At 60.7% G+C, this 57,671-nt stretch carries 48 protein-coding genes and 1 riboswitch (2 of these 49 cut by a window edge); of the genes, 31 read left to right on the top strand and 17 right to left on the bottom strand.

The features are described 5' to 3' along the window. The 3 genes from AC19YY_RS20810 to AC19YY_RS20800 all read left to right on the top strand — a co-directional run. Nucleotides 1-114, top strand: the 3' end of a protein-coding gene (locus AC19YY_RS20810) for an RNA polymerase sigma factor (protein WP_170041464.1). Its footprint begins 393 nt before the window's first position; 114 of the gene's 507 nt are visible here — the last part of the coding sequence; the start codon falls outside the window, past its left edge; the stop codon is at nt 112-114. Nucleotides 115-119: 5 nt separating this feature from the next. After that, nucleotides 120-1,055: a FecR family protein gene (locus AC19YY_RS20805; protein ID WP_500604783.1), complete on the top strand. Its 936-nt coding sequence runs from the start codon at nt 120-122 to the stop codon at nt 1,053-1,055. Between the two features lie 76 nt (nt 1,056-1,131). Next, complete coding sequence (locus AC19YY_RS20800) at nt 1,132-3,537, top strand: TonB-dependent siderophore receptor (protein WP_170057375.1); 2,406 nt, start codon at nt 1,132-1,134, stop codon at nt 3,535-3,537. Nucleotides 3,538-3,654: 117 nt separating this feature from the next. Here the strand turns inward: AC19YY_RS20800 and AC19YY_RS20795 are convergent, their stop codons facing one another. Both AC19YY_RS20795 and AC19YY_RS20790 read right to left on the bottom strand, forming a co-directional pair. Continuing rightward, nucleotides 3,655-4,800, bottom strand: a complete 1,146-nt coding sequence (locus AC19YY_RS20795; RefSeq protein WP_169951464.1) for a serine hydrolase domain-containing protein — start codon at nt 4,798-4,800, stop codon at nt 3,655-3,657. A gap of 140 nt (nt 4,801-4,940) precedes the next feature. Then, nucleotides 4,941-6,008 carry a fatty acid desaturase gene (locus AC19YY_RS20790; RefSeq protein ID WP_169951462.1) on the bottom strand — a complete coding sequence of 356 codons (1,068 nt, stop codon included), beginning with the start codon at nt 6,006-6,008 and terminating at the stop codon, nt 4,941-4,943. 318 nt (nt 6,009-6,326) lie between these two features. Between AC19YY_RS20790 and AC19YY_RS20785 the strand changes: the two genes are divergently transcribed. Then, nucleotides 6,327-6,890, top strand: a complete 564-nt coding sequence (locus AC19YY_RS20785) for a recombinase family protein (protein WP_170041467.1) — start codon at nt 6,327-6,329, stop codon at nt 6,888-6,890. Between the two features lie 42 nt (nt 6,891-6,932). Here AC19YY_RS20785 and AC19YY_RS20780 read toward each other — a convergent pair whose 3' ends face one another. Beyond that, on the bottom strand, nt 6,933-7,487 hold the full coding sequence (locus AC19YY_RS20780; RefSeq protein WP_500604782.1) for an ATP-binding protein: 555 nt from the start codon (nt 7,485-7,487) through the stop codon (nt 6,933-6,935). 180 nt (nt 7,488-7,667) lie between these two features. Here AC19YY_RS20780 and AC19YY_RS20775 point away from each other — a divergent pair, with 180 nt between their 5' ends. The 3 genes from AC19YY_RS20775 (at nt 7,668) to AC19YY_RS20765 (ending at nt 11,705) form a co-directional block, all read left to right on the top strand. After that, a complete protein-coding gene (locus AC19YY_RS20775) occupies nt 7,668-8,183 on the top strand; it encodes a sigma-70 family RNA polymerase sigma factor (RefSeq protein WP_500604781.1) in 516 nt (171 codons plus the stop codon). After that, nucleotides 8,180-9,142, top strand: a complete 963-nt coding sequence (locus AC19YY_RS20770) for a FecR domain-containing protein (RefSeq protein WP_500604780.1) — start codon at nt 8,180-8,182, stop codon at nt 9,140-9,142. Before AC19YY_RS20775 ends, AC19YY_RS20770 begins: the two co-directional genes overlap by 4 nt. A gap of 97 nt (nt 9,143-9,239) precedes the next feature. Then, entirely contained in the window at nt 9,240-11,705 is a 2,466-nt protein-coding gene (locus tag AC19YY_RS20765) for a TonB-dependent siderophore receptor (RefSeq protein WP_500604779.1), read from the top strand. Between the two features lie 864 nt (nt 11,706-12,569). Here the strand turns inward: AC19YY_RS20765 and AC19YY_RS20760 are convergent. Genes AC19YY_RS20760 through AC19YY_RS20740 form a run of 5 tightly spaced genes read right to left on the bottom strand, consistent with a single transcriptional unit; the run spans nt 12,570 to nt 17,323 of the window. Further along, on the bottom strand, nt 12,570-14,597 hold the full coding sequence (locus AC19YY_RS20760; protein ID WP_500604778.1) for an LTA synthase family protein: 2,028 nt from the start codon (nt 14,595-14,597) through the stop codon (nt 12,570-12,572). Then, entirely contained in the window at nt 14,597-15,175 is a 579-nt protein-coding gene (locus AC19YY_RS20755) for a hypothetical protein (RefSeq protein WP_500604777.1), read from the bottom strand. Before AC19YY_RS20755 ends, AC19YY_RS20760 begins: the two co-directional genes overlap by 1 nt. Beyond that, entirely contained in the window at nt 15,175-16,461 is a 1,287-nt protein-coding gene (locus AC19YY_RS20750; RefSeq protein ID WP_500604776.1) for a sialidase family protein, read from the bottom strand. Before AC19YY_RS20750 ends, AC19YY_RS20755 begins: the two co-directional genes overlap by 1 nt. A 50-nt stretch (nt 16,462-16,511) precedes the next feature. Next, nucleotides 16,512-17,057 carry a cytochrome b/b6 domain-containing protein gene (locus AC19YY_RS20745; protein WP_500604775.1) on the bottom strand — a complete coding sequence of 182 codons (546 nt, stop codon included), beginning with the start codon at nt 17,055-17,057 and terminating at the stop codon, nt 16,512-16,514. Beyond that, nucleotides 17,057-17,323, bottom strand: a complete 267-nt coding sequence (locus AC19YY_RS20740; protein WP_170057383.1) for a PepSY domain-containing protein — start codon at nt 17,321-17,323, stop codon at nt 17,057-17,059. Before AC19YY_RS20740 ends, AC19YY_RS20745 begins: the two co-directional genes overlap by 1 nt. Nucleotides 17,324-17,482: 159 nt before the next feature. Between AC19YY_RS20740 and AC19YY_RS20735 the strand changes: the two genes are divergently transcribed. From AC19YY_RS20735 to AC19YY_RS20690, 10 genes are all read left to right on the top strand, one after another. Then, nucleotides 17,483-18,145, top strand: coding sequence for a response regulator (locus tag AC19YY_RS20735; RefSeq protein WP_170057384.1), 663 nt, complete (start codon nt 17,483-17,485; stop codon nt 18,143-18,145). Next, nucleotides 18,142-19,527, top strand: coding sequence for a sensor histidine kinase (locus AC19YY_RS20730; protein ID WP_500604774.1), 1,386 nt, complete (start codon nt 18,142-18,144; stop codon nt 19,525-19,527). Before AC19YY_RS20735 ends, AC19YY_RS20730 begins: the two co-directional genes overlap by 4 nt. Before the next feature lie 52 nt (nt 19,528-19,579). Beyond that, nucleotides 19,580-19,752, top strand: a riboswitch (yybP-ykoY riboswitch). A 4-nt stretch (nt 19,753-19,756) separates the two neighbouring features. Then, on the top strand, nt 19,757-20,320 hold the full coding sequence (mntP, locus tag AC19YY_RS20725) for a manganese efflux pump MntP (RefSeq protein ID WP_170041471.1): 564 nt from the start codon (nt 19,757-19,759) through the stop codon (nt 20,318-20,320). 184 nt (nt 20,321-20,504) lie between these two features. Beyond that, nucleotides 20,505-20,912, top strand: a complete 408-nt coding sequence (locus AC19YY_RS20720) for a GtrA family protein (protein WP_500604773.1) — start codon at nt 20,505-20,507, stop codon at nt 20,910-20,912. Then, complete coding sequence (locus tag AC19YY_RS20715) at nt 20,893-21,879, top strand: glycosyltransferase family 2 protein (protein WP_262381004.1); 987 nt, start codon at nt 20,893-20,895, stop codon at nt 21,877-21,879. Before AC19YY_RS20720 ends, AC19YY_RS20715 begins: the two co-directional genes overlap by 20 nt. Further along, complete coding sequence (locus AC19YY_RS20710) at nt 21,879-23,312, top strand: ArnT family glycosyltransferase (RefSeq protein WP_500604772.1); 1,434 nt, start codon at nt 21,879-21,881, stop codon at nt 23,310-23,312. Before AC19YY_RS20715 ends, AC19YY_RS20710 begins: the two co-directional genes overlap by 1 nt. A 50-nt stretch (nt 23,313-23,362) precedes the next feature. Next, entirely contained in the window at nt 23,363-25,768 is a 2,406-nt protein-coding gene (locus AC19YY_RS20705; protein ID WP_500604771.1) for a glucose/quinate/shikimate family membrane-bound PQQ-dependent dehydrogenase, read from the top strand. A gap of 92 nt (nt 25,769-25,860) precedes the next feature. Next, a complete protein-coding gene (locus AC19YY_RS20700) occupies nt 25,861-27,120 on the top strand; it encodes a carbohydrate porin (RefSeq protein WP_500604770.1) in 1,260 nt (419 codons plus the stop codon). A gap of 95 nt (nt 27,121-27,215) precedes the next feature. Further along, complete coding sequence (locus AC19YY_RS20695) at nt 27,216-27,842, top strand: LysE family translocator (protein ID WP_170041475.1); 627 nt, start codon at nt 27,216-27,218, stop codon at nt 27,840-27,842. Nucleotides 27,843-27,900: 58 nt separating this feature from the next. Continuing rightward, a complete protein-coding gene (locus AC19YY_RS20690; RefSeq protein WP_169951439.1) occupies nt 27,901-28,863 on the top strand; it encodes an arsenic resistance protein in 963 nt (320 codons plus the stop codon). On the opposite strand, the gene yddG is transcribed toward AC19YY_RS20690, so the two are convergent. Further along, complete coding sequence (yddG, locus tag AC19YY_RS20685; RefSeq protein ID WP_169951437.1) at nt 28,860-29,750, bottom strand: aromatic amino acid DMT transporter YddG; 891 nt, start codon at nt 29,748-29,750, stop codon at nt 28,860-28,862. The genes AC19YY_RS20690 and yddG overlap by 4 nt on opposite strands. Before the next feature lie 1,050 nt (nt 29,751-30,800). On the opposite strand from yddG, the gene mexE reads away from it, so the two are divergent. From mexE to AC19YY_RS20665, 4 genes are all read left to right on the top strand, one after another. Continuing rightward, on the top strand, nt 30,801-32,045 hold the full coding sequence (gene mexE, locus AC19YY_RS20680; protein ID WP_169951435.1) for a multidrug efflux RND transporter periplasmic adaptor subunit MexE: 1,245 nt from the start codon (nt 30,801-30,803) through the stop codon (nt 32,043-32,045). A gap of 15 nt (nt 32,046-32,060) precedes the next feature. Then, a complete protein-coding gene (locus AC19YY_RS20675; protein WP_500604769.1) occupies nt 32,061-35,240 on the top strand; it encodes an efflux RND transporter permease subunit in 3,180 nt (1,059 codons plus the stop codon). Further along, nucleotides 35,237-36,652, top strand: a complete 1,416-nt coding sequence (locus AC19YY_RS20670) for an efflux transporter outer membrane subunit (RefSeq protein WP_169951431.1) — start codon at nt 35,237-35,239, stop codon at nt 36,650-36,652. Before AC19YY_RS20675 ends, AC19YY_RS20670 begins: the two co-directional genes overlap by 4 nt. Nucleotides 36,653-36,992: 340 nt before the next feature. Next, the gene (locus AC19YY_RS20665; RefSeq protein WP_500604768.1) at nt 36,993-38,249 is read left to right on the top strand and encodes an MFS transporter; all 1,257 of its coding nucleotides are present in this window, start codon (nt 36,993-36,995) and stop codon (nt 38,247-38,249) included. Between the two features lie 78 nt (nt 38,250-38,327). Here AC19YY_RS20665 and AC19YY_RS20660 read toward each other — a convergent pair whose 3' ends face one another. Then, nucleotides 38,328-39,344 (bottom strand): AraC family transcriptional regulator, encoded by a 1,017-nt coding sequence (locus tag AC19YY_RS20660; RefSeq protein ID WP_500604767.1) that lies wholly within the window; start codon nt 39,342-39,344, stop codon nt 38,328-38,330. 190 nt (nt 39,345-39,534) lie between these two features. Between AC19YY_RS20660 and efeU the strand changes: the two genes are divergently transcribed. From efeU to AC19YY_RS20635, 5 genes are all read left to right on the top strand, one after another. Further along, nucleotides 39,535-40,368: an iron uptake transporter permease EfeU gene (gene efeU, locus AC19YY_RS20655; protein ID WP_170041480.1), complete on the top strand. Its 834-nt coding sequence runs from the start codon at nt 39,535-39,537 to the stop codon at nt 40,366-40,368. Between the two features lie 9 nt (nt 40,369-40,377). Further along, entirely contained in the window at nt 40,378-41,574 is a 1,197-nt protein-coding gene (gene efeO, locus AC19YY_RS20650; protein WP_500604766.1) for an iron uptake system protein EfeO, read from the top strand. Between the two features lie 14 nt (nt 41,575-41,588). Next, nucleotides 41,589-42,878, top strand: a complete 1,290-nt coding sequence (efeB, locus tag AC19YY_RS20645; RefSeq protein WP_169951421.1) for an iron uptake transporter deferrochelatase/peroxidase subunit — start codon at nt 41,589-41,591, stop codon at nt 42,876-42,878. Between the two features lie 27 nt (nt 42,879-42,905). After that, on the top strand, nt 42,906-43,718 hold the full coding sequence (gene efeO / locus AC19YY_RS20640) for an iron uptake system protein EfeO (RefSeq protein WP_169951419.1): 813 nt from the start codon (nt 42,906-42,908) through the stop codon (nt 43,716-43,718). Between the two features lie 425 nt (nt 43,719-44,143). After that, nucleotides 44,144-45,346 carry an MFS transporter gene (locus tag AC19YY_RS20635; protein WP_169957290.1) on the top strand — a complete coding sequence of 401 codons (1,203 nt, stop codon included), beginning with the start codon at nt 44,144-44,146 and terminating at the stop codon, nt 45,344-45,346. Here AC19YY_RS20635 and pssA read toward each other — a convergent pair. Next, complete coding sequence (pssA, locus tag AC19YY_RS20630; RefSeq protein ID WP_432755693.1) at nt 45,343-46,686, bottom strand: CDP-diacylglycerol--serine O-phosphatidyltransferase; 1,344 nt, start codon at nt 46,684-46,686, stop codon at nt 45,343-45,345. The two genes, AC19YY_RS20635 and pssA, sit on opposite strands and share 4 nt — an antisense overlap. Before the next feature lie 124 nt (nt 46,687-46,810). Between pssA and AC19YY_RS20625 the strand changes: the two genes are divergently transcribed. Both AC19YY_RS20625 and AC19YY_RS20620 read left to right on the top strand, forming a co-directional pair. Next, a complete protein-coding gene (locus tag AC19YY_RS20625; protein ID WP_500604765.1) occupies nt 46,811-47,374 on the top strand; it encodes a TetR/AcrR family transcriptional regulator in 564 nt (187 codons plus the stop codon). A gap of 44 nt (nt 47,375-47,418) precedes the next feature. After that, nucleotides 47,419-47,898 (top strand): nuclear transport factor 2 family protein, encoded by a 480-nt coding sequence (locus AC19YY_RS20620; RefSeq protein ID WP_500604764.1) that lies wholly within the window; start codon nt 47,419-47,421, stop codon nt 47,896-47,898. 7 nt (nt 47,899-47,905) lie between these two features. Here the strand turns inward: AC19YY_RS20620 and AC19YY_RS20615 are convergent, their stop codons facing one another. The 4 genes from AC19YY_RS20615 to AC19YY_RS20600 form a co-directional block, all read right to left on the bottom strand. After that, nucleotides 47,906-49,063: a PQQ-dependent sugar dehydrogenase gene (locus AC19YY_RS20615; RefSeq protein ID WP_170041485.1), complete on the bottom strand. Its 1,158-nt coding sequence runs from the start codon at nt 49,061-49,063 to the stop codon at nt 47,906-47,908. A gap of 19 nt (nt 49,064-49,082) precedes the next feature. Beyond that, nucleotides 49,083-49,400: a hypothetical protein gene (locus tag AC19YY_RS20610; RefSeq protein WP_070996253.1), complete on the bottom strand. Its 318-nt coding sequence runs from the start codon at nt 49,398-49,400 to the stop codon at nt 49,083-49,085. Between the two features lie 210 nt (nt 49,401-49,610). Further along, complete coding sequence (gene lpxO, locus AC19YY_RS20605; protein WP_170041487.1) at nt 49,611-50,510, bottom strand: lipid A hydroxylase LpxO; 900 nt, start codon at nt 50,508-50,510, stop codon at nt 49,611-49,613. A 278-nt stretch (nt 50,511-50,788) separates the two neighbouring features. Continuing rightward, nucleotides 50,789-52,132: a Wzz/FepE/Etk N-terminal domain-containing protein gene (locus tag AC19YY_RS20600; protein ID WP_500604763.1), complete on the bottom strand. Its 1,344-nt coding sequence runs from the start codon at nt 52,130-52,132 to the stop codon at nt 50,789-50,791. 390 nt (nt 52,133-52,522) lie between these two features. Here AC19YY_RS20600 and AC19YY_RS20595 point away from each other — a divergent pair, with 390 nt between their 5' ends. Next, on the top strand, nt 52,523-52,921 hold the full coding sequence (locus AC19YY_RS20595) for a TIGR03067 domain-containing protein (protein WP_492634609.1): 399 nt from the start codon (nt 52,523-52,525) through the stop codon (nt 52,919-52,921). Between the two features lie 117 nt (nt 52,922-53,038). On the opposite strand, the gene AC19YY_RS20590 is transcribed toward AC19YY_RS20595, so the two are convergent. Continuing rightward, entirely contained in the window at nt 53,039-53,851 is an 813-nt protein-coding gene (locus AC19YY_RS20590) for a class I SAM-dependent methyltransferase (protein ID WP_500604762.1), read from the bottom strand. Between the two features lie 467 nt (nt 53,852-54,318). Here AC19YY_RS20590 and AC19YY_RS20585 point away from each other — a divergent pair, with 467 nt between their 5' ends. Then, nucleotides 54,319-55,905, top strand: coding sequence for an ABC-F family ATPase (locus AC19YY_RS20585; protein WP_071610063.1), 1,587 nt, complete (start codon nt 54,319-54,321; stop codon nt 55,903-55,905). A gap of 177 nt (nt 55,906-56,082) precedes the next feature. Continuing rightward, nucleotides 56,083-57,255: an MFS transporter gene (locus AC19YY_RS20580; protein WP_500604761.1), complete on the top strand. Its 1,173-nt coding sequence runs from the start codon at nt 56,083-56,085 to the stop codon at nt 57,253-57,255. Here the strand turns inward: AC19YY_RS20580 and AC19YY_RS20575 are convergent. Continuing rightward, nucleotides 57,249-57,671 carry the final stretch of an alpha/beta hydrolase family protein gene (locus tag AC19YY_RS20575; protein WP_169952457.1) on the bottom strand. 615 nt of this gene lie beyond the right edge of the window, so only the last 423 of its 1,038 coding nucleotides appear in the window; the start codon falls outside the window, past its right edge — the gene reads right to left on this strand; the stop codon is at nt 57,249-57,251. The two genes, AC19YY_RS20580 and AC19YY_RS20575, sit on opposite strands and share 7 nt — an antisense overlap.

The raw sequence follows: 57,671 nt of genomic DNA, 5'->3' as shown, positions 1-57,671 counted from the left end.
CTGCAAAACCTGCCCCACAAGGAAGTGGCCCTGCAACTGAAGGTTTCGGTCAGTACGGTGGAAAAACAATTGGCTATTGCGCTCGACTTTCTCAGCCAATGCCTGCAACGATAGCCGGTATGCACGATCAACCCCACACCACGCCATCCCTCAGCGAAATCCAGCGCACTGCCCACGCGTGGGTGATTCGCCTCACCTCGGGTTCGGTGCAGCCATCGGATGTGGCGGCGGCGCGGGCATGGTGCGAACAGGCGCCGGAGCATCAGCAGGCGTTTGTCGAAGCGCGTCGGATGTGGAGCTTAAGTGCGCATCTGGCCCAGCCTGCTGTTTCGGCACGGCCGTCCGCGCGTCGCCTGTGGGCAATGGGTATCGCGGCGTCGTTGGTGCTCGGGCTCGGCGTGACATGGGCGCAACGAATGGCATTGGATGCCGACTATTACACCGGCACCGGTGAGCGTCGACAGGTCGTGCTAGCTGATGGTTCGCAGATCACCTTGAATGCCAACAGCGCCGTTGATGTGAAATTCACTGACGATGGGCGGCGCATTACCCTGCGCAAAGGCGAGGCCGTGTTCGACGTGAAGCCGGACCCGCAGCGGCCCTTCAGTGTGCAGGCGGGAGCCTTGAGCGCGACGGCCCTGGGCACGATCTACGCCGTGCGCCGTGATGCAGAGCACGTGGATGTCACGGTGCGCCGCGGGCGTGTGGCCGTCACGGGCGTGCCTGACAAGGTGACGCTCGGCGCTGGCGAGACCGTTGGCGGGCGTGCCGATGGCCTGGGCGCCAAGCAGCGTGTGGACGTCGACACGATGCTGGCCTGGGAGCAAGGTCGCCTGGTCTTCGAGCTGACACCGCTGGCGCAGGTGCTTGAGCAACTCGAACGCTATCGTCCGGGAATCATAGTGCTGCGGGACTCGCGCCTGGGCGCACTCAAGGTCAGCGGCACCTTTCAGCTCAACGACCTGGACGAGGGCTTGACGACGCTGGAGAACGTCTTTGCCCTCAAGATCGAGCGCTACACCGACTATCTGCTGGTGATCTCCCCCAAGACTTGACTATTTTTACGGGTGTTGGCGTGTCAGCCGTCTTCCTTCCCTAGAACGATAATGCTTCGTATTAGGGAGACCACTGATGCACCATCCGTTACCTGAAGGGCTGCACATAAAATCGTTGTCCGCCGCCCCGCTCGCCCTCTTGTGCGTGCTGATATCCGGCCTGGCAGTGGCTGCCCCTCACTCTTTCAACATTGCACCGCAACCCCTGGCGAGCGCGCTGAACCGCCTGGCTGCTCAAAGCGGTTTACAGGTGATTTTTGATGGCACGCTGGTAGTCGGCAAGAACAGCCTTGGAGTCGTCGGCCCCAAAGAGCCAGAAGCGGCACTGGCTGACGTCTTGAAAGGCAGCGGCTTGACCTGGCGCGCGACCGGCGCAAACAGCGTGATGCTGGAAAAGGCCCCCGAATCGAGCAGCACCCTGCAATTGGGGGAGACGGCAATCGTCGGCCAGCAGATGGGTGAAACCACCGAGAACACCGGCTCCTACACCACCGGGGCCATGCAGACCGCCACCAAGCTCCCCTTGACCTTGCGGGAAACACCGCAGTCGGTCAGCGTGGTCACGCGCAAACGCATGGACGACAAAGCCATGACCACCATCAGCGATGTGGCCCAAAGCGCGCCGGGTTTTTTCCTGAATAACTCCGGAGGCGTTGGGCGACCCACGTTCAGCGCGCGCGGGTTCGACGTCGACACCATTATGTACGACGGCTTTCCCACCAGTTTCCTCACCTACCTGCCCAGCAGCGAAGCCAATCTGGCCATGTATGACCGGGTGGAAATCGTGCGTGGCGCCACCGGCCTGGCCCAGGGCGCGGGCAGCCCGGCTGGCGCGATCAACCTGGTGCGCAAGCGCCCGACCCACAAATTCCAGGCCGTGCTCACCGGCAGTGCCGGCAGTTGGGACGATTACAGCAGCACCCTGGACATTGGCGGCCCGCTCAACGAAAGCGGCACCTTGCGTGCCCGTACGGTGCTCTCGCGGCAGGACTCGAAAAGCTTTCGCGAGTCGGTAGAGAGCGACGCCGATCTGTACTACGGCGTCGTGGACGCCGACCTGACGGATACCACCACGCTGACGCTGGGGGCCTACCGGCAGAAGGACTACACCAACTACGTCTGGGGCGGGTTGCCCATGGCCCGTGGCGGTGGTCATCTAGGACTGCCCCGGGACACGTTCCTGGGGCATGACTATGAATACATGGACAACCGCACCACCGGGTATTTCGCGACGCTGGAGCATGGTTTCGCCAATGACTGGAAGCTGCGCATGGCAGCCATGCAGTCGATGACCAACACCGACGTGCTGGCCTCCTCCATATGGGGATACAACCGCCACTATCTATGGACGCAAGCCATGGAGCAGAAAGAGAAAGGCTATGACCTGGCCCTCAGCGGCCCCTTCCAGCTACTGGGCCAGGAACATGACTTCACCGTGGGCGTCAGCAAGCGCCAGCTGGATTATCGTACCGGTAAGATTTGGGAAAGGTTCATCGACAGCAACGTCGATCTGTTCGCGTGGGACCCGCGTGGCCACACCAAGCCCACTATCGTCAAAGGCCCCGACGGCCGTCTCGAGACGACGACTCAGGACAGCCTCTATACCAGCACCCGCCTGCGCTTGACCGACCCGCTGTCGCTGATTCTCGGCGGCCGTCTGGACTGGTACGAATTCCAAAGCAGGGCCAACCCTGCCAGCAGCTACAAGGTCACGCGCAATCTGACCCGCTATGCTGGCCTGGTCTATGACCTGGACACCAATCACTCGGTCTATGTCAGCTACACGGATATCTTCAAGCCACAGACCGAAAAAGGCCTCGGTGGACAAGTGGTGGTGCCTATCGTGGGCGAAAACTACGAGGTGGGTATCAAGGGCGAATACTTTGATGGCGCACTGAACGCCAGCCTGGCGGTTTTCCAGATTGACCAGAAGAACCGCGCCCAGCAATTGCCGGATGTCAAAGGCTGCGGTGCAACCGCCAACAGTGAGTGCTATGAGTCTTCCGGCCTGGTGCGCAGCCGCGGTGTGGACCTGGAAATCCAGGGCGCCCTGAGCGAAAACTGGCAACTGGCCGGCGGGTACACCTACACCCAGACGAAGTACGTCAACGACGCCACTGCAACCCTGGAAGGCCAGGACTTCAACCGCCGGCTGCCGCGCCAGCTATTCAAGCTGTCCACCCTCTACACCCTGCCCGGCGACCTGCAACGCTGGCGCATTGGCGGTGATGTTTATCAGCAGAGCCAGATCCGCACCGCAGGGGGCAGCGGTACCAGTGCATGGCAAAACCGGCAGGGCTCGTACACCGTGGCCGGCCTGGTGGCAGGCTACAAGGCCAGCGAGCAACTGGATTTGCAGGTCAACGTAAACAACCTGTTCGACCGTACCTACTACGTCAGCATCGCCAACGGCGGCTATGAACCGTATGACGTCTACGGCGACCCGCGTAACTTCAAACTGACTGCCCGCTACAGCTTCTAAGAAGCGGCTCGACGCTCATGTCCAAGGACGGACATGAGCAGGATAGATAGGGCGCGAGTTTGTCGACCTTATCCTCAAGTGACGAGCTGCAAAGGCAACTGATAAATGAACGCCCCTTCAAAGCGCCGCATAAACAAGCGCGGATAGCCGGCCAGGACGCGGATCAATCATCGTATGGCTGCCCGAGGTCGTGGTGACAAAACCAAAGCTCACGCGACTGTCGGGATCGGCAAAACTCACCGGGCCGCCAAGGCCCAGATGACCAAAGGCGCGGGGGCCCATTGCAAGGGAAGCCGTCGGGTCGACTTGCTGCTCCAGCATGCAACCCAGGCCGTAGCGCATTGGGCGCATCCATGAGCGATCCATGCCGTGACTGTGCTCTTGGGTGAACTCACGGAGCATTTCGCGCCCGATAAAGTTTCCCGCCAGCAACGCACTGTAGAAACCGGCGAGGCCGTGAGCGGTACCGTGTCCACACACAGCCGGTTGGCGATAGGCCCACCAGCGAGGGTCGCTGGTGCGTCTGGGCACCATTCCGGGATTGGTGAAGGCATATGTCGCGATGTGCGATGGCTGGTTTTTCAGCACTGCTCGCAACGCTTGCGAGTAAGGATCGCCGACTCGCCCGGTGGCACTGTCGAACCGGGCGATACGATGAAAGTGCTGTTCGTCCACGCCAAGGTGAACGTCCAGGTCATGAGGGTCCAGAATCTCGTCATGGATAAAGACGCAGGCATCGCGGCCGTCCACCCGACGAATCAACTCACCGAGTATCCAGCCAAAGGTGGTGGTGCCGTACCCCAGGTCGGTTCCCGGCTCCCACCACAGCGGCTCGGCCTCCAGGACCCGTATCATGTGTTCCCAGTCAAACATCATGGGGTTGTGGTCGGGGGCGCGCAGCGCCGGCAGGCCCGCGGTGTGATTCATCACCTGACGCAAGGTCACCCGGGCTTTGCCGCTCTGGGCGAACTCAGGCCAGTAACGGGCCACGGGTGCATCCAGCTCCAGCTTGCCCTGCTCGACCAACATCAGCACCGCCACCGCCACATAGGGCTTTACTACGCAAAAGGTATTGGCCAATGTATCGCGCGTCCACGGCTGGGTGCCCTCTTGATCCGCCATACCGGCCCACAGGTCGACGACCATCTCCCCGCCTACCTGCACGCAAAGCCCGGCTCCACGCTCCTGCGGATCATCAAACATCTGCTCGAAAGCCTGCTTGACCGCTTCGAACTGTTTTGCACACATCCCTTGTGCCTTCATACCTCAGACTCCTCGCATTTGAAGTATTGCTATTGAGCATTAACAAAGTTGCCAGGCGACAAGAAACATGCCGCCTGGCAGCCCCATTTACGGATTACGATTGGGCTGTAACTATCAGCTGATAGTACTTTGCGCGAACTTCACCCGCGCGACCGTGTTTGCGAGTGATCCAGGGAAAAACGGTTCGCACGCTTGTATGTGCCGAAGTCATTGAACCTGACACCTGCCTGCGCCATGACTTTATGGGCATAAGGCGCCGTCATCTGACGCAGATAGAACGGGTCCCTCACAACGAAGTGATGAATACTGTGCGTGCTGCCAAAGTTAAAACAGAACATCTGGAACGGCCACAACCACCAAGGGTTCATTACCTGGGTTTGTTGTAACGCATTACGCGGGGCGACGTCGCCATAGTAATGCATATTTGAACTTACAAAGAACAGGCAGAACTGCCTTATCAGGTTTGGAGCGATAAGAATGACGACTACATTATTGACCACCTCCATTAGCGCCAGCGTTGCCGCAGAACTATGAACCTGCGCCCCGCTGATTGACCCAAGCCAGACATACAGGTGGTAGCCGAGGAACACATACCAGCACCCCCAGTACACAAGGCCGAAAGGTGTGTTGAGTCGAATGATTTTGCCTAACAATCTTACCTTTTGCCGCCATCCCGGAGCAAAAACCGCGTTTAGGAAACCAAAGACAAATCCATCCATCAGTTTCAACAACCGCAGGATTCCCCAAGGGCTACCACTGGTAGTGATCCAGGCCTCGACATCCGAGTCAGTTCCGGATTCTTTATGGTGATGAAAGTGCAGGCTGCGTCTTAACCACGGGCTGGGCATTCCCGGTCGCGCCAACCAGCAAAAAAACATCATGGCATTATGGGCCAGCGGTTTTTTTCTGAAATAAAGCCGATGAATCAAATCATGTTCGATTTCATGAATAAAAGAAGTCAGCAGCGCGTTAATAAAAATACACATCCAGCCAGGGATAAAACCCTTGATATAGAGCCCTCCCGTGACCACCATGCCTACCAGGGAAAACACCATGACACTCGCTCCCAGAGCATCCTGATGCTGCAGGATCGGGTAGCGCTTGCGTAGGTCGTTCCCATGTTCGGTAATGCGCCGGGTTACATGATCAATCTTTTCCTGATCGGTATTTAGGCGATCAATTTCGATGGCTTCTTCCAAGACCTTCATCCATTCATCCTCTGCTTGCATCGGGGAATTACCAGCTTCGTCAAGCCGGTCACATCAATTGTTTGAGCGATAAAACAGTAGACATTCAAATTCACTGCGCGAATTCACGCGCACCGCTCAATAAATATGAAATCGACTGTTTACGGAAAACTTGTTAGGATCATTCCAAGCTTCAAAATGATAAGATAAGTTCAATTCTTTGCAACTGTGTATTTTGGGCGAGCTCAGTGTTACAGGAATTTGTGTAAGTTTTAATAATTTAGTTACAGTTTGTACAAGGATAAAACAACTGCGTACAAGTATTGCCAAGGAGGCACTATGAGATTGCATCGCATCAAATATTTCCGGCTCTCTCTACAAGAATCCGAGGGTAGCGCGGAGAAAAAAACGAGCCATGATGTATTTGACGCAGTGTTTTGCGATGAGGCTGCAGACAATGCCGCAAATCGCCCAGGCCTTGAACGGCTGATTCGCTATACACAGTGCGGGGATACCGTGGTTGTCGACAGCATGGCAGCGCTCACCTCCAGCATCGAGCAACTGTGTACCCTGATTCGCCGGTTGATTGAAAAGCAGGTAAACCTGGAGTTTTTGAGCGAAAACCTGGTTTTCCGACACGACTGCCTTGAAGTTATGGAGCCCATCATTGCGGTAATGGAGATGATCGCAGAGTTCGAACGCACTGCGACGATGGAAAGACAGGCAATAGGCATTGCCCGCGCAAAGATGCGGGGAGTTTATAGAGGGCGCAAGAAAAAACTGTCCGACAATCAGGTTGTAAGTTTAATTGACCGTGCCTGTGCGGGAGAAAGTAAATCTAAACTAGCGCGCGATTTTGAAATCAGTCGCCAGACACTTTATCGGTACTTGAGATCTACATAGCGGACTTGTCAGTCACATAATGAAGAGTCCATGGCATGTCCCTTAAATGACCGGCTCCTGGGCTATTTGCGAAACCGCATGCAGCACATCCGCAACCATGTGCTCGGCAGCGCTCTCCCCGTTGATAGGCAACACCGGCACCACCTGCCTTGAAATCCACGCCTCATGCCGCGCTCGATTGCGTCCGCTAAAAAGTGGGTCGTCATACTGCGAGGCCCACTCGCGAAAGGCGATATGTATTTCATGCATATCGCCACCTTGGGCAATGCGCTCGCCAAAACGCGCCTTTTCACGCAGGTCCAGGCGCTGAAGGCGCACAGGTGTTGGTGTCGTCACAAAGACGATCAGGCTGGCATGGCTGATAAGCGCTTCTCCCCAGCCATCAGCAGAGCCGCTCAACACCCAGCCTTGATCGCCAAGTGTTCGCTTGATCAAACAGACGCGCTCGTTGGGTGGTCGCTTGGTTGTGAAAGGCGGATTGGTGGGTAACCAGTAAAAGTCGTCCACATCGACATGGGGTACGCCCAACGACGCTGCAAGGGTTTGCCCCAAGGTCGTGACGCCTGCACACGAAGCGCCGGTGATATAGATGCGCACTGTTCTCTCCATGAATGTAAGCGGCTTTGGAGTCTACGAGTTTTATCCACGCAGCGGGAATGGGGGCGGATCTGTTTAATTAAATGGATCTGTCCCCTTTTGTTCTTGCTGAACCCCGTCGCCCCGCACTAAGATGCGACAAATTCTCAAATGCATTCAGTTATCGCGCGGAGGCTTTTCGTGTCGTCGCCACCCACTCCTTCAGCTTCTCACGCCGATATCCGCGCGCTGTACATCGATCATCACGCCTGGTTGCTGGACTGGTTGCGCAAGCGACTGCGTCACGGCGACAACGCTGCCGACCTGGCCCAGGACACCTTTGTGCACATCCTCGGCAAGCCGCAGCGGTTGCAGGAGTTGCGTCAGCCACGGGCGTGGCTGAGCACAGTGGCCCATGGGTTGCTGGTGGATCGCGTGCGCCGCCAACGGGTCGAGCGGGCTTACCTGCAAGCCATTGCCCACCTGCCGGAAGCTGGGGTGCCGTCGCCGGAATCGCAACTGATTCTGTTGGAAACCCTGGTGCGCGTCGACGCCCTGCTCGATGGCCTGCGGCCCAAAGTGCGCATGGCCTTCCTGATGTCGCGGCTCGAAGGCCTCAGCTACAAGGACATCGCCGAGCGCCTGGCGATCAGCCTCAGCTCGGTGGAGAAGTACATGGCCACTGCCATTCGCCACTGCTACCTGGCGCAACGATGAGCGTTCCTGATGGCGTGCTCGATCAGGCGATCGGTTGGTTGGTGCGGATCGAATCCAGCGGCGCCACCCCCGAGGTCCTGGCAGCCTGCCAACGCTGGCGCCAGGCCGATGCGCTGCATGAAACCGCCTGGCAAGCGCTGCAAAAAATCGACACGCCCTTCCAGAGCCTGGCCGCGCTGCCCGGCAGCGTGGCACTGGACACGCTGGAGCGCCTGAACAGCGGGCAGCGCAGCCGGCGCCAAGCGCTCAAGCTGCTGGGCATGGGGCTGCTTGCCAGCGGCGTTACCGGCTGGTCGCTGCGCGACAGCACGCTGGTGCCCTGGGGCGCGGACTATGCCACTGGGGTCGGCGAACGACGCCAGTTCCTGCTGGCTGACGGCACCCGCCTGCAACTGAACACCGCCAGTACGGTGGATGTGCAATTCAGCGCCCAGCGCCGGCTGATCACCCTGCGGCGTGGCGAGATTTTCATCGACACCGGCAAGGACAGTGCCGCACCCGGCGGGCGCCGCAGCTTCTGGGTCAGCAGCCGGCATGCACAGCTGCAAGCCATCGGCACCGCCTTTGCGGTGCGTGACGAGCCGCATGGCACGCGCCTGCGGGTCGAGGACGGCGTGGTGGCCATTCATGGAAAAGGCGTGCCGATCCGGGTCGCTGCCGGTGAGCAATACCTGATTGATGCCAGCGGCAGCCACCGTGTCGAAGCCAGCCCCCTCAACGCCAGCGCCTGGACCCGTGGACAGTTGGTGGCCAAACGCATGCGCCTGCACGACCTGACCGCCGAACTGGCGCGTTATCGCCACGGCTGGTTGCACTGTGACCCGGCCGTCGCGCAGTTGGAGGTGTCGGGCGTGTTCCAGCTCGACGACATCGACCGTGCCTTGAGTGCCCTGGGTGATTCGCTGCCGGTGCGCATCGAGCGCTTCACCCCGCTTTGGACCCGTGTCCTCGCTCGTTAAGCCGGATGAGAAAAAATCGCAAAAACTTTTACGGGTTTTGCCAAGCCCTTCGACAGACAGGCAATACACCTCGTCATTCGAAAGGAGCTTACCGTTCATGTCCCACCCTTTGAATCCCCCCCGGCCCCTGCAACGCAGCGTTCTTGCGCTCACCCTCCAGAGCATTTTGCTGGGTGGCATGAGCAGCCTGGTGCTGGCCAGCTTTGCCGTGCAGGCCGAACAGGCCGATAGCCGCCACTACGACCTGGCCGCGGGGGCGCTGGAAGAGTCGCTCAACAGCTTCGCCCAGGTAGCCGGGATCACCCTGCCCTTTGACCCGGCCCTGGTGCAGGGCAAGCGCGCGCCGGCGCTGCGGGGTGACTTTGGGGTGCATGAGGGTCTGGACCGCCTGCTGGTTGACAGTGGTCTGGCCGTTACGCGCAATGCCAGCGGCAACTACCTGCTGATACCGCGCAGCCAAGCCACCGGCGCTGTTGAACTGGGCGCGACCACCGTCAGCGGCCTGGCCCTGGGCTCGACCACTGAAAACAGCGGTTCCTACACCACAGGGGCGATGCAGACTGCGACCAAGCTGCCGTTGTCCCTGCGCGAGACGCCGCAGTCGGTGACGGTGATCACCCGCCAGCGCATGGACGATCAGGGCATGCGCAGCCTTGACGATGTGGTCCAGGCCACGCCCGGGCTGCGCTTGTCGGCCTCGCGCCCGGCCAACAGCGAGTATTTCGCCCGTGGTTTCCCCATCACCAACCTGATGTTTGACGGCCTGCCCACCACTTACAACGCCGACTGGGTCGCCACTGCCGACCTGGCCCCCTACGACCGCGTCGAAGTGGTGCGCGGCGCCACCGGCATGATGCAGGGCGCCGGCAACCCGTCGGCCGCCATCAACATGGTACGCAAACGCCCCACCAAGGAATTCCAGGCCAGTATCAGTGGCAGTGCCGGCAGTTGGGACAACTACCGCAGCGAGCTGGATGTTTCCGGCCCGGTCAATGCCAGCGGCACGGTACGCGGGCGCTTTGTCGGCGCCTACAACGACAAGGACAGCTATCAGGATTACGCCGGGCGCGAACGCGGCGTGTTCTACGGCATCAGCGAGTTCGACCTGAGCGACAGCACGACCCTGACCGTGGGGGCGTCCGACCAGAACGACAATAACAACATCAACTGGGGCGGCTTGCCGGTGAACACCGACGGTAGCCACATGGGCTTCTCGCGCTCCAAGACCTTCGGCTATAGCTGGTCGCACCAGGACGTCGACAATAAGACGGTGTTCGTCGAACTGGACCAGCGCTTCGACAACGACTGGCGCCTGCACCTGGGCGCCTCGAAGAACTGGTCGGAGTTCAAGATGATGGGCGCCGTCCTCGAACGCAACAACGACGCTACCTACCGCCAGCGCGTCTTCAACCAGGGCCGTGATTTTGATCAGTCCACCTATGATTTTTTCGCCAGCGGACCTTTCTCGCTGCTAGGTCGCCAGCATGAATTGGTGGTGGGCGCCAGCAAGCGCCAGCTCAAGACCGAGGCCACCGGCGGCCACGTGTTCATCAGCGTGCCGGACATCAACGGCTTCAGCCCCAAGGGCCTGGCTAGACCGACCGTTCCGGACGTTTACTCCCTCAATGACAAAGTCGATCAGGAAGGTCTCTACCTGACCACCCGCTGGAACCTGGCCGACCCGCTGAAAGTCATTCTCGGCGCGCGCCTGGACTGGTACGACGCCACCTCGATCTATGACCAGACCAACGACCAGTACTACACCTCGGGCAAAACCCGGGAAGTGCGCCACGTCACCCGCTATGCCGGGGTTATCTATGACCTGGACGACAACCACTCGGTGTATGCCAGCTACACCGACATCTTCCAGCCCCAGACCGAGAAGAACGGTGAAGGTGCCGGAATCAAGCCGATCACCGGCGAAAACTACGAAGTGGGCATCAAGGGCGAGTACTTCGGCGGCGCGCTGAACGCCAGCGCTTCGCTGTTCCAGATCGACCAGCTCAACCGTGCGGCAGAAGTGGCCGACGCCAGTGTCTGCCGAGTGATCCCCGCCGGCAGCTACGGCTGCTATGAAGCCGCCGGCAAGGTGCGCAGCCAGGGACTGGAACTTGAGATCAACGGCGCCCTGACGCCCAATTGGCAAGTGGCTGCCGGCTATACCTTCGCCCAGGCCAAATACGAAAAGGATGCGGACAAGAGCAAGGAAGGCACCCTGTTCGACACCGACGTCCCGCGCCATATGTTCAAGGCCAATACCACCTACCATCTGCAAGGCGACATGAGCCAATGGCGCGTCGGTGCCAACCTCTATAGCCAGAGCGCAACGTTCAACAAAGGCAGCAACGTGTTTGGCAAGTTCCATATCGAACAGGATGCCTACGCCTTGGTCGGACTGATGGCGGGTTACCAGGTGAATAAACATCTGGATACCCAACTGAACATCAATAACGTCTTCGACAAAAAGTACTACCAGGGCATCGCCAGCAACTCGACCTGGAGCCCGTACGACGTGTTTGGTGACCCGCGTAACTTCACGGTAACGGCCAAATACTCCTTCTAAGCACCAGCAGGAGATTTCGCACAGACCCCAAGCTGGATTGCCTGCAATGGCGGTCTACCACGAACCACCGCCATCGCGGGCAAGCCCGCTCCTACAGGGGGCGCGGCAGGGTTGAGAATCTGCGCCACATCACCAATCAAATGTAGGAGCCGGCTTGCCGGCGATAGCGGTCTACCAGCCACCAGATACTGCGGCTGAACCACCGCCATCGCGGGCAAGCCCGCTCCTACAGAGGGTGCGGCAGGGCTGAGAATCTGCGCCACATCACCAATCAAATGTAGGAGCCGGCTTGCCGGCGATAGCGGTCTACCAGCCACCAGATACTGCGGCTGAACCACCGCCATCGCGGGCAAGCCCGCTCCTACAGGGGGCGCGGCAGGGCTGAGAATCTGCGCCACATCACCAATCAAATGTAGGAGCCGGCTTGCCGGCGATAGCGGTCTACCAGCCACCAGATACTGCGGCTGAACCACTGCCATCGCCGGCAAGCCCGCTCCCACAGGGGGCGCGGCAGGGTTGAAAATCTGCGCCACATCACCAATCAAATGTAGGAGCTGGCTTGCCGGCGATAGCGGTCTACCAGCCACCGGATGCTGCGGCTGAACCACTGCCATCGCCGGCAAGCCGGCTCCTACAGGGGGTGCGCGGCAGGGTTGAGAATCTGCGCCACATCACCAATCAAATGTAGGAGCTGGCTTGCCGGCGATTAGCGGTCTACCAGCCACCAGATACTGCGGCTGAACCACCGCCATCGCGGGCAAGCCCGCTCCTACAGGGGGTGCGCGGCAGGGCTGAGAATCTGCGCCACATCACCAATCAAATGTAGGAGCTGGCTTGCCGGCGATAGCGGTCTACCAGCCGCCATCAGCGCACATTGCGGTACAGCATCAACCGCGCGCTTTCATGCAGGCCCCGGGTCAGGTCGACCAGGCGTTGGAATTGCTCGGGGTTTTGCGCCGCTACATTATCCAGCGGGGTCAGGGAGCGCAGGTCATGCAGGGTCGGCGCGCTGCCGTCATGCTGCATCTGCAACAGATAATCCTGGGTGACCCCGCCGATCAGCGGGAAGGTACCTTCGCGCAAGACCAGCGGCACCACGCGTTCACCCTCCGGGGCAGGTTGCTGGATATCGCGTCCCATCGCCCCATTGTTGAACGCCACACCCACCATCCCGGCGACCGTCGGCAGCAGGTCGGCCAGCCCCACGGCTTGCTCTATCACCCGGGGCTTGAGCAGGCCCGGGGCGTGAATCAGCATCGGCACATGGTTGCTTTCCAGGCCTAACTGTTCGAAAGCCGGCGGCATATGGGGGATCTGGCTGATACGGGTGTTGTGGTCGCCAAAGAACACGAAAATCGTATTGTCGTAATAACCGCCCGCCTTGGCCATCTCCATCAGCTTGCCGATATTGAAGTCCAGCAGGCGTACTGCGTTGTACTGCTCGACGCTGCGCGAGCCGGCGGCTTGCACCTGGTCCAGGGACAGGTTGCTGCGCTTGAAACCGTCATTGTCCGGGGGAATGGTGAACGGGCGATGATTGCCCGAGGTCTGGACATAGGCAAAAAACGGCCGGCCCTGGGGCAGATCGCGCAGGATCCGGTCGCTTTCCTTGAACAGGTCCAGATCGGAGATGCCCCACACATCCACTCGCGGCGATTGCCAATCGCGTTCTTCATACAAGCGCACGCCATCGATACTTTGCTGGATCAACGCATTGATATTGGCCCACCCGGCGTTACCGCCAATCATGTACAGCTTCTGGTAATCGGTGAAAGCGTTGATCAGCGTGTGCTGGCGAGTGATCAGAGGGTGGCGGGTCGCCGTCTCCTGACGCGTGACATCCGGTACGCCCGTGATGCTCGCCCACACAGTCTTTGCGGTGCCGGTGACCGGCACATAGAAATGCTTGAAGAACCAGCTCTGGCTCGCCAGCCGGTCGAGGTTTGGCGTCGGGTCCAGAGGGTTGCCATAGGCGCCGACCGCACTGGTGCCAAGGGATTCAAGCATCACAAACATCACGTTCGGCGTGGTGCCAAGCCGGTACGGCTGCGCCTTTTGCTCACGCTCGAACGTCAGGCTTTGCGAGTCTGGGCGGTCCACGCCCAGGTAATGGGCAACCACCGGATAATGCTCGCGCACCTGCGGCTCATCGAACTGCGCCTGCCCGGCCTTGAGCGTGTCGTAGAAAAACAGCACCGGGTTCAAACCCAGTGCCGCGATCTTGCCGTTGCCGGAGAAAAACGCATCGCTCCAGCGCAGCGGCACCGGGTTTTGCAAGTTGAGGTTTTCGACTCGACCCAGCAGCGCCAACAGCACGGCGATCAAGCCCAGGCCGCTGCCGAACGCCAGTGAAGCGCGTTGAATGGCTCGCGGCGTACGCCCCAGTGTCCGGCGTTCGAGCCCCACGAACGCGCAGAACCACACACCCAGCACCAGCAGCCAGCCGAGGGCGATCCATAGTACCGGGTAGGTTTGCCACACCATCTGCTGCGAGATCTGTGCATCGTCCAGGTAACGCAGCACGCTGGCGTTAAGCCGCACCCCAAGGTAGGCGTAATGGCCAAAGTCGATGATGTACAGCCAACCGACGATACCCAGTGCCAGTAGCCAATAGCCCCGCGCCACTGCGCGCAACCCTGCGACGCGCACCAGGTTCCAGCGCGGTATCCATGCCAGCACCGCCAACGGCAACGCCAGCAGCACCGCCAGGCGCAGGTCGAAACGCAAGCCGATGCCCAGGGTGTCGAGCGCTTGTCGGTTGTCTGCTAACTGCGCAGGATCGAAGCCGGAAAACCCCAGCACAAACACCAGCCGCAGCCCTGCAAACAGCAAGAACGCCAGGCCTATCGCCCCTACGCCATAGCGCAGGCGCCGCGATTGCAACCACCCCATCATTGACCTCTATGTAATTTGACGCTCTTCAGGCAGAGCACGCCGCCCGCCACCAGGCAATAGCCCACCAGCAGCGGATCGATCAGGTAGTCCCAGTAGTTTTCCGACGCCTTCAGGCGTAATGCAAAGGCCAGTGTGCCGAGCGCCAGCATCCACACCGCCAACCCATTGCGTAGCCACAACAGCCCCAAGGCGAGCAGCGCGACAAGCACAATCATCGGCCTTGGGTTAAAGCCCCAGCGATAAGGGTCGAAGTACGTCAGGCCCATGGTGGCCGGGTACAACAGCGCCGCCAGCAGTCCAAACAGCAGCAGAATCTGGGCGTGCGCCCGAGGCGCTTGCGGCTCGACCAGCCCCAGCCGCACCAGGCTTGCCCCGCCCAACAGCACCAGGGTGCTGATTGCCAAATCGTCGGTAAAGCTGCGCACGTAGGCCGCCAGCGGCAGGTCATTGAGGGGGATGAAGCTGACCAACGCCAACCCGGGCAACAGCCACGGGCGCCAGGACTGCAGGCAACGCAGCGACCCGAGCAAGACAAAACCCAGGAGGATGAAGGTTAAATGGGCCTGCCACAGCATCACAGGCGCTCCGCCAGCCAGGCTTCATTGAAGCTGACATGCTTGATGAAGGTGTTATTCCATGAATAAACCAGGTGATACACGCCGTCCTGGCCACGGCTGAAATACGGGTATTCGTACTCGAAATCACAGCCCCGAGGCTTGCACACCCGGTAATCGAGGCTGCTCAGGAAACGTTGCTCCAACGGCAGGCGCCGCGCACCGCTGGAGGCCCGGAAGCCGGCGCCGATGATCGCCTTGTAGGCCTCGGGGGCGAAGGGTTGGCCGAGCGGATCCGGTGACTGGTCCAACTCGATCACATTGCGCCAGTCATTGAGGTCTGCGTCGGTGCCATACAGGCTGAGTTTGAAGCGCCCGTCTCGCAGATCGTTGAGCGCCACCAGCAGGCCGTTGCCGGCAGTACCGACTGCCGCCAGGGACGAGTTGGGGTTGGCCGGTTCCAGTGGGTACGGCTCACTCCAGGTCTGCCCGGCATCATCGGTGCGGCTGGCCAGCACGCGGTGATGGGTGTCGCCGGCATAACGCAGCATCGCCACGGCGCGCCTTTCATCCAGGGGCACAATGGTCGGCTGCAGCGAATGTTTGCCCCGGCTGATGCGAAATTTATCAATCACCGCGCCGTCCGCGCTCAGGTACAGGTACTCGGAAAACTTACCCATGAGTTCGTGATAGACCGGCAAGCCAATCGAGCCATCGGCATGAAACACCGGCGCGGCGCGGACCAGCGTGCTGACATTGAAAAACGGCGAGGTGATCAGTTGCCGCGGCGCCGACCAGTTGCGCCACAGGTCCTCGGAAACCATCACGTTGATCGCACTGGTGGCCCAGCCCCCGACAGACACCGACACATAGAACATCCACAGGCGCTGATCCGGCGCGAGGGCGATCACCGGGTTGCCCAGCTTGCGGATGTAGCGCCCGGTGCCATCACGGGTCGACTCACGGGTCGCCAACACCTGCTCGGCGCCCCACTCCGTGGTCTTGGCGTCGAACCGTGCGGTGCGGATCTGCACATCGGCGGCGCCTTCGCGCGAGCCGGCAAACCACACGGCCATCAAGTCGCCACCCGGCAGTGCGGTGACCGACGACGAATGCACAAAGTCATCCAACTGCGAGGACACGAACCGGCTGTTGTAGACCGGCTCGGCGCTGGCGGCCACAGGCACGGCAGGCCGTGCGAAAGGCGCCAGGACATGGGCCGGATGACTGCGCCAGGCCGCCCAGAAGACCAGGCATAGCGCCAGGCTGGCAACAATCAATTTCAAGCGAAAAGACAGCATGCGCATAGTGGACTCATGGCAAATGCAGGGTGGGGAGTAAACACAGGACAGCGGCGTCAGTGCGCGGCATCATCCGGCAACCGACGCCGGCGACCGGTCAGCATCGATAACGGCAAGTTGTCGCGTACCTGGATACTTTCAACTACCGCCGCTGCGATATGCAGGCAGACCAGCACCAGCAGGCCATCGACCGCGGTTTCATGCACCTGCAACGGCCAATCGGCGCCCCACAAGGCATCGACCTCCTCCATGGCCCAGCCGCTCAGGCCCGCCGTCAGCATCGCCAGCAGCATCAACAGCATTACCAGTGCGCCCAACGGCGAGTGCCCGAGGCGATGCTCCGGGCGCCTGGCGCGCAGGGCACGCACATGGGCGGCGAGCCTTGCCGGGGTCGGCCAGAAGTCCGCCCAGCGCGCACTGCGTGGCCCGACAAAACCCCACAGCAGCCGTACCAGCAGCCAGCCCATGGCGTAGTAGCCAAGCCAGACATGCCAGTCGTCACCGGCTTCAGTAAAGAAGTAGTTGGCGACAAAGACCCCGGCGATGGACAGGTGAAACAGCCTCACCAGCGGGTCCCACAGTGCTATGGAGTTGCCCGGCATCAGCCCTTGATCTCGGTCTTGACCGCTTTGCCGCTGACCGGATCGTGGTAGATCTCGACCTTGCGCTTGTCCTTGTCGAACCCGTAGATCTCGTAGCAGTTACCATCGGTGACCTTGAACTTGCTGATCTGGTAGCCCTGGGCCTTCAACTGCTCCTGGAACGCCTGCGGGTCTTGCCATTGCGAGCGTTCGGCAGTGGTGCATTGCGGGCCGGCAAGGGCCAGGGGGCTGGCGACAATCAGCGACAACAACAGAATTTTGCCCATGGAAACACTCTCGCTCGGTGAGGAAGGCCCCACTGTGCAAAACCAATCTTAACCAAGTCTTAGTTGGACATGAGTGGTTACATGTTTCTCGTCACCCGGGCTGCCACCACCGACTCGCCAGCGGCATGATGCCGCCGATATCACACCCGGGAACACACCATGCGCCTATTGTTGGTCGAAGATGATCGGGCCCTCGGCCAAGGCATCCGCGTCGCCCTGAGCAGCGAGGGCTATACCCTGGACTGGTTGCAGGACGGCGCCAGCGCGTTGCATGCGTTATGCAGCGAAAGCTTCGATTTGTTGCTGCTCGACCTCGGCCTGCCACGCCTCGACGGCCTGGCCCTGTTGCGCCAACTGCGCGACAAGCCACTGAACCTGCCGGTCTTGATCCTCACTGCCCGTGACGGCACCGCCGAACGGATTGCCGGCTTGGATGCCGGGGCTGACGACTACCTGGTCAAACCCTTCGATGTCGACGAACTCAAGGCACGCATCCGTGCCTTGCTGCGGCGCAGCCACGGGCGCGCGCAGCCACTGCTGGAGCATGCGGGCGTGTGCCTGGACCCGGTTGGCCAACAGGTCACCTGGCATGGCAACCCGGTGGTGGTGACGCCGATGGAGTACCAACTGCTCCACCAACTGTTGGCGCGCCCCGGCAACGTGGTGACCCGCGAGCGCCTGTCCCGCGCCTTGTATGGCTGGCAGGAAAAAGTCGAGAGCAACACCCTGGAAGTGCTGATCCATAACCTGCGCAAAAAACTTTCGACCGAGTTGATCCGCACGGTGCGCGGCGTCGGGTATGTGATGGAACTCAAGCCATGACCTCGATACGCACACGCATCCTGGTGCCGGTGCTGATCCTCGTCCTGTTGGGCGATGTGCTGATCAGTTGGCTGGTGCTGCGCGACAGCCACCACGAGATCGAAGAAGTGTATGACGCCCAGCTCGCGCAAAGTGCGCGCCTGCTGCAAGGCGTGCTGGCACAGCGCGCGCCGGGTGACAACGACTGGAACCGGCTCTACCAGGCCTTCGACGCCGCCATGAGCCGCGTGGGCGAAGATGGCGCGGCGCACCCTTACGAGACCCGCCTGACGTTCCAGGTATGGCGCAGTGACGGCCAGTTGCTGGTGCGCTCGGCAGAAGCCCCGGAACTGAAGGCACCACCCGCGACCCTCGGTTCCCACGACTTGGTGGAGAACGGTCATGACTGGTGCGCCTTCCTGCTCAAGGATCCGCAGCAAGGGCTGCTGATCTGGGTGGGCGAGCGGGATGACATCCGCCAGGACCTGATCCAGCGCATCGTCGGCCATACGCTGTGGCCCAGTGTGATTGGCGTGCCGCTGTTGGCCGCCTTGATCTGGCTGACCATCGGTTGGGGGTTGCAGCCGTTACGCGCAATGGCCCACACCATCCGTGGACGCAATACCGAAACCCTCAAGCCGCTCAACCTGCGCCCCCTGCCCCACGACCTGGAGCCCATGCAGACCGCGCTCAATCGCCTGTTGCAACAGATCGACAACCTGCTGGCGCGGGAGCGCCGTTTTATCGCCGATGCGGCCCACGAATTGCGCACGCCCCTGGCGATACTGCGGATCCATGCGCAAAACGTCCAGTTGGCCAGCACCCCACAACAACGGGAGGAAGCCCTGGAGTTCCTGGTCAGCGCCGTCGACCGCGCCACACGCATTGCCAGCCAGTTGCTGACCATGGCGCGTATCGAGCCGCGCCTGGCCAACCCCGATCGATGCGATGTGGAACTGACCGCGCTGGTGCGTGAGGAACTGGCCGAACTGACGCCCCTGGCGCTGGCAAAAGGTATCGAGTTGATCCTCGACAGCGACCACCACTGCCTGGTCAAGACCGACCCCGTCGCCCTGGCGATCGCCCTACAGAATCTGGTGACCAATGCGCTGAACTTCGCCCCACCCGGCAGCGAGGTCCGCGTGCAGGTGCAGCCGCAGGCGTCGGGGGCGGTGTACATCAGTGTCGAGGACGCCGGCCCGGGTATCGACGAAGGTCAATATGCGCGCCTGTTCGAGCGGTTCTACAGCCAGGGGCATGCCAATGGCGCCGGGCTGGGCCTGGCGATTGTGCAGATGATCGTCAGCAAGATCGGCAGCACCTTGCAGCTGTACAACCTGCCCCAGGGCGGGCTGTGCGCTGAACTGCGGATCAACGAGGGCGCGCCGCTTCAGAAAGGTTGAGCAGCCCGCGGGGCGGTTTTGACGTTTTTTTCATGTTTGCCCGCATAAGATCCCGCACCTCGTTGGGGAGTAGCCTGCTTGCGAGTCTTTCGCAAGCGTTCGTATCAACATTCTCGGCAACCTGCCGTGGTACGAACACCTTTTGGTTGGTGAGACCAGCGACACATCCATGCCTAAAGTCGGGCGTGTGGTTGTGTCGTTGACTCATAGCCCGACTGGAAGAGCGCCCGTGAATCCTGTTTCCCTCATTCTCCTGGCCCTGGCCATGTCCACCGACGCCTTTGCCGCCGCGATCGGCAAAGGCTCCAGCCTGCACAAACCACGCCTGTCGGAAGCGCTGCGTACCGGTTTGATTTTCGGCGTCATCGAAGCGATCACCCCGATTATCGGCTGGCTGATCGGCCAGGCCGCCACGCGCTGGGTGGCAGACTGGGACCACTGGATCGCCTTCACCTTGCTGGTGGTACTGGGCCTGCACATGATTTACAACGGCCTCAAGCACGAAGACGAGGCCGAAGAGAAAAGCGCCCAGCACTCCTTCCTGGTCCTTGCCGTCACCGCATTTGCCACCAGCATCGATGCCCTCGCGGTGGGCGTCGGCCTGGCGTTTGTCGATGTGAACATCTGGGTGGCCGCTGCCGCCATCGGCCTGGCGACCATGACCATGGTCACCATTGGTGTGATGCTCGGCCGGGTCCTCGGCACGATGTTCGGCAAACGTGCAGAGATCGTGGGCGGGGTCGTGCTGATGATAGTGGGTGCGACGATTTTGTATGAGCACCTGTCGGTCTAATCCTCCATCTATCCTATAGAAAGGGACCGACTGCCCCTTTCTATAGGTGACTTATAACAACTAGCCAACACTAAAATTACACTTTGGCAATATGAGCCACTTCAAACATCTTTTTCACATTTGCACATTCATGAGTCGTTAAAGTCAGCGCCATACAGACTCTTGAATACGTGTAACTCTCTCGATGACAGCCCCTGCGTCCCACAACACCTGCGCGCGACTACCTTGTTATTTAACAGTTGGAGTACTTGCCACCGGCGCTCACTACCTAACACTTTTGTTATTGTCGTTGGCGCTACCGACATTAATAGCGACTTTACTGGGCGGACTAATCGGCACCGCCGTAAGTTACCAAGGCAACAAACGCTGGACGTTCACACCCCCCCGCCCACCCGATACTTATCAATGGTTGCGCTTTTGCATCACGGCCCTCGCCTATAACGCGGCAAACCTGGGGCTGATGGCCTTGCTGCTGGCGCTCTGGCCCCGGCACCTATGGCTGATGCAAGGGCTGACCACCCTCGCCCTGACGTTGCTCACATACCGAATCAATCAGCACTGGAGCTTTCGCCATGAACCCATCAAGACCTGAGCGCCCTCTGCGCCCGCTGCTCAGTGTGGTTGTCTGCTGTTATAACGAAGCCAAGGTACTGCCACTCTTTCATAAACGATTAATGGCTGTGCTGGACACATTAACCATTCGCCATGAAGTGTTGTATGTAAACGACGGCAGTCGCGATGAAACACTGGCGCTGCTGGCGGGTTATTGCCGGGTGCCCGGGGTTCGCTGCCTGAACCTGAGCCGCAACTTCGGCAAGGAAGCGGCGATGGTCGCCGGTATTGATTATGCCGGTGGCAATGGGTTGTTATTTATTGACGCAGACCTGCAAGACCCACCCGAACTTATTCCATTAATGGTTCATCATTGGCTGACTGGCAGCGATATCGTCAATATGCAGCGCCGCACTCGACTGTCTGATACGTCAAGCAAACGGATCAGTGCCCATCTCTACTACAAACTGATGAACTTCCTGGCCGACAAGTTTGATGTGCCTGCCGACGTCAGCGACTTCCGTCTGATTGGCCCTGCGCCCCTGGCAGCGCTGCGATGCATGCCCGAGCGCACACGGTTCATGAAGGGCCTGATCAGTTGGCTGGGGTTCAATACCATCGAGCTGCCCTACGACCGTGAACCACGCAGCGCCGGCCTCAGCAAATGGGGGCCGCTGGCGCTGATCGACCTGGGTATCGAAGGTGTATTGGCCCTCTCGCGCAAGCCGTTGCGCTGGTTCAGCCTGCTCAGCCTGGTGATTTTCATCGCGACCCTGGTCCTGATCATCTATCAGGTGAGCGTCAATACCTTCAGTTCCCATCACGTGATCATGGGCATCGCCGCGTTCATCGCCCTGGGCATCGCGATGATCGGCGAATACCTGGGCGCGACGTTGAGCGAGGTCAGGCAGCGTCCCATCTACCTGCTCGACAGGCTGCTCGGCGAAACCCCCGAACGCCCGGAACACACCTGCCCCACACACCCTCGCGAACAAGAAAACCGCTGATGACTATGACGACCCGTACGCTATGGCTGCTATTGATCGCCATTTTGGGCCTGCGCCTGGCAAGCCTGGGGCTCTACCCGCTGATGGACACCTCAGAGGCCCGCTATGCAGAAATGGCGCGCAAGATGCTGGTACTCGGTAACTGGGTAACCCCGCTGTTCGAGGTGGATGTGCCGTTTTGGGGCAAGCCGCCGCTGTCGTTCTGGAGCCAGGCGCTGGCCATGCAGTGGCTGGGCATCAATGAATTCGCGATTCGTGTTCCGGCGTGGCTGTTTCATGTGGCCAGTTGCCTGATCATCATTCGTTTTGCCCGTGAGCAAGCGGATGAAAAAACCGCCGTGCTGGCGGCGATTATCTTTTCCAGCTCGACCCTCGGCCTGCTGTCAGCGGGGGTGGTGCTGACTGATCCGGCGCTGAGTTTCTCGGTCCTGCTGGCCACCTACGGCTTTTGGCGCGGCGTGGCACAAGGCGACCGGCGGTGGGCGCTGGCAGGATTCGCCGGCCTGGGTCTTGGCCTGTTGGCGAAGGGGCCATTGGCAGTGGTCTTGGTCGCCATTCCCGCGTTCGCCTGGACCGTTGGTTATCGCCAGTGGCGCGCTTTTTTGCGCTTGCCCTGGCTCACCGGCGTTTTGCTGATGCTGCTGATCGCCGTGCCCTGGTACCTGCTTGCCGAACAACGCACCCCCGGCTTTCTTGATTACTTCCTCATGGGCGAGCATTGGAAGCGCTATGTCGTCAGCGATTGGGCCGGCGACTTGTACGGCAGCGCCCATGCCCGGCCAATCGGTGCCATCTGGCTGGATCTGCTGCTGGCGTTTTTCCCGTGGACCCTGCTGCTACCCGCGCTCTACATTGGCTTTCGCCGCTCGGTGCTGTCGGGACGCTACTACGCGTTCATCACCCTGTGGGCCCTGGCAACCCCGGCCTTTTTCACGTTCTCCGGCAATATCCTGTGGACTTACCTGTTGCCGGCCCTACCGGCCTGGAGCCTGTTACTGGCAGGCGCGCTCAATCAGGCGCGCTGGAGCACCGGGAAAATAGTCACTGGACTGATGCTGGCACTGCTCTTGCCTGTATGGCTGCCGATTGCCGCAATCGATGGCCGTGCCTTTGATCGGCCCAACAACCAGCGCGACCTCGCCTACGCCTGGCAGCAACTGCAAGCCAGCGCGCCGGGAAGCCTTTACTACTGGGGCCGCCGCTCCTATTCGGGAGAGTTCTACACAAAGGGCCAGGCGCGCCAGATCGACGACTTGAGCAGCCTGCCCGATGACCGGACGTTCTACATCGCCCGCCGCGAACGTGACCTCAAGCGCGGTCTCCAGGGGTTGCAGCCGTTGAACTGCGTCGAACAACTGCGGGCCAGCCAGAGTGTGTTGTTTCGGTGCGGCACAGAATCTGTAAATGCCATACAAAATGTACCAAGCAGTTAATTAGCTTGCTATCATTACTCCCCTGGACCATCACCCTCGGGTTTTTCGACATGAAACACACACCCCGCGCCGCTGGCGCCTCTCGATTCCTGTTGCTGGGCTTGGGCGTAATCATCGCCCTGCTCGGCGTGGCGTTGGCCGTCGGCGGCGCAAAACTGCTGAGCCTGGGCGGCTCCGGCTACTTCCTGATCGGCGGCGTGGCCATGGCCATTTCCGGCCTGTTGATTGCCAAGCGCAAACGAGCAGGTGCCTGGTTGTTCGCCGCATTTTTGCTTGGCACTGCCGTGTGGGCTGTGGTGGATGTAGGCCTGGTGTTCTGGCCACTGTTTTCGCGGTTGTTCATGTTCGCCGCCATTGGTCTTGCGGTGGCGCTGGCCTATCCGTTGCTGGCACCGGGCACCCGCCGTGGCGCCTTCAGCGTGGCGGGCGTGCTGGCGCTGGCATTGGCCGTGGCGGCGGGCAATATGTTTGTCGCCCACCCCAGTGTCGCGCCCAACGGTAAGGGCCCGGGCTTGACCCCCGTGGCCCCGGCAGATGCGCAGAAGGACTGGGCGCACTACGGCAACACCGAAGGCGGCAGCCGTTTTGCAGCGCTGGACCAGATCAATCGCACCAACGTCGACAAGCTTAAGGTGGCCTGGACCTATCACACCGGTGATGTGGCCATCAGCGACGGCAATGGCGCCGAAGATCAACTCACACCCTTGCAGATCGGCAACAAGGTGTTTATCTGCACGCCCCATAACAACCTGATCGCGCTGGATGCCGACACCGGCAAAGAGCTGTGGAAGAACACCATCAACGCCCAGTCGGCGGTGTGGCAGCGCTGCCGTGGCATGGCCTATTTCGATGCCACCGCACCCATCGCCCAGCCAACCCAGGCCAACAGCTCGCCGATCATTGCCGCCAGCGTGCCGGCCGGTGCGCAGTGCCAGCGGCGCCTGCTGACCAATACCATCGATGCTCGATTGATTGCAGTGGATGCCGATACCGGCGAGTTCTGCGAGGACTTTGGCAACCACGGCCAAGTGGATTTGAAAGCCGGCCTGGGCAATGTGCCGGACAGCTATTACCAGTTGTCCTCCGCGCCATTGATCGCCGGCACCACCGTAGTGGTTGGCGGGCGCGTCGCCGATAACGTCCAGACCGATATGCCGGGCGGCGTGATCCGTGGTTTTGATGTGATCAGCGGGCAGATGCGCTGGGCATTCGACCCGGGCAACCCCGAAGACAAGCAGGCCCCCGCAGCCGGCAGCACCTATGTGCGCAGCACCCCCAACAGCTGGGCGCCGATGTCCTATGACCCGCTGATGAACACGGTATTCCTGCCGATGGGCAGTTCGTCCACCGATATCTATGGTGTGGAGCGCACCCAGCTCAATCACAAGTACGGCGCCTCAGTGCTGGCACTGGACGCCTCCACCGGTGCCGAAAAGTGGGTGTACCAGACCGTCCACAATGACCTCTGGGACTTCGACTTGCCGATGCAACCGAGCCTGATCGACTTCCCCCGGGCCGACGGCAAGACCGTACCCGCCGTGGTGATCGGCACCAAGGCCGGGCAGATCTATGTACTCGACCGCGCTACCGGCAAGCCGTTGACCGAGGTACAAGAGGTGCCGGTCAAGGCTGCGGACATTCCCAATGAACCGTACTCGCCCACCCAGCCTAGGTCCGTGGGCATGCCACAGATCGGCGCGCAGACCCTGAGCGAAGCGGACATGTGGGGCGCAACCCCCTATGACCAGTTGCTGTGCCGCATCGACTTCAAGAGCATGCGCTACGACGGCCTGTACACCGCACCGGGCACCGATAAATCACTGAGCTTCCCCGGCTCCCTGGGCGGAATGAACTGGGGCAGTATCTCCACCGACCCGGTGCATGGTTTTATCTTCGTCAACGACATGCGCCTGGGCCTGTGGATCCAGATGATCCCCTCGCAAAACAAGGCCCAGGCCTCCTCCGGTGGCGAGGCGTTGAACACCGGCATGGGCGCGGTGCCGCTCAAGGGCACGCCTTACGCGGTGAACAAAAACCGCTTCCTGTCGGTGGCCGGCATTCCGTGCCAGGCGCCACCGTTCGGCACTCTCACCGCCATCGACATGAAGACCCAGCAGATTGCCTGGCAAGTACCGGTCGGCACCGTTGAAGACACCGGCCCGCTGGGTATACGCATGCACCTGCCGATCAAGGTTGGCCTGCCGACCCTGGGCGGCACCCTGTCGACCCAAGGCGGCCTGGTGTTTATCGCCGGCACCCAGGACTTCTACCTGCGCGCCTTCAACAGCGCCAATGGCGAAGAAGCCTGGAAAGCCCGCCTGCCCGTGGGTAGCCAGGGTGGGCCGATGACCTATGTGTCGCCAAAAACCGGCAAACAGTATGTGGTCATCACCGCGGGCGGCGCGCGCCAATCCACCGACCGTGGCGACTACGTGATCGCCTACGCCCTGCCTTGAGCCCCGCGCGGCGCTGATGCGCCGCCATTTGAATGTGGGAGCCGGGCTGCACGGCTCCCACAGGTATCGTGATTTTTCCAGGAAGACCCCGCATGTCCCCCGCGTTTAATACTCTGTCTCTGCGCCTGCTCGCCAGCCTGCTGCTGGGCGCCACGCTGCCCGCCTACGGCAGCCCCCTCACCGGCGACTGGGGTGGCCTGCGCCATCAGCTCGACGAGCAAGGCATCAAGTTCACCGGCGACTACAGCGGCGAAACCGCCTATAACGCCAATGGCGGCCAGCATCGTTCGGCGCGCTACTCGCAAAACATCAAGCTTGGCGTGCAACTGGACCTGGGCAAATTGTATGGCCTGCACAACGGCGACAAGATCCAACTGACGATCAACGACCGGCGTGGCAACAGCGCCTCCGAAGACCTGGTGGGCAACCGCCTGCCGATCCAGGAAAACTACGGCGGGCTCTACACCCGTCTGACCGAACTGAGTTATGAGCGCACCCTGTTCACCCCCGCCCTGAACCTCAAGCTCGGCTACATGGCCATGGGCAACGACCTGGGCGGCCTCGACAGCGGGATCCTGTGCAACTTCATGAACGCCGGTTTCTGCGGGCACCCCCTGAACATGTCCGGCGGCAGCGGTTGGACCAACTACCCCAACGCTCACCTGGGCGCACGGGTGAAGTATGACTTCTCGCCGGCCTGGCAATTACGCGTGGCGGCGTTCAATGTCGACCCGCAAAGCAACGGCAACTCCAGCCGCGCCTGGCACCTGGGGCCCAAGCACACGACCGGCACCGTGGTGCCCATCGAGCTGGTCTACAAGCACGCCAGCGATCTGCCCGGCGAATACAAGCTTGGCTACTACTACGACAGCTCCAACGTGCAGCGCATTGGCAGCGCCAAGTACGTCAGCGGGCGCGGCGGCCATTATCTGCTGGTCGACCAGGCCCTGTGGAACTCCCAGGCCTCAGAGGGCCGGACCTTGCATGCGTTCGGCCAATACTCGGCCGCCAGCAAGGCGGCCTCGCCGTTCAGTCGCTGGTATGGCGCCGGCCTGGTGCTGTACAAGCCGTTCGCCAGCCGACCACGGGACACCGTAGCCCTGGGGTACGGCCGCGCCGTACCCAACCCGCGCAGCCGCGATGTGCTGCAACAGGCCGCCCAAGCCCAAGACAGTGCCTTGCCAAACCTTGACAGTGCCGAACAGTTGCTCGAACTGAGCTACGGCTACCAGGCCACGCCCTGGCTGACCCTGCGCCCGGATGTGCAATACATCATTGAGCCAGGGGCGTTCGCCGCAAAGAAGATCGACAACGCGCTGATACTGGGATTGCAGGTGAAGGCGACGTTCTGAAGCGCTGACTCCCAGGCAGTTGGATCGAGCTTGATCTGGGTTGCCAGGTTGGCACACGATGGCGGACCTCAATCGTTGACGAAAGGACTGCCGTTATGTTCCCCCTGGATATCTGGCTGACCTATACCGCTGCCTGCCTGTTACTGGTGCTCTCCCCCGGCCCGGACAACCTACTGGCCATCGCTAGGGGGCTGAGCCAGGGACGCCTGGCGGCGGCCGTTTCCGGAGTTGCGTCGGGCACCGGCATTCTGTTTCACGTGGCGACGGCATCGCTGGGCCTGACTCTGCTGATGCAGACCTCCGCCGTGGCCTTCTGGGTGGTCAAAGTCATCGGCGCCAGCTACCTGCTGTGGCTGGGCATCAAGGTCTTGCGCTCGCGCAGCCTGATCAACTTCAAGCCGGCGGCGCGCCAACCGCTCAAAAGCATCTTCCTCACCGGCTTCCTGTCAGCGGCGCTGAACCCCAAGCCGGGGCTGTTTGTGCTGGCGTTCATTCCGCAGTTCGTCAACCCGTCATTGGGCTCGGTCACCTTGCAAATGATGGTCTATGGCGCCTGGTTCGCCGCATTGACCGCCCTGGGTTTTGCGCTCATGGGGATTTTTGCGACGCGCCTGTCGACATGGCTGCAGCGCAAGCCCAAAGTCGTCAATGGCCTGAATGTGGGTGCCGGACTGACCTTCGTCGCGTCCGGGCTTTCGGTGGCGGCACTCAGTCAAAAATGAGTGCCTGGTTTCGGTTACCCTGCACGGCGCGCACAGCCCCCCGTGACAAGGACACCCCGTGACCCGAGAACAACTTGAGCAGAACCAGATCCCCGTCTACCTTGTCGCCGTCATCGGCGCCGCGCTCGGTGGCCTGCTCGCCCCGCAGGCCGCAGCGGGGCTTGGCGCCCTGGTAACCCCGGCAATCGCCGTGCTGATGTACGCCATGTTCCTGCAGATCCCGTTTCTGCAACTGCGCCAGGGGCTGGCCAATAAACGCTTTATGGCGGCGCTGCTGATCGCCAACTTCGTGTTGATCCCGCTGCTGGTCTGGGGCTTGACCCGTGGTTTGAACGAGCGCCCGGCCATCCTGATCGGCGCGTTGCTGGTGCTGCTGACGCCGTGCATCGACTACGTGGTGGTGTTTACCCACATTGGCAAAGGCGACGCGCGGCTGACGCTGGCCGCCACCCCGGTGTTGCTGTTGCTGCAACTGGCCCTGCTGCCGTTGTACCTGGCGCTGATACCTTCCGGTGACGCAGCGGTGGCGATTTCTATCGGCCCGTTTGTCGAGGCCTTTTTGCTGCTGATCGTGGCGCCACTGCTGCTGGCGGTGCTGACCTGCGCGGGCGCCCGGCACTCGCGCCTGCTCGAGCGCTGGAATGATGGCTGGGCATGGATGCCAGTGCCGGCCATGGCGGCGGTGCTGATCGTGGTGATTGGCTCGCAGATCGCGTTTGTCGCGCAGCAGATCGAGCAGTTGTTGCCGGTGGTGCCGGTTTACTTAGGCTTTATGCTGTTGGCGCCCGTGGTCGGGGCACTCACGGCGTGGGCCTTTCGCTTGCCGGCAAGCACCGCGCGCGCGGTCACATTCAGCAGCGCGACCCGCAACTCACTGGTGGTCTTGCCGCTGGCGCTGGCCCTGCCGGAAGATATCCGCGCCCTGGCCGCCGCCGCCGTCATCACCCAGACCTTGATCGAGCTGGTGTTCGAGCTGGTCTATATCCGGGTGATCCCGGCCCTGGTCTGGCGCAGCCGCTAGGGTTGCGCCCGTGTCGCGTGCCAGCACACCAGCGAGCCCGCGGTCACCAGCACCGCACCCTGCCAGAACTGCGGGGTGAGATGAGCGCCCAGCCATAGCGCTGCAAAGGCCGACGACAGCACCGGCGCGCCATAGGACGCGGTCGCCAGCAAGGTCAGGTTGCCGCGCAGGATACCGATATTCCACAGCGCATAGCCGCCCGCCATGGCGATGCCCGTGGCGAGTAATTCCAGGCTGCTCCCCAAGGTAAAAGCCGGCAGCACTTGGGCACTGAAGGCGAATTTTGCCCATAGCAGCGCCGCCGTCAGGATGAAAAACAACACCACCAGGTTCTGCCCGCCGGCGTAGCGCCGCGTGACGTTGCAATACAAGGCAAAGGTGATCGCACAGCCCAGGGCCAGGCTGTAGCTCAGGGGGTTGGATTGCACATTGGCGACGATGGTTGCCAATGCCAGGCCATCGCCACTGACCACCCACAGGATGCCAAACAGCGCCAGCGCCGAACCTGGCACGATAATCCAGCGCGCTCGCTGGCCATTCATGACGATTGCCAGCAACACCGTCAGGCACGGCCAGAGGTAGTTCACCACCCCCAGCTCAATCGCCTGGTTGCGGTTGCTGGCAAAACCCAGGGCCAGGGACAGGCAGACCTCGTAGGCCACGAACAACCCGCTGCCCATGATCAGGTAGCGCCAGGACGTTGCGCGCAGGCGCGGCCGTCCCAGCCAGGCCAGCAGCAGTATCGCGCCTACCGTGTAGATCAGCGCCGCGCCCCCCAAGGGCCCGAACAGTTCACTGACACTGCGGATCAAACCGGCGGCGGTGCTCCATAAAACAATCGCGACCAAACCACACACCGTCGCGGCCCGCTCCCCCCTGATCTGCATGGATGCCTCTCTGAGAATGTCCACAGCCACAGCACCTGCGGCACAAAGGCCGCAACGGTACACGCTGGGGTATCGCTTGTCTCCTTGTGGGAACCACAACAAAGCAATCTCATTGAGAGCAGAAATCATGACCACGCCACACATCAACTGTAGGAGCTGGCTTGCCTGCGATGGCGGTGGGTCAGCCGCCACATCCTTACTTGACCTACCGCCATCGCGGGCAAGCCCGCTCCCACAGGGGGAACTCAGCGAGCAGAAAATTGTGGCCATACCACAATTCAAATGTAGGAGCTGGCTTGCCCGCGATGGTGGTGGGTCAGCCGCCAAAAATAGTGACTGAACAGCCGCCATCGCGAGCAAGCCCGCTCCCACAGTGGGAACTCAGCGAGCAGAAAATTGTGGCCATACCACAATTCAAATGTAGGAGCGGGCTTGCCCGCGATGGTGGTGGGTCAGCCGCCAAAAATAGTGACTGAACAGCCGCCATCGCGGGCAAGCCCGCTCCCACAGGGGGAACTCAGCGAGTAGAAAATTGTGGCCATACCACAATTCAAATGTAGGAGCTGGCTTGCCTGCGATGGCGGTGGGTCAGCCGCTACATCCTTACTTGACCTACCGCCATCGCGAGCAAGCCCGCTCCCACAGTGGGAACTCAGCGAGTAGAAAATTGTGGCCATACCACAATTCAAATGTAGGAGCTGGCTTGCCTGCGATGGCGGTGGGTCAGCCGCCACATCCTTACTTGACCTACCGCAATCGCGAGCAAGCCCGCTCCCACAGGGGATATGCGTTTAACTGACTGGCATTAGGGCAAGCCCGCTCCCACAGAGGGATCACTTTAGGGCAAGGCTGTTTGGTTGGTTGCAGTTCGCGCAACAGTGTCTTGTCATTAACGGGATTGATAGCACCCTAACGAAAGCCCCATGCTAGAGGGCTTGGCTGGCGCTTATATCATTCCGAATGATAGTTACCTTTGTTTCATTCGATTCGTGAGATAGCACACTGCCGAGCATGATCCGCCCATCTCAAATACATTGGCGGATGCACCTCATGGAACAGTCACTCAAACATTTGCGCTATCCCCTGGCCCTTTTGGCCGTGCTGGTGATGAGCGCATGCGGCAAGGCCCCCGAGCAAGCGGCCGCCATGCCCGCCAGCAAAGTCAGCGTTGCCAAGGTCCTGGAACAACCGGTCAATGAATGGGACGAGTTCACCGGCCGCCTCGAAGCCCCGGAAACCGTACAGATCCGCCCGCGTGTATCAGGCCAGATCGACCAGGTCGCCTTCACCGAAGGCGCGCTGGTAAAAAAAGGCGACCTGCTGTTCCAGATCGACCCGCGTCCATTCCAGGCTGAAGTGCGCCGCCTGGAAGCCCAGCTTCAACAGACCAAAGCCGCTGCTTCGCGCAGTGACAATGAAGCCCAGCGTGGCGAGCGCCTGCGCCAGAGCAATGCGATTTCTGCCGAGTTGGCCGACTCGCGTACCACCGCCGCCCAGGAAGCCCGTGCTGCCGTGGCCGGAATTCAGGCGCAACTGGACCTGGCCCGCCTGAACCTGAGTTTCACCCGTGTCACCTCGCCCATCAGTGGCCGTGTCAGCCGCGCCGCGATCACCGCCGGCAACCTGGTCACCGCCGATGTCACCGAGCTGACCAGCGTGGTCTCCACCGACAAGGTCTACGCCTACTTCGACGCTGACGAGCGCGTGTACCTCAAGTACACCGAGCTGGCGCGCCAAGGCCGTCGCGGCGCCACCACCCCAGTGTACCTGGGCCTGTCCAATGAAGACGGCAACCCGCACCTGGGCCAGATGAACTTTGTCGACAACCAGGTCAACCCCGCCACCGGCACCATCCGTGGGCGCGCGGTGTTCGACAACAGCGACGGGCGTTTCACCCCCGGCCTGTATGCGCGCCTCAAGTTGGTCGGCAGCGGCACCTACTCCGCCGTGCTGATCACCGACGAAGCCGTGGGCACTGACCTTGGCAAGAAGTTTGTGCTGGTGATGGACGCCGACAACAAGTCCGCCTACCGCGCCGTGGAACTGGGGCCGAAGATCGAAGGCTTGCGCATCGTGCGCAGCGGCCTGAGCAAGGACGACACCATCATCGTCAAGGGCTTGCAGCGGGTGCGCCCGGGTTCGCCGGTTGCCCCAGAAACCATCCCGATGGCCAGCCAGGCAACCCTCGCCGCCCTGGCCCAACAACGACAAGCGCTTGAAGCCAGCAACCTGGAGCAAGTGGCGCCGGATAAAACCGCGCCCAAGCTCGCCAGTGTCGCGACTCCACGCGGTTAAGGGACTACACACCAGATGAATTTTTCCAAGTTCTTCATATCGCGGCCGATCTTCGCAGCGGTGCTATCGCTGCTGATCCTGATCGCCGGCGCAATCTCGCTGTTCCAACTGCCGATCAGCGAATACCCGGAAGTGGTACCGCCGACCGTGGTGGTGCGCGCCAACTTCCCCGGCGCCAACCCCAAGGTCATCGGTGAAACCGTGGCCTCGCCGCTGGAACAGGCGATCACCGGCGTCGAGAACATGCTCTATATGTCCTCGCAGTCGACCGCCGACGGCAAGCTCACCCTGACCATCACCTTCGCCCTGGGCACCGACCTGGATAACGCGCAGGTGCAGGTGCAAAACCGTGTGACGCGCACTCAGCCCAAACTGCCTGAGGAAGTGACACGCATTGGTATCACCGTGGACAAGGCCTCCCCCGACCTGACCATGGTCGTGCACTTGACCTCCCCGGACCAGCGCTACGACATGCTGTACCTGTCCAACTACGCGATCCTCAATATCAAGGATGAGTTGGCGCGGCTGGGCGGCGTGGGTGATGTGCAGCTGTTCGGCATGGGCGATTACTCGCTGCGGGTGTGGCTGGATCCGAACAAGACCGCCTCGCGCAACCTGACCGCCACGGATGTGGTAACCGCGATTCGCGAACAGAACCGTCAGGTGGCCGCCGGTGCCCTGGGCGCGCAACCTGCGCCCAACGACACCAGCTTCCAGTTGTCGGTCAATACCCAGGGCCGCCTGGTCACCGAGGAAGAGTTCGAAAACATCGTGATTCGCGCCGGCGACAACGGTGAGATCACGCGCCTCAAGGACATCGCCCGCGTTGAGCTGGGCTCCAGCCAATATGCCCTGCGCTCGCTGATCGACAATCAGCCGGCGGTGGCGATTCCGATCTTCCAGCGCCCGGGCTCCAATGCCATCGACATCTCCAATGATGTGCGCAGCAAAATGGCCGAGCTGAAAAAGAGCTTCCCCGAAGGCATGGATTACCGCATCGCCTACGACCCGACCGTGTTTGTGCGCGGCTCGATCGAGGCGGTGGTGCACACCTTGTTCGAGGCGTTGATCCTGGTAGTGCTGGTGGTGATCCTGTTCCTGCAGACCTGGCGTGCGTCGATCATCCCCCTGGTCGCAGTGCCGGTGTCGCTGATCGGCACCTTTGCGGTGATGCACTTGTTCGGCTTTTCCCTCAATGCGCTGTCGCTGTTCGGCCTGGTGTTGGCCATCGGGATCGTGGTGGACGACGCCATCGTGGTGGTGGAGAACGTCGAAAGTAATATCGAGCTGGGCCTGGAGCCCTTCCCGGCCACGGAAAAAGCCATGAGCGAAGTGACCGGGCCGATCATTGCCACGGCGCTGGTGCTGTGTGCGGTGTTTATCCCGGCCGCCTTTATCAGCGGCTTGACCGGGCAGTTCTATAAGCAGTTTGCCTTGACCATCGCCATCTCGACCGTGATCTCGGCATTCAACTCCCTGACCCTGTCGCCGGCCCTTGCCGCAGTCTTGCTGCGCAGCCATGACGCGCCAAAAGACCGGTTCTCCAGGTTCCTCGACAAGCTCTTCGGTGGCTGGCTGTTCCGCCCGTTCAACCGCTTCTTTGAAAAGGCCAGCCATGGCTATGTCGGCACCGTGCGCCGGGTGATCCGTGGCACCGGTATCGCGCTGTTCGTGTATGGCGGCCTGATGGTGCTGACCTTCTTCGGGTTTGCCCACACGCCCACCGGTTTCGTACCGGCCCAGGACAAGCAATACCTGGTGGCCTTCGCCCAACTGCCGGACGCCGCGAGCCTAGACCGCACCGAAAACGTGATCAAGCGCATGTCTGACATCGCCTTGAAACAGCCCGGCGTCGAAAGCGCCATCGCTTTCCCGGGCCTGTCGATCAACGGGTTCACCAACAGCCCCAACAGCGGCATTGTGTTCGTGACCTTGAAACCGTTCGGCGAGCGCAAGGACCCCAGCATGTCCGCCGGGGCGATTGCCGGGGCGCTGAACGGCAAGTACGCCGACATCCAGGAAGCCTACATGGCGATCTTCCCACCGCCGCCGGTACAGGGCCTGGGCACCATCGGTGGGTTCCGCCTGCAAGTCGAAGACCGTGGCAACCTGGGCTATGAAGAGCTGTACAAAGAAGTGCAGAACGTCATCGCCAAGAGCCACAACGTGCCGGAACTGTTTGGCCTGTTCACCAGCTACACGGTCAACGTGCCCCAGGTCGATGCTGCTATCGACCGGGAAAAGGCCAAGACCCACGGCGTGGCGATCAGCGACATCTTCGACACCCTGCAAATCTACCTGGGCTCGTTGTATGCCAACGACTTCAACCGCTTTGGCCGTACCTACCAGGTCAACGTGCAGGCTGAACAGCAGTTCCGCCTGGACCAGGACCAGATCGGCCAGTTGAAAGTGCGCAACAACAAGGGCGAGATGATCCCGCTGGCGACCTTCATCAAGGTCAGCGACACCTCGGGGCCGGACCGTGTGATGCACTACAACGGCTTTATCACCGCCGAGATCAACGGCAACGCCGCCCCCGGCTACAGCTCGGGCCAGGCGGAGGCGGCGATCGAGAAACTGCTCAAAGAAGAACTGCCCAACGGCATGACCTACGAGTGGACTGACCTGACGTATCAGCAAATCCTCTCGGGCAATACCGCGCTGTTCGTGTTCCCGCTCTGCGTACTGCTGGCGTTCCTGGTACTGGCCGCCCAATACGAAAGCTGGAGCTTGCCACTGGCGGTGATCCTGATCGTACCGATGACCCTGCTGTCGGCCATCACCGGGGTGATTCTGTCCGGTGGCGACAACAACATCTTTACCCAGATCGGCTTGATCGTACTGGTGGGCCTGGCCTGTAAGAACGCGATCCTGATCGTCGAATTCGCCAAGGATAAACAGGAAGAAGGCCTCGACCCGCTGGCTGCGGTGCTGGAAGCCTGCCGCCTGCGTCTGCGGCCGATCCTGATGACCTCGTTCGCTTTCATCATGGGCGTGGTGCCCCTGGTGTTCTCCAGCGGCGCCGGTGCCGAGATGCGTCATGCCATGGGTGTGGCGGTGTTCTCCGGGATGATCGGTGTGACCTTCTTCGGCCTGTTGCTGACGCCGGTGTTCTACGTGTTGATCCGCCGCTATGTGGAGCGCAGCCAAGCGCGCAAAGCGGCCAAGGCCTTCCAGCTGGAGACACAGCAATGAATGTGAAAGTGTTCCTGCCGAGCCTGTTGGTATTGGCGCTCGCCGCCTGTGCCGTGGGCCCGGACTATAAAACCCAGCAACTGGAGGCGGCCAACATCACGGCCGCCGCCGATGCCAAGCAATACGACCACGCCAAGTTCGAAGGCATCTGGTGGCAGCAATTCGAAGACCCGATCCTCAACCAACTGGTCAGCCAATCGTTGAGCGGCAACCGGGACCTGCGGGTCGCGTTTGCCCGCCTGCGGGCCGCCCGGGCGATTCGTGATGACGCCAGCAATGACGCGATGCCGACCATCACCAGCCGCGCCAGCAGCGACTTGGCCAAGGGCCAGATCCCTGGCCAGACCACCCGCCGGGTCAATAGCGAGCGCTATGACCTGGGCCTGGATATGGCCTGGGAATTGGACCTGTTTGGCCGCATCCAGCGCAATCTCGAAGCCAGCGACGCCGACCAGCAAGCCGCCGAAGCCGACCTCTACCAACTGCAAGTCAGCCTGATTGCCGAACTGGTAGACGCCTACGGCCAACTGCGCGGTGCGCAACTGCGGGAAAAAATCGCCCTGGCCAACCTGAAGAACCAGCAGGATTCGCGCACCATCACCGAAAGCCTGCGCGATGCCGGCGTCGGCGACCAACTGGACGTGGTACGTGCCGATGCGCGCCTGGCAGCGGTCGAAGCCAGCGTGCCGCAATTGCAGGCCGAGCAAGTGCGCGAGCGCAATCGCATCGCCACCCTCCTCGGCCAGCGCCCGGACAAACTCAGCGTGGACCTGAGCCCAGCCAACCTGCCGGCAATTGCCAAGGCCTTGCCGATTGGCGACCCGGGGCAACTGCTGCAACGGCGCCCGGACATTCTCAGTGCCGAACGCAAACTGGCCGCCGCCACGGCACGTATCGGCGTGGCCAAGGCCGACTTGTTTCCACGGGTCAGCCTCAGTGGTTTCCTTGGGTTTACCGCTGGCCGTGGCTCGCAGATCGGTTCCTCCGCCGCCAACGCCTGGGCCCTGGGCCCGAGCATCACCTGGGCCGCCTTTGACTTGGGCAGCGTACGCGCCCGCCTGCGCGGCGCCGATGCCGAAGCCGACGGCGCCCTGGCCACCTACGAGCAGCAAGTATTGCTAGCGTTGGAAGAGTCAGAGAATGCCTTCAGCGACTACGGCAAGCGCCAGCAGCGCCTGGTCTCACTGATCCGCCAGAGCGAATCCAGCCGTGCCGCGGCCGACCTGGCCGAAATCCGCTACCGCGAAGGCACTGCCGACTTCCTCGTACTGCTCGACGCCCAACGTGAACGCCTGCTGGCCGAAGACGCCCAGGCCCTGGCCGAAGTAGACCTGTATCGCGGCATCGTGGCGATCTACAAGGCATTGGGGGGTGGCTGGCAGCCGGAGACGGTGGTCGCCAGCGCAAAGTGATGTAAAGAGCTCCTTTGGTTGGTCGCATCCAGCCAATTTTTAGCCCCGTGGTCCATTCGGTCACGGGGCTTTTTTTGTTTGGCGCGTCCTAAAATATTGAAAGTTATTTCTGTAAGTTAAACAAGAAGTCCCTGGTAAGTAATTTCCTAGTACCGTGCAGCACTTGGCTGCAAGGTAAAAATTCTTATTATTGCTGCGCTCAAATCGAAGCTGCCAGTTCTCCCATTATCATGACTTGGCCAGCTTTTTCAGCATTTAGCAAGAATCACCCCTTCAAAAGGAGATGTACGCCCCTTAAGCTTCAAGACTTTTGAATTAAAAGACAGGCGTTCAAATAAAAATGGGCTCATTCAATTTTTTAAAAAATAAAAACGACAACTTATATTATTCATTGTCGATATTTTTGAATCTGGATGTTCAGAGAAGCTTATTTGTGCTCTACCTATTGCAACTTGGAATCACACAAGGAGAAATAGGTATTCTTCAATCTTTTTTATTCTTCTCTTCTGTCGCATTGGAAATCCCATCTGGCTTACTCGCAGATCGATACGGTCGTAAATTTTCGCTTATAATAGGCTTCTTAGGATTATTTATAAGCGGCGTTGGCTTTTTACTGTTCTCTTCCTTTATTCCTTTCGCAATTATATTTTGCCTATTCGGTGCCAGTATTGCCATGAGCTCCGGTTCAGACAGGGCATTATTGTATGATAACTTACTGGCAGAAAATCGAGCTGAAGATTACCCCAAGATATTATCTCGCGCCCGTGCCATTGGTGCGGTTTCATTAGGCTTGTCCATGCTTCTTGGCGGTGTACTACAAGACACATGGTCTTGGAACTGTGTTTATATTTTTTTTGCAATATCAAAGCTTATTGGAGCGCTGACTGTAACATTAATCCCCGAAATCAAACTTCCACCTGTCTCACTGAACACCAATAAAGAAAGGGGCATGAGCAGTAAAAATACAGAGGGTCTTTTTACTGCGCTAATTAATTTCTTCCGCTCTAAAAACGGCGCTTTTCTTATACCTTTATTTATTGGATATGCTTTATTCGAGCTTTCAACGATCCCTTTGTTTATCTATGGCCAACCATTTTTCTCCATTCAGGGCTTAGAAGTACCTATAATTGCCGGCTTCTATGCTGGAGTTGAAGCCATATCAGCAGTAATGTTCATGGGCGCTGGCTTTATTTGCGCCAGGTTTTCTCTCGGTGCAATTGCCTTCACTACCACCCTTGCCGTTACTTTGCTTCTTTTCATTTTATCATTGAATATTGGAACGACCACTTCAATCGCGAGCTTTCTTCTAATTATGTCGCTCCCAGCGATATATGAGACGTCATATGAAACATATATCCATGATAATGTCGATTCACGCATCCGAGCTTCCTGTCTCTCTGTTGCCAATCTAGTCAACTCGGTGATTATTGGTATCTCCTATACCGTTTTCGGCGGACTATTAGATGTATATGGCTTCTCATTGACTTTAATTATAGTTGCGGCAACCTGTTTTTTTGGTTTGCTGGGTGTGAGCATCACATTGCTGATAGGTGGCCGAAAAACCCGTTTAAATAACCAGAAGATTGAATCGCCCTAGATTTCCTAGAGCCTCTGCAGGCTCACTATTGAAAGCCGGCTTGGAGTTTTAACTGAGCCTTATCCGCGCCATTACGCCCTACGTAGCATCATTAAGAATCAAGCTGCGGTAATGCCCGGGATTGGAGCCCGACCATTTGCGAAAGGCCTTGTAGAACGAACTCACATCGGCGAAACCCAGGCGGCTGGCGATCTCGGCGAAGCTGATATCGGCCTCGGCCAGCCACACAACCGCCAGTTCCTTGCGCACGCTGTCCTTCAGGCCCTGGTAGGTTTGCCCTTCTTCCGCCAGGCGCCGGCGCAGGGTCGAGGCGGACATGCACAACACCTGGGCCAGGCTTTCGGTTTCCGGCCACTGTTGGGCCGGGCGTCGGCGCAGGTCATGCTTGATGCGCATCGCCAGGCTGTCGGGGTCGCGGTATTTGACCAGGATGTTGGCCGGCGCATGGGCCAGGAAGCGCTTGAGTTCCTCGGGGCTGCGCTTGACCGGCAGGTCGAGGCAGTCGGCAGAAAAGATCATGCGTGTACGCGTGCGATCAAAGCGCAGGTTGTCGGAGAACATCACCTGGTAGTCGTCGCAGAAATCCGGTTGCGGGCAACGCAATTCAATGGCCAGGATCGGGATGCGTCGCCCGGCCAGCCAGCAGGCGACGCCGTGGACGATCATCCAGTAGCAAAAATAGGTGAACGCCCGTCGCGGTTCGGGTTCGGGCTCCAGCAAGACGATTTCAGCCAGGCTTTGCTGGCGCACCAATTGCGCGGGCAGGTGCTCGAGCATCAACGACAGGAAGCCCAGGCCGGTTTCCAGGGCCTCGCCCAGGGTAGGCTGGGCCATGGACGCGCGACACAGGAACCCCAGGCTGCCGGACTTGAGCTTGCGCGGGTCCATGCCAAAAAACTCATCATCCCGACGCCGCGCCAGCAAGCGCCAGAGCCGCGCGTACGCCAGCGCCGGGACGCGGGCGGCAGGCTGCTCCAGCAAGGCAGGCTCGATCCCGACCTTGTTCAGGGCCTCCCGCGTCGCCGCACCGGGGGCGCAACTCTGCAACAGGGCTTCACGAACCAGGTGGATGGAGATTGTGTCTTTTTCCGACATGGGCCAGGGCTCAATCTTGTAGGTCGGCCATTGTAGGAGCGTGTTGCCTTGATAAGGAACACATACCCAACGCTGCAACGACTTAGGCGGCTGTTCAGGCCGTGTTCAGAAAACGTCAAGATCCGCTGTTTAGTAATGAGTATCATTATGTTACAACTTAGCACCCTAACTAATTACGTTGCGGTGCCCGATGCTCGTCCCCTTTCTCATCATGCTGCGCGAAGGCATTGAAGCCGCATTGATCGTTGGCATCATCGCCAGCTACCTGCAACAGACCGGCCGTGGCCAATGGATGCCGGCGGTGTGGATCGGCGTATTTCTGGCAGCCGCCCTGGCCCTGCTGGTCGGCGGTGGGCTGGAGTTGGTCAGCGCCGAGTTCCCGCAAAAGCAGCAAGAACTGTTCGAAGGCATTGTCGGCCTGGTGGCCGTGGGCATTCTCAGTTCCATGGTGTTCTGGATGCGCAAGGTCGCGCGCTCGATCAAGCATTCCCTGCACCAATCCCTGGATCATGCCCTGGCCGGCTCACGCAACCAGGTAATTGCGCTGATTGCCATGGTGTTTTTCGCCGTAGCCCGCGAAGGCCTGGAAACGGTGTTCTTCCTGCTGGCAGTGTTCCAGCAGAGCGAAGGCCCGGCCGCGCCCATCGGCGCCCTGCTCGGCCTGGTGCTGGCGATTGTCGTGGGATTCTTGATCTACAGCGGCAGCATGCGCCTGAACCTTGGTGCGTTCTTTCGCTGGACCGGGCTGTTCATCCTGGTGGTAGCCGCCGGCATCCTCGCCAACTCGGTGCAGGCCCTGCATGAAGCCGGGGTGTGGAACCACTTGCAGACTGTACTGTTCGATTTCAGCGCGACGCTACCGATGGATGGCCCGCTGGGCTCGGTGCTGGCCGGCATGTTCGGCTATCAGGACGCGCCGACCGTCAGCACCCTGGGCGCCTACCTGATTTACCTGGTGCTGGCGCTGGTGATGTTCTTCATGCCCGCCGCGCCGGCCACCCCCACTTCCGTTTCCAGCCAGTAAGGTCGTCCCTTGCCAAACCAAGCCCCTGCCTCGCCACCCCGCGCCTTGCGTTGGGCGGTCGCCGGTTCGGTGATCGTGATGATCGCCGCCGGCGGCCTGTTCTACTACGCCTCGCAATTGGCCGCGGCCAAGCGCCAGGTCAATCACAACGAAATCGCCGTGATCATCCATGCCCACGCCTGCGAGCCCAACGCCCTGACGGTGCCGGCAGGCCGTGCGAGTTTTCGCATCATCAATCGCTCGGATCGCGCGGTGGAGTGGGAAATCCTCGACGGCGTGCTGGTGGTCGAAGAGCGCGAAAACATTGCGCCGGGCTTGAGCCAGGTGATCAACGCCAACCTGCTGCCGGGCGACTACGCCATCACCTGCGGCCTGTTGAGCAACCCGCGCGGCACCCTGCACGTAACGCCGACCGCCGAGTCCGACGCCCAGGCCAAAGCCAAGCCGTCGATGGTGGCCTTTGTCGGCCCGCTGTCGGAGTTTCGCGTGTATCTGAACACCCAGGGTGGCGCCTTGATCAAGACCGTCAGCGCCCTCCAACAGGCGATTGCCGCAGGCGACCTGAGCCAAGCCCAGGCCCTGTACCTGCCGGCTCGCGAGGCTTACCAACGACTGGCCCCGGCCGCCCAGCGCCTGGCCGAGTTGGACAACGCGATCAATGCCCGCGCCGATTACTTCGAAAAACGCGAACAGGACCCGGCCTTCAGCGGCTTCCATCGCCTGGAGTACGGCCTGTTCGCGCAACATAACCTCGACGGCTTGGCACCGATTGCCCAGCGCCTGCTGGCCGATGTCACCACCCTCAAGCAACAGCTGCTCGCGCAGTCGCTGCCGCCCGAGCAACTGGTGAGCATCCTGGTGCGCAACCTCAACAGCGTGGCCGACGTGCGCGCCGCCAGTGGCGAAGAGGAGCGCTACAGCCACCTCGACCTCAATGGCTTTGCCGCCAACCTTACGGTGACGCGCAAAGTGGTGGACCTGATGCGGCCGCTGCTGGGCAAGTCCGCCGCCGACCTGTTGCCGGGGATCGATAGCGCGATCAACGCTTTCGCCGCGCAACTCGACGGCCTGCAGGTCGATGGCCACTACCCCACCTATGACAGCGTTACCGCCGATCAGCGCCAGCAGATCGCCGACAAGGCCAAGGCTCTGGCCGCCGCACTCGATGGAATCGACCCAGCCCTTGGCCTCTCCGGCCTTAAGTGAAGACGACCAAATAGATGAGTGATTCAGAACAGTTCAACGCCCAGCGCCGCCGTGTGTTGCTGGGCATGGCCGCCACCGGCGCGGCAATTGCCGGCAGCAGCCTCAGTTGCCCGGCGATGGCGGCCGGCGCGGCCCAGGTCACCGCTGCCCCCAGCAGCGAAAAAACCCAGGACCACCATGCCTTCCACGGCAAGCACCAGAGCGGTATCGTCACCCCGCGCCCGGCCTGCGGCATGCTGGTGGCGTTCGATGTATTGGCCAGCGACCGCGAGGACCTGGAGCGGCTGTTTCGCACGCTCAACGAGCGCATCAGCTTTTTGATGACCGGTGGCAGCGTGCCGCAAGTCGACCCGAAACTGCCGCCCACCGACTCCGGGATCCTCGGCCCGGTGGTCACCCCGGATAACCTGACGATTACCGTGTCGGTGGGCGCGTCGTTGTTCGACGAGCGTTTCGGCCTGGCCGCCGCCAAGCCCAAGCGCCTGACCCGCATGGTCGGCTTCCCCAACGATGCCCTGGAACCGGCGCAGTGCCACGGCGACCTGAGCCTGCAGTTGAGTTCCAACACCCCCGATACCAATATCCACGCCCTGCGCGATATCGTGAAAAACCTGCCGGACCTGCTGCTGGTGCGCTGGAAACAGGAAGGCAGCGTACCGCCCCAGGCCCCTGCCCGCGCCGGGCAGCCGGCACAGAGTGCGCGCAACTTCCTGGGCTTTCGCGATGGCTCGGCCAACCCGGACTCCAACGACGCCAAGGCCATGGACCAACTGGTCTGGGTCCAGCCCGGCAGTGACGAGCCCGCCTGGGCCGCCCATGGCAGCTACCAGGCGGTGCGGATCATCCGCAACTTCGTCGAGCGCTGGGACCGCACGCCCTTGCAGGAACAGCAAAGCATCATCGGCAGGATCAAGACCAGCGGCGCGCCCATGGACGGTCACAGCGAAGCCCAGGTGCCCGACTACAGCAAGGACCCAGAAGGCAAGCTGACCAAGCTCGATGCGCATATCCGCCTGGCCAACCCGCGCACGGCGTCGACCCAGGCCAACCTGATCCTGCGCCGGCCGTTCAACTACTCCAATGGCGTCAACAAGAACGGCCAGCTGGACATGGGCCTGTTGTTTATCTGCTACCAGGCAGACCTGGAGAAAGGCTTCATTACCGTGCAAACCCGGCTCAATGGCGAGCCTCTGGAGGAGTACCTCAAGCCGGTGGGCGGCGGCTACTTCTTCACGCTGCCGGGGGTCACCGGGCCCAAGGACTTTATCGGCCGCACCTTGCTGCACACCACTGCCAACACCTAACCCCCTCCCCACAGCGGAAACCGTCCCATGAAAAAGTCGTCTCTTGCGTTGTTGTTGACCCTTTCTCCGCTCGCAGCCTTTGCCGCGACGGCGCCCCTGGACCTGGTGGGCCCGGTGTCGGATTACAAGATTTATGTCACCGACAAGATCGATGAACTGGTGACCCAGACCCAGGCCTTTACCGACGCGGTGAAAAAAGGCGACCTGGCCACCGCGAAAAAACTCTATGCGCCGACCCGTGTGCACTATGAGTCCATCGAACCGATCGCCGAGCTGTTCAGCGACCTCGATGCCTCGATCGACTCACGGGTCGACGATCACGAAAAAGGCGTGAAGGCCGAGGATTTCACCGGTTTCCACCGTATTGAATACAGCCTGTTCGCCGAGAACAGCACCCAGGGCCTGGGCGCCCTTGCCGATGGCTTGAACAAGGACGTCAAAGACCTGCAAACCCGCGTTGCCGGCCTGACTTTCCCGCCGGAAAAAGTCGTCGGCGGCGCTGCCGCGTTGCTCGAAGAAGTGGCCGCCACCAAGATCTCCGGCGAAGAGGACCGCTACAGCCACACCGACCTGTATGACTTCCAGGGCAACATTGACGGGGCGAAGAAGATCGTCGACCTGTTCCGTGGGCAGATCGAACAGCAGGACAAGGCGTTTTTGGCCAAGGTCGACAAAAACTTCGCCACGGTGGACACCATCCTGGCCAAGTACAAGACGGCCGATGGCGGTTTTGAAACCTATGACAAGGTCAAGGAAAACGACCGCAAGGCCCTGGTCGGCCCGGTCAATACCCTGGCCGAAGACCTGTCGACCCTGCGTGGCAAGCTGGGGTTGAACTGATACCTCGACGGTAGCGGCTCTGAGCCTGACACACCGCCATCGCGGGCAAGCCCGCTCCCACAGGGGGTCTCAGCGAGCAGAAAATATTCGCCACACCGCCAATCAAATGTGGGAGCTGGCTTGCCCGCGATGGCGGTGTGTCAGTCACCGGAAACAGTGGCTGAACCACCGCGATCGCGAGCAAGCCCGCCCCCACAGGGGATGTTCGTCGGGGCTGAAACTTGGGCCACACCGCAAATCAAATGTGGGAGCTGGCTTGCCTGCGATGGCGGTGTGTCAGTTACCGAAGAGGGTGACTGAACCACCGCCATCACAAGCAACCCCACTCCCAAAGCTGTAGATCCCTATCATCTAGGTTAATCGCGCTGTGCGTTTAACCGTCTTACCTATAACGTTCCATTGATCCCACTCACGGAAGATTCCCCATGCCCGATTCAGCCACTAGCATCGATGCCGCCTTGCCCACCTCTGTGTCGTTCAACCTGCGTCCCCTACTGATCGCCAACATGGCCTGCACCATGGCGATGATGGCGTTTGTCTCGCTGATTGGCCCCATCGCCCGGGTGCTGGGGCTGGCGACGTGGCAGGCGGGGGCGGCGGTGACGGTGTCCGGGGTGATCTGGATGTTGCTGGCGCGGCCTTGGGGCCAGGCCAGTGATCGCCTGGGGCGCCGGCGCGTGCTGTTGCTGGGCACCGGGGGCTTCACCCTGGCGTACTGGGCGCTGTGCGTGTTTATCGACGCTTCCCTGCAATTACTGCCCTCGGCCATGCTGGCGTTTATCGGGCTGGTGCTCGGGCGCGGGTTGATCGGGGTGTTCTACGCCGCAATCCCGGTGGGCGGCTATGCGTTGATCGCCGACAATATCGAGCCGGCCCACCGCGCCAAGGCCATGGCCTCGTTGGGGGCGGCCAACGCCTGCGGCCTGGTGCTGGGGCCGGCGGTTGCCGCGCTGCTGGCCCGCTACAGCCTGAGCCTGCCGTTCTATGCCATGGCGCTGTTGCCGATGCTCGGCTTCCTGGTGTTGCTGGTGAAACTGCCGCGCCAGGAACTGCACCTCAAGCAACCACCCAAGGCTGTCAACCTCTCTGACCCACGCCTGCGCCGGCCCCTGGTGGTGGCCTTTGCCGCCATGCTCTGTGTGTCTATCGCCCAGATCACCGTGGGCTTTTTCGCCCTCGACCGCCTGAAAATGAACCCGGCCGATGCCGCACAAACCGCCGGGATTGCCCTGACGATGGTCGGCCTGGCCTTGATCTGCTCGCAACTGCTGGTGCGCAAGCTCGAATGGCCGCCATTGCGGATGATCCGCGTCGGCGCCACTGTTTCCGCCCTGGGCTTTGCCGGCAGTATGTTCGCCGATACCGCGTGGATCCTCTGGCTGTGTTTCTTCGTCTCGGCGGCCGGCATGGGCTGGATCTTCCCATCGTTCGCCGCCCTGGCGGCCAACGCAGTGGAAGCCTCGGAACAAGGCGCTACTGCCGGGTCGGTGGGTGCCGCACAAGGCTTGGGCGTGGTGGTCGGTCCCCTGGCCGGGACTCTGATCTATGCCGTCGAGCCGCGGCTACCGTACCTGGTGGCCGCTGCCCTGCTGCTGCTCATAGCGATCTGGCCGGCACCGCGCCACTAGAGAATCCGATACAACAACCGCTCGACCCGTACCCGGCTGACCCGGCGCAAAAACTTGCCGACGGCCTCGGGGTAATCCACCAGCGTCTGCAACTGCTGGTAGCCCTGGATCCGCGTGGTGTGCTGGAAAATCTGCGCAAGCTCGCCACGCCGTGGAGCCAGCCACTGGCCCTGGGGATCGTCGATCAGCAAGGCGTTTTCCAGGTCCAGGCGGAAAGCCCGGGGGTTGAGGTTGTTGCCGGTGAGCAAGGTATAGCGTTCGTCGACCCACATGCCCTTGAGGTGATAGGTGTTTTCCCCGTCGCGCCACAGATGCAGGTTGAGCTGGCCGCTGTCGATCATGCGCTGGTGGCGCTTGGCAAAGCGGCGCAGGCTGATCTCGTAGAGATAGGGCAGCGCGGCGATGATCCTGAAGGGTTCGCTGGGCGGGATGTAGAAGTCGTTGGCGGTCTTGTCGCCGACGATGATGTCGATCTTCACCCCCCGGGCCAGCGCGCGGTTGATTTCCCGGGTGACTGGCAGCGGCAGGTTGAAATACGGGGTGCAGATGGTCAACTGCTGCTGGGCGCTGGCGATCAGCTCGCAGATCACCCGGCTCAGCGGGTTGTTCTTGCCCACCCCCAGCAGCGGGCTGACCGACAACCCGCCAATGCCCGCCTGGCCGGCCGTGGTGTCATAGGTCGCGTGCTTGAGACGGCTGCGCAGGTCGCCGATGTCATTGCGCAGGCTGCGGGTACTGGGCAGGTTGGGCAGGTCCAGGCGGTGCACCGCCTTGGACGCCACCAGGCCGTGTTCCACCAGGTGTTGCAGGGAGTCGGCCAGGGGCTTGCTGTGGATCAGGTGATAACGGTCGAAGCGGTATTTGTCGAACTTGTGCAGGTACACATTGTTCAAGCTGGCGCCGCTGTACAGCACACTGTCGTCGATCACAAACCCCTTGAGGTGCAGCACGCCGAACAGCTCGCGGGTCTGCACCGGCACGCCGTACACCGGCACTTGCGTCGGGTGTGACTGGGTCATCGCCTGGTACCAGGCGCTGTTGCCCGGCTGCTTGCCCGCGCCGATCAGCCCGCGCTGGGCGCGCAGCCAGTCGACCATCACCACGATATCCAGCCCGGGCCGTGCGGCCTTGGCGGCATGCAGCGCGTCAAACACCTCCTGGCCCGCTTCGTCCTGTTGCAGGTACAGGGCGACGATGTAGATACGGTGCTGGGCCTGGGCGATTTTCTCCAGCAGGCAGCGGCGAAACTCGGCAGCGCCAGACAGCACCTCGATCGCATCGGTGCTCAGGGGAAAACCGCGCAATTTGGGCAACAGGGAACGTTTGAATAACGACGGCATAGGGCTCGCAATGATCGAATCCGAAGAGCCCGAGAGCTTACACCACGGGGGTCCTCAGGTCTGCCCACGGGCCGCTGAAAATAAACGATTGACCAAGAAGAACGATCGTTCTACTGTTCGCAGCATGAACGATATGACCAACAATGAAACCCGCGACATTATCCTGGACGTCACCGAAAAGTTGATCTACCGGCATGGCATTGCTGCCACCGGCATGGATCTGCTGGTGAAAACCGCCGGTGTCTCCAGGAAGAGTATCTACCGCTACTTTGCCAATAAGGACGAACTGGTGATCGCCGCCCTGCAGCGGCGCGACGCGCGTTGGCTGCTGTGGCTGCGCAGCGAGGTCGAGCAATACGCCGGCAGCGGCGCCCGTTTGCTCGGCGTGTTCAGCGCCCTCAAGGCCTGGTTCGGCTCTGCGGACTTTCGCGGTTGCGCCTTTATCAATACCAGCGGCGAGACCGGCAACCCGCAAGACCCGGTTCGCTTACTGGCCAAGGCGCACAAACAGAAACTGTTCGAGTACCTGCTTGAACTGTGCAAGGCCCATGGCACCCCGGCCCCGGAGAAGCAGGTCGCGCAACTGCTGATCCTGGTCGATGGCGCCATTACCATCGCCCTGATCATGGGCGATGTCACCGCCGCTGATAATGCGCAATGCATGGCGCAGGACTTATTGGCACTTTGAAAGTTGTCTGGGTTTAACAACTAACGATCCAAAGGAGCAGTCAAATGACCGCCAATGTACACGTGCGTCCGCCCTTACCGCCCTTTACCGAGCAATCGGCCATTGAAAAGATCCGTCTCGCCGAAGACGGCTGGAACTCCCGCGATCCGCAGCGCGTGTCGCTGGCCTACACCCTGGACACACAGTGGCGCAATCGCGCCGAGTTCGCCCATAACCGCGAGCAGGCCAAGGATTTTCTCACCCGCAAATGGGCCAGGGAACTGGACTACCGCTTGATCAAGGAGCTATGGGCGTTTACCGGCAACCGCATCGCGGTGCGTTATGCCTATGAATGGCACGACGATTCCGGTAACTGGTTCCGCTCCTACGGCAACGAGAATTGGGAGTTTGCCCAGGACGGCCTGATGTCCAATCGGCATGCGTGCATCAATGACATGCCGATCAAGGAAAGCGAACGCAAATTCCACTGGCCCCTGGGACGGCGCCCGGATGATCATCCGGGGCTGTCCGAACTGGGGCTGTAGGAGCCGGTCAATCCTGCTTCAAGCCCACCTGATACAACACGCCATCATCCTCATCCGTGAGTACGTACAGGAAGCCATCCGGGCCCTGGCGTACATCGCGGATGCGCGCCTTCAACTCGCCCAGCAGGCGCTCTTCGTGGACCACCTTGTCGCCGTCGAACTGCAGGCGGATCAGCTCCTGGCTAGCCAGGGCGCCGATAAACAGGTTGTGCTGCCAGGCCTTGAAGCGGTCGGCGTCGTAGAACGCCATGCCGCTGATGGCCGGTGACTTTTCCCACACATGATGGGGCCCGACCGTGCCTTCGGCAGTCTTGCCCTTGGCCTCGGGAATCGGCAGCAAGGAATAGTTGATGCCATGGGTCGCCAAGGGCCAGCCGTAGTTCTTGCCACGTTCGATGATATTGATCTCATCACCGCCGCGTGGGCCATGTTCGTTTTCCCAAAGAGTGCCGGTCCACGGGTTCAGCGCAGCGCCCTGGGGGTTGCGCTGGCCATAGGACCAGATTTCCGGCCGCGCTCCTGGCTGGCCGACAAACGGGTTGTCATCCGGTACGCGGCCGTCGGGGTAGATCCGCACTACCTTGCCCTGCAACTTGTCCAGGTCCTGGGCCGTCGGGCGATCATTGTTCTCGCCCAGGGTCACAAACAGGTAGCCATCGCGATCAAACACCAGGCGCGAGCCAAAATGGTTGCCGGTGGAGAGCTTGGGCTCCTGGCGCAGGATCACCTGGAAGTCCTTGAGGCCGCTCAGGTCGTCGCTCAAGCGGCCACGTCCTACCGCCGTGCCGGCCGTACCGCCCTTGCCACCCCCTTCGGCGTAGGACAGGTAGACCAAGCGGTCCTCCTTGAAATCCGGTGACAACACCACATCCAGCAAACCGCCCTGCCCCTTGGCCCAGACTTGCGGCACGCCACTCAGCGGCGCGGACAATTTGCCATCACTGCTCACAAAACGCAGCGCGCCCGGCCGTTCGGTGACCAAAAAGCCCTGTTTGTCGGGTAAAAACGCCACCGCCCATGGGTGGTCCAGGCCTTTGACAATCGGGGTCGCGGTGATGCTGCCTTGCTCGCTGGGGAACTGCCGGGTCTCGGCGGCCAACGCGGGCAGCGCGCTTGCCAGGGCGCTGGCGCAGCAGGTCGCTAAAAGAGTTGTGCGTAGAAACATACCGTGGGGTTCCTTGCGTTCAGGGCCGGCGATTGCCATTGGCATCTTGCGTCGGGGCTGAAGGTTGGGTGGCGGGACGTGCAGGTGCTGCATCACGTTGCGGATAGCGGTTGCCGATACCGCCATTTTCCAGGGTCGGCGGCCGAGGCACCGGCGCGGTGTAGGTACCGCGGGTGGCGGGCGTATTGGGCTGGGTGCCCTGCATGCTGTTGGGATTGGCCCGTTTGATCGGGCTGTTATACGGGTTGTTGTTGCCGGGCAGGTTCTGCGCCTGCACCCCGCCACTCAAGGCAAGGCCCAGGGCCAGCACTACAAGGCTGCGCGTACGGCTGTTCATGACAAAACCTCTGTAGGGTGAGGAATACCTGCATTCGATAACACGCTACGCCCTGGGTTCGGATTTGGTAACCAAATACTTTCCATGCAGGTGTAACACGGCTTTTCGAATGCCCCTACGCCAACCGGCAGCGGCTCAGCAAGAAGATAGGGCAGAAACTGGGGACCCAGCCGCCTGAGTAGCCCCTGCCAGTGGCAAGGGGCCTTACTCTCAGATCAATATGAAAATCACTGCCAAACCAGCAAAAATCGCCCACTTCTCCAGGTAATACCGGGTGCGGTTACGCTTTTTCAGCTCCTTGCCGCGCAGGCGGATCTTGTACAGGCGGGTAAAGGCGCGGTTCAAGCCGCCGGTCTTGTCCCCGGCATCATTGGGCGAGCCGGCGGCGGCCATTACATTGCGGCTGAACCAGCGATTGAACGCCGCAGCCCAACGGTATTTCATCGGTCGCTCAATATCGCAGAACAAGATGATGCGGTTTTGCTGGGTGGTGTTTTCGGCGTAGTGAATGTAAGTCTCGTCAAACATCACCGCCTCGCCGTCGCGCCAGTAATAGTTTTCACCGTCCACGTTGATGTAGCAGCCTGGATCGTTGGGTGTGTCCAACCCCAGGTGGTAACGATAGGAGCCAGCATAAGGATCGCGATGGCGCACCAATTTCGAGCCTGGAGGCAGTTCGGCAAACATCGCGGCCTTGATCGAACCGATGCTTTGCACAAGCTCCGTAGTACGTGGGCACAGCTTCATGGCCGAAGGATGGCTGTCGCCGTACCACTTGAGGTAGAAGCGTTTCCAGCCCGATTTGAAAAACGAGTTGAAACCCACGTCGTTGTATTGGTCCGAGCGCTTGATCTCGCCGGCGCGCATCAGGTTCTGGCCCTCCTCGCGAATCTCCTGCCAGTGCTCCTGGAGCGGGCTCAGGTCGGGGAAATCGCTGGGCGAGAGATACGGGCGGCCGGGCAGTTTGGAGAATAGGTAAAGGAAGCAATTGACCGGGGCGAGGAAGGTCGAGTGGTCGCTTAATTGACGGCCCAGCTTATGTCGCACCCGGCCACGCAGATGGACATACGCGATGGAGACAACGTAGAGAGCAACAATGATGAGTTTCACGGGAATTCGTCACATGTCAGAAGAGTACAGGCTGCTCCTCCAGGCCGGGCCAGGGAGGGAAAATGCAGCACCTGAAATCACAATTCGTTAACAGCCCACGAGTGCCTTGGAGACAGTTCGGATAGTGGCCAATGGCAGTTATTTTAGCCATAGATTGTAACCAAAGGTTAACTAAGAATTGTGAAAAGGTGTCTTCCAACTGTATAGCCGCGCCACCTCGGACGCAGGGTGGCGGGTCTTGCGGGCTGCGACGCAGCCCGGCAAAGGAGCGGCGTGACTCAGCCCAGTGGCTGGTCATCCTTGCGTTCGCGCTTGGTAAAGCGGTCGTCGTCCAGGGGCGAATAGGCCACTGGCTTGCCGCGTGCCAGCACCAGATGGCGAACCAGCGCGATCAATATCCCCAGCAGCAAACCGCCCACCAGGCTCAACGCAACCACCAGGATTTTCTTCGGCTTGACCGGGCTCAGGGGCTCCTGGGCGCGCCGGTCAATGGTCACCAGTTTCAAGGCGCTCATATCGATATTCAGGCTGCGCAGGCGCGCCACTTCAGCGCGCAAGGGCTCGACATCCTGCAGGAAAATATCTTCATTGCCCCGACGCTTCATCACCTCGACCTGGCGATTGACCTCCAGCAACTGCAGTTCCTTGCCGATTTCGGCGACACGGTTGTTGGTGAAGTCATCACTGGTACGCTGCTGCAGGGCCGTGCGCTCGGCTTCCAGGGCGTCGGTGCCGAGGAAGTACAGGGGAATCTGCTGGTTGTTGACCTCGGTGCGCATCACCTGGCTTGTGCCACTACGCCCGGCATCGGCCATGGACGACGGCGTGGTCGGGTTCTTGATGCCCATGGACTTGGCAATCGAGATGGCCTCGTTCAACTCTGCCAGGCGGTTGGAACGCTGCATTTTCATCTGTAGGCGCAGGGCGCTGAGTTCGTCTTCAAGCTGTGCGCGCTTGAGCTTGTCGCCTTCCAGCAGCTTGGCGATCTTCGATTCCTTGTCGGTTTCATAATTGGCGCGCGCCGCGTCAATCTTGCCCTTGAGCTCGGTAAGGCGGTTGTTGACGATCACCTTGAGATCGGCGCCCACTTGCTCGCGCTCGGCTGCAATGGCGTAGTCGACAAAACCGTTGAGAATCGCGACCCCGTCTATATCCGTGGGGTATTGCAGCTCAAGACGGATATAGCTACTGAGGGAATCTGCTTTCTTCGGATCGGGCAGGATCAGCTTGATCGAGTTGCGGTTGAACGCTTCGAAACTCTGCTCAAGGCTGCGGCCCGGCTCCTGAAACGCCTGGAACAACGCCGGGTTGGCTTTGAAGAAGCTCAGTCGCGCGTCGTACGAATCCAACTGCGCGCCCACTTTGGCCAGCGCGTCCGCCGGTGGCAACTTGTAGACCTCGGAACGATTGAGTGCGTCCAGTTCATTGATAGCTGCCGGCCTCAGCACGCTGCTGACCTGGTACTCACGGGGAGCGAGCAGCGCGTAGCCAACACCAAGCAGGCCGGCAAAGAGGGTGCAGCCGATGACCAGTTTCTTCTGCCGCCAAATCGAGTGAAACAGCTCAAATAAATCAATTTCGTCAGACACCACGGGGGCGTGCACCTGGGGAGTTCTATTCAAAATGGGGACACCCTTCAAAAAGTGGACGCTGGCTGTCCACTACACGATAGATCTGAATAACCAACTGAAAATGCAGGGACAACGCCCTGTATATGGCTCGTACGACACGAGACAACGGTCATCCGACCATTTAGTCACTGAAAAAATCCCTATCGCATGGAGTTTGTTTTCCTTCACAAAAATCAATGTCATCTATGACATTGATCAGCGTAGACGACATATCGAGCAGCATCGTTCTTACGATATGTCAAAATCGCTGCTTGCAAGGGGGAGAACTCAACTACTTGGCTTTTTTGAGACATTTCCTGCAGAAAGCTCCATGCCAGTTTTTAAAAAAATTGGCTGGTAGACAAACCGCCCTGCCCGGCCCATCAATAAAAGGAGCTTTTGATGCCATCACCCCTATCGAGCCCAACGCAACTGGATAGACAGGCCCTGCAAGGCACCTGGGAACAAATTGCCCTGGAAGACAGCGGTGTCAGCAATCCACCGGACGAGCACAGTGCGCCAGGTGCGCTGACCACGATTGACGGTGATCGATTCCGGGTCGAGACCGTCGACGGCAACGTACTGCTAGAGGGGTGTTTTAGCCTGGACGCCAGCACCACGCCCAAAAGCATCACTTGGATAGATTCCATAGGGGCCGACGCCGGCAAATGCCTGCCGGCCAGCTACACCTTGGATGACAGGCACTTCGTGTTCATCGCGGCGGATGAAGGCATGCCCCGGCCAACGCGTTTCAGTACGACGCCAGGGCAAACCATGCGCACCTTTGTGCGCAGGTCTTGAGCAGGCAGGTTTTTGCGACAGGATTTTCACAAAGTGTTCACCTTTGACGCGTTAGGTTAAACCCAACTCCTCAGATGAATCCCTTGGCCCGCCGCCCCAGCGGGCCTTTTTTTGCCTTCAGGCCGAGCGTTTTACCGCAGTCAGCGTGTAGCACATGGGCAATTGCGCGGCCTGGTTTTCGTACCGGTCGTACAGTTCTTCGCGATTGGAGTGCGGGTATTCCTGCAAATGACTGATCTGCAGCCCTGCCGCGATGGCCGCGCTGACAGTCTCCCCCAGGGTATGCACAAACCAGTAGGACGTGGCGGCGGCACTTTTGCTGGTGCCTTCATAGACGATTGCCTCGTTCTGCACAAAAGGCTCGCGGCGAAAGTAGGAGGTGGCCGGCAACATCGGGTTGGCCGCTTCGGGGTCGAACACTTCCAGGAATGGATGGGTCTCGTAGATCACCAGCGTGCCCCCCTCTTTCAGGGTGCTGGCAACATGCCGCATAAACAGCCCGATATCTGGCATCCAACCCAGCACGCCGATGGTGATCAGGGCGATATCAAACCGCCCCAACACACGCTCGGGCAAATGATGAACATCGGCTTCGATAAATTCAGGTGCATGCGGCGAGCGGCTGGCCAGTTCCACCGCCTGCGCCAGAAACGCATCGGACTGGTCGACCCCGACCACACTGCGGGCACCAAGCCCATACAGCGACAGGCTCTCACGGCCGTTGTTGCAGCCCAGTTGCACGGCGTCCCGACCCTGTATGCCCACCTGCAACAACACTGAGGTCAGGGTGGGATCCAGGCAGCTGAAGTCGGGCTCGCCGACGCCGGCGAGCAGGCCTTGCCAGTGCTCGGTGGTTTTATGGTGTTCGGCGGATTCGTTCCAGGCGGCCTTGTTACTGGCGATCGCCTGTTGAGCAGACAGCGTGTCCATTGCGTCTCCAAACCATTGAGCGTGCGCAACAGGATGGCAATGAGCGCCGTCAAAAAAAGAAGGTGGTTCGCCCCGCACCGACAGCCTCGCCATCCTTGAACCGGTAAAGAGCCATCACTGCAGGGCGAACGGTGGAAACTTAATCCACGGCCATTGGATGTTCAACTGTTATCAACCACAAACCTGACAATCGATACAATTTCGATACAACTCGATGAATTTTGTAGAATTTCCCGCCAGAACAGACCCGCGCCGCACTTCTTGGCGCCGGACAAGCCTGCCTGTCATATAACTCGCGCCTCACATATGCGACAATGCGCGCCAAATTCCAACATGCACCCCATATTTTCTGCTCGGCGACTGGGCTTCACGCCTTGATGTCGCTGTTGACGCATGCCCGTTGGCCCGGGCTCCGAATGGGTCCCGGCCCAAATAAGCGCACCCCAAGCTATTGATAGGTAAAGTAATTGATCTCCACAGCTAACATCACCATGCAGTTCGGCGCCAAGCCGCTGTTTGAGAACGTCTCGGTCAAGTTCGGCGCCGGCAACCGTTATGGTTTGATCGGTGCCAACGGTTGCGGCAAGTCGACCTTCATGAAAATCCTCGGTGGCGACCTCGACCCGTCCGGCGGCCAGGTCATGCTGGAACCGAACGTGCGCCTGGGTAAGCTGCGCCAGGATCAGTTCGCCTACGAAGAATTCAACGTGATCGACACCGTGATCATGGGTCACGAAGAGCTGTGGAAGGTCAAGGCCGAGCGCGATCGCATCTACTCGCTGCCGGAAATGAGCGAAGAAGACGGCATGGCCGTGGCCGAGCTGGAAACCGAGTTCGCCGAAATGGACGGCTACACCGCCGAATCCCGTGCCGGTGAACTGCTGCTGGGCCTGGGTATCGGCATCGAGCAGCACTTCGGCCCGATGAGCGAAGTGTCCCCAGGCTGGAAGCTGCGCGTATTGCTGGCCCAGGCGCTGTTCTCGGATCCGGAAGTGCTGCTGCTCGACGAACCGACGAACCACCTGGACATCAACACCATCCGCTGGCTGGAAAACATCCTGACCCAGCGTAACAGCCTGATGATCATCATCTCTCACGACCGTCACTTCCTGAACAGCGTGTGCACGCACATGGCTGACCTGGACTACGGCGAGCTGCGCCTGTTCCCGGGCAACTACGATGAGTACATGACCGTGGCCACCCAGTCCCGCGAGCAATTGCTGTCGGACAACGCCAAGAAGAAAGCGCAGATCTCCGAACTGCAATCGTTCGTCAGCCGTTTCTCGGCCAACGCCTCGAAAGCCAAGCAGGCCACTTCCCGCGCCAAGGCAATCGACAAGATCCAACTGGCCGAGGTCAAGCCTTCGAGCCGTGTGAGCCCGTTCATCCGCTTCGAGCAGACCAAGAAGCTGCATCGCCAGGCGGTCATCGTCGAGCGCATGGCCAAGGGCTTTGACGGCAAGACCCTGTTCAAGGACTTCAGCTTCCAGGTTGAAGCGGGCGAGCGCGTGGCGATCATCGGCCCGAACGGTATCGGCAAGACCACCCTGCTGCGCACCCTGGTCAACGAACTGACCCCGGACGCCGGCAGCGTGAAGTGGACCGACGCGGCTGAGCTGGGCTACTACGCCCAGGACCATGCCCACGACTTCGAAGACGACGTCACCTTGTTCGACTGGATGGGCCAGTGGGCCCAGGGCGAACAAGTGATCCGCGGCACCCTCGGCCGCATGCTGTTCTCCAACGACGAGATCCTCAAGTCGGTCAAGGTCATCTCCGGTGGTGAGCAAGGTCGCATGCTGTTCGGCAAGCTGATCCTGCAAAAGCCCAACGTGCTGGTCATGGATGAACCGACCAACCACTTGGACATGGAGTCCATCGAGGCGCTGAACCTGGCGCTGGAGAACTACCCGGGCACGCTGATCTTCGTCAGCCACGACCGTGAGTTCGTATCGTCCCTGGCCACTCGCATCATCGAGCTGAGCCCAAGCGGCGTGATCGACTTCAGCGGCACCTATGACGACTACCTGCGTAGCCAGGGCGTGGTGTTTTAAGGGCAGCCAATAGCGGCTGGCTACACGCTGCAAGTAAAAGCCCCGTCAGCAGTGACGGGGCTTTTTGCATTTCCAGGCTCGACCAACGGAGCGTCAAGCCAATGATTGTTAGCCTGCTTCCTTTTCTCCCCAGCCCTTGCCATGATGGGTTCACCGCCCTGCCGCGAATGAGCCTCCATGCCTGCCGCCCCCAGCTCCCTGTCGATCACCCTGCAGATCGTCTCCATCGTCTTCTATACCTTTATCGCGTTTATCTGCATCGGCCTGCCGATTGCGGTGATTCCCGGCTACGTCCATGAACAACTGGGCTTCAGTGCGGTAGTGGCGGGCATCACCATCGGTTCGCAGTACCTGGCCACCCTCCTCAGCCGGCCCATGGCCGGGCGCATGTCGGACAACGTCGGCACCAAGCGCGCGATTGTGCTCGGCTTGAGCGGCATCCTGCTCAGCGGCGTCTTGACCCTGTTCGCCACTGCGCTGCAAAGCCTGCCCAATCTGAGCCTGGGAATTCTGATTGTCGGCCGCGTGCTGCTGGGCGTGGCCCAGGGCCTGATCGGTGTCGGCACTATCAGTTGGTGCATGGGCCAGGTCGGCGCCGAACACACCGCCCGCTCGATCTCCTGGAACGGCATCGCGTCCTACGGCGCCATCGCCATTGGTGCGCCGCTGGGTGTGGTGATGGTTGCGCAATATGGCTACAACAGCCTCGGTATCGCGCTGGCGGTGCTGGCCGGGCTGGGCCTGGTGCTGATCCGCAAAAAGCCCTCGGTGCCGGTGGTGCGCGGCGAGCGCCTGCCGTTCTGGGCGGTGTTCGGGCGGATTGCGCCGTTTGGCGCCAGCCTGTGCCTGGCATCCATTGGCTACGGCACCCTGACCACCTTCATTACCCTGTTCTACCTGAGCCGCGGCTGGACCGGCGCCGCCTGGTGCCTGACGGTGTTTGGCATCTGCTTTATCCTCTCGCGCCTGCTGTTTATCTCCAGCATCAACCGCTTTGGCGGGTTTCGCGCAGCGATTGCCTGCATGACCCTGGAAACCCTCGGCCTGGCCCTGCTATGGCTCGCACCCTCTCCCGCCATCGCCCTGGTCGGCGCCGGCCTCACCGGCTTTGGCCTGTCCCTGGTGTACCCGGCATTGGGCGTCGAAGCCATCAAACAGGTGCCCAACAGCAGCCGGGGCGCGGGGCTGAGTGCCTATGCGGTGTTTTTTGACCTGGCGCTGGCGATTGCCGGGCCGTTGATGGGCGCGGTGGCGTTGAACCTGGGCTACTCGTGGATTTTCTTTGGCGCGGCGCTACTGTCCGTCACCGGCCTGGGCCTGACCCTGCAGCTGATGCGCCGGGCCTATTGATCGGCGGTCTGTAGGCCGGCCCGCGAGTGCTGGCCAAGGGTGCGCCCGAAAAAACGCCCGGCCTCGGAAATCAGGTCACGGTGAATGCCCTCGCGGTCCACCCCATCGGCATCCGTACACAGCGCCGGCATCAGCGCCAACTGCTCATCATCGCAAGGGGCCATGAAGATAAAGTGCCCGGCCCCGGCCAACAGCTTGAAATCCGGCGGCTGCGGCAGCTTGCGCGCCAGGGCGGCGGCGTTTTTATCCACGGCCACCAGCTTGTCACCGTCGCCGCTATACAGCAGCACCGGCACATGCACGTCGCCCAGGGTGTGCCGACCAAACATCAGGCTCAGCGGGGCCATGAGCATCAACGCATGGATCCGGGAGTCGGCCTGGGGTTGCAGGTCATCGCGGTCGACCACCAGCTCGCC

This window comes from Pseudomonas sp. MF09156, from assembly GCF_059862305.1.
This window is presented reverse-complemented; position numbering and strand designations above follow the sequence as displayed.

Excerpts from the sequence above, each read along its gene's own strand:
- AC19YY_RS20805 (WP_500604783.1), top strand. The coding sequence starts at position 120 with ATGCACGATCAACCCCACACCACGCCATCCCTCAGCGAAATCCAGCGC.
- AC19YY_RS20800 (WP_170057375.1), top strand. The coding sequence starts at position 1,132 with ATGCACCATCCGTTACCTGAAGGGCTGCACATAAAATCGTTGTCCGCC.
- AC19YY_RS20795 (WP_169951464.1), bottom strand. The coding sequence starts at position 4,800 with ATGAAGGCACAAGGGATGTGTGCAAAACAGTTCGAAGCGGTCAAGCAG.
- AC19YY_RS20790 (WP_169951462.1), bottom strand. The coding sequence starts at position 6,008 with ATGAAGGTCTTGGAAGAAGCCATCGAAATTGATCGCCTAAATACCGAT.
- AC19YY_RS20785 (WP_170041467.1), top strand. The coding sequence starts at position 6,327 with ATGAGATTGCATCGCATCAAATATTTCCGGCTCTCTCTACAAGAATCC.
- AC19YY_RS20770 (WP_500604780.1), top strand. The coding sequence starts at position 8,180 with ATGAGCGTTCCTGATGGCGTGCTCGATCAGGCGATCGGTTGGTTGGTG.
- AC19YY_RS20765 (WP_500604779.1), top strand. The coding sequence starts at position 9,240 with ATGTCCCACCCTTTGAATCCCCCCCGGCCCCTGCAACGCAGCGTTCTT.
- AC19YY_RS20760 (WP_500604778.1), bottom strand. The coding sequence starts at position 14,597 with ATGGGGTGGTTGCAATCGCGGCGCCTGCGCTATGGCGTAGGGGCGATA.
- AC19YY_RS20755 (WP_500604777.1), bottom strand. The coding sequence starts at position 15,175 with ATGCTGTGGCAGGCCCATTTAACCTTCATCCTCCTGGGTTTTGTCTTG.
- AC19YY_RS20750 (WP_500604776.1), bottom strand. The coding sequence starts at position 16,461 with ATGCGCATGCTGTCTTTTCGCTTGAAATTGATTGTTGCCAGCCTGGCG.
- AC19YY_RS20745 (WP_500604775.1), bottom strand. The coding sequence starts at position 17,057 with ATGCCGGGCAACTCCATAGCACTGTGGGACCCGCTGGTGAGGCTGTTT.
- AC19YY_RS20740 (WP_170057383.1), bottom strand. The coding sequence starts at position 17,323 with ATGGGCAAAATTCTGTTGTTGTCGCTGATTGTCGCCAGCCCCCTGGCC.
- AC19YY_RS20735 (WP_170057384.1), top strand. The coding sequence starts at position 17,483 with ATGCGCCTATTGTTGGTCGAAGATGATCGGGCCCTCGGCCAAGGCATC.
- AC19YY_RS20730 (WP_500604774.1), top strand. The coding sequence starts at position 18,142 with ATGACCTCGATACGCACACGCATCCTGGTGCCGGTGCTGATCCTCGTC.
- AC19YY_RS20720 (WP_500604773.1), top strand. The coding sequence starts at position 20,505 with ATGACAGCCCCTGCGTCCCACAACACCTGCGCGCGACTACCTTGTTAT.
- AC19YY_RS20715 (WP_262381004.1), top strand. The coding sequence starts at position 20,893 with ATGAACCCATCAAGACCTGAGCGCCCTCTGCGCCCGCTGCTCAGTGTG.
- AC19YY_RS20710 (WP_500604772.1), top strand. The coding sequence starts at position 21,879 with ATGACTATGACGACCCGTACGCTATGGCTGCTATTGATCGCCATTTTG.
- AC19YY_RS20705 (WP_500604771.1), top strand. The coding sequence starts at position 23,363 with ATGAAACACACACCCCGCGCCGCTGGCGCCTCTCGATTCCTGTTGCTG.
- AC19YY_RS20700 (WP_500604770.1), top strand. The coding sequence starts at position 25,861 with ATGTCCCCCGCGTTTAATACTCTGTCTCTGCGCCTGCTCGCCAGCCTG.
- AC19YY_RS20695 (WP_170041475.1), top strand. The coding sequence starts at position 27,216 with ATGTTCCCCCTGGATATCTGGCTGACCTATACCGCTGCCTGCCTGTTA.
- yddG (WP_169951437.1), bottom strand. The coding sequence starts at position 29,750 with ATGCAGATCAGGGGGGAGCGGGCCGCGACGGTGTGTGGTTTGGTCGCG.
- mexE (WP_169951435.1), top strand. The coding sequence starts at position 30,801 with ATGGAACAGTCACTCAAACATTTGCGCTATCCCCTGGCCCTTTTGGCC.
- AC19YY_RS20675 (WP_500604769.1), top strand. The coding sequence starts at position 32,061 with ATGAATTTTTCCAAGTTCTTCATATCGCGGCCGATCTTCGCAGCGGTG.
- AC19YY_RS20670 (WP_169951431.1), top strand. The coding sequence starts at position 35,237 with ATGAATGTGAAAGTGTTCCTGCCGAGCCTGTTGGTATTGGCGCTCGCC.
- AC19YY_RS20665 (WP_500604768.1), top strand. The coding sequence starts at position 36,993 with ATGGGCTCATTCAATTTTTTAAAAAATAAAAACGACAACTTATATTAT.
- AC19YY_RS20660 (WP_500604767.1), bottom strand. The coding sequence starts at position 39,344 with ATGTCGGAAAAAGACACAATCTCCATCCACCTGGTTCGTGAAGCCCTG.
- efeU (WP_170041480.1), top strand. The coding sequence starts at position 39,535 with ATGCTCGTCCCCTTTCTCATCATGCTGCGCGAAGGCATTGAAGCCGCA.
- efeB (WP_169951421.1), top strand. The coding sequence starts at position 41,589 with ATGAGTGATTCAGAACAGTTCAACGCCCAGCGCCGCCGTGTGTTGCTG.
- efeO (WP_169951419.1), top strand. The coding sequence starts at position 42,906 with ATGAAAAAGTCGTCTCTTGCGTTGTTGTTGACCCTTTCTCCGCTCGCA.
- AC19YY_RS20635 (WP_169957290.1), top strand. The coding sequence starts at position 44,144 with ATGCCCGATTCAGCCACTAGCATCGATGCCGCCTTGCCCACCTCTGTG.
- pssA (WP_432755693.1), bottom strand. The coding sequence starts at position 46,686 with ATGCCGTCGTTATTCAAACGTTCCCTGTTGCCCAAATTGCGCGGTTTT.
- AC19YY_RS20625 (WP_500604765.1), top strand. The coding sequence starts at position 46,811 with ATGAACGATATGACCAACAATGAAACCCGCGACATTATCCTGGACGTC.
- AC19YY_RS20620 (WP_500604764.1), top strand. The coding sequence starts at position 47,419 with ATGACCGCCAATGTACACGTGCGTCCGCCCTTACCGCCCTTTACCGAG.
- AC19YY_RS20615 (WP_170041485.1), bottom strand. The coding sequence starts at position 49,063 with ATGTTTCTACGCACAACTCTTTTAGCGACCTGCTGCGCCAGCGCCCTG.
- AC19YY_RS20610 (WP_070996253.1), bottom strand. The coding sequence starts at position 49,400 with ATGAACAGCCGTACGCGCAGCCTTGTAGTGCTGGCCCTGGGCCTTGCC.
- AC19YY_RS20595 (WP_492634609.1), top strand. The coding sequence starts at position 52,523 with ATGCCATCACCCCTATCGAGCCCAACGCAACTGGATAGACAGGCCCTG.
- AC19YY_RS20590 (WP_500604762.1), bottom strand. The coding sequence starts at position 53,851 with ATGGACACGCTGTCTGCTCAACAGGCGATCGCCAGTAACAAGGCCGCC.
- AC19YY_RS20580 (WP_500604761.1), top strand. The coding sequence starts at position 56,083 with ATGCCTGCCGCCCCCAGCTCCCTGTCGATCACCCTGCAGATCGTCTCC.